Raw genomic sequence first — 56,114 nt, 5'->3', positions numbered from 1 at the left:
GGCGACCTTCGCCGACTCCACGTCGGGCTGGTCGAACGGGTTGATGCCGAGGAGCCGCCCGGCGACCGCCGTCGCGTACTCCCAGGCGAGCAGCTGCGCGCCGAGCGTGCCCGAGACGCGGATCTCCCCGTCGGTGCCCTCCGCGAAGCGCTCGGTGCCCGCGTCGTCGACGAGGCGCACGACCTGCAGGTCGGACGGACGGGACACGAGCTCCGGGGCACCCGGGCCGAGGACGACGGGCAGGATGCCCGTGCCCTCCTTGCCCGTCGATTCGGCGATGAGCTGCTCGGCCCAGTCGGCGAACCCGACGATGTGGGTGCCGTCGGCGACGATCGCGAGCTTGTCCCTGCGCGGGTCGGTCCCGGCGATCGCGGCGCCGAGGACCAGCCCGGGGTTCTCCTCTGAATCGATCGCGAGGGCGAGTTCGATCGCCTCCGCCTCGTCGAGGAGCTCCCCGAGGTCGACTCCGGCGAGGCCCGTCGGCACGAGGCCGAAGGCCGTGAGCGCCGAGTAGCGTCCGCCGACCGTCGGGTCCGCCGTGAAGACCCGGTAGCCCGCCGCGTGTGCGGACCCCTCGAGCGGCGAACCCGGGTCGGTGACGACGACGATGCGCGTCGCAGGGTCGATGCCGGCGTCGAGGAACGCCTGCTCGTAGGCCCGACGCTGCGAATCGGTCTCGACGGTGGATCCGGACTTCGACGCGACGACGAGCACCGTCCGCTGGAGTCGGTCGGCGATCGCCGACCGGACCTGGCCGGGCTCGGTCGAATCGAGCACGGTGAGATCGGCGCCTGCCGTGCGGGCGATGACCTCGGGAGCGAGGGAGGAGCCTCCCATGCCCGCGAGCACCACGTGATCGATCCCGCGGGCGCGGAGCTCGTCGCGGAGCGCCGCGATCTCGGGCAGGAGCGGCCGGGACACCGCGATCGCCTCGGTCCAGCCGAGACGGTTCGCGGCCTCCTCCTCGGCGGCCGGCCCCCACAGGCTCGCGTCGAGCGAGGTGATGCCCGTCGCCACCCGGTCGGCCACCAGCTGCGGCACGATGCGGCGCACCGCGTCGGCCGCTGGGCCGCTCACGGAGATCCGGACATTCACCGAGCTGCCTCCAGGGCGGAGCGCACGGTGTCGAGGAGCTCGTTCCAGGAGACGATGAACTTGTCGACGCCCTCGCGTTCGAGGAGCTCCGTGACGTCGTCGTAGTCGACGCCGACGCCGGCCAGCGCGTCGAGCACGCGTCCCGCCTCGGCGAATGCGCCGGTGACGGTGTCTCCCTCGATGACCCCGTGGTCGAAGGTCGCCTCGAGGGTCTTCTCGGGCATGGTGTTCACCACGCCGTGGGCGACGAGCTCGGTCACGTAGAGCGTGTCGGGAAGTGCGGGGTCCTTGACGCCGGTGGAGGCCCACAGCGGGCGCTGCCGGTTGGCGCCTGCGTCGAGGAGCGCGACCGCGCGCGGCGCGGCGAACTGCTGCAGGTACAGCTCGTACGCGAGCCGGGCGTTGGCCACGCCGGCCCGGCTCTTGAGCGCGATCGCCTCGGGCGAGCCGATCGCCTCGAGGCGCTTGTCGATCTCGGTGTCGACGCGCGAGACGAAGAACGAGGCGACGGAGTGGATCGTCGACAGGTCGATGCCGGCCGCCTTCGCCTGCCCGAGCCCGGTCAGGTAGGCGTCGATGACCTCGCGGTACCGGTCGAGGCTGAAGATCAGCGTCACGTTGACGCTGATGCCCGCGCCGATCGCCGCGGTGATCGCCGGGAGGCCGGCCTTGGTGGCGGGGATCTTGATCATGACGTTGGGACGGTCGACCTTGTCCCAGAGACGGTGCGCCTCGGAGATGGTCGCATCGGTCTCGTTCGCGAGGTCGGGGGAGACCTCGATCGAGACGCGGCCGTCGTAGCCGTCGGTGCGGTCGTAGACCGGACGGAAGTGGTCGGCGGCGTCGCGCACGTCGTCGGTGGTGATCTCGAAGACGGCGCGGTCGACGTCGGCACCGTCGGCCGCGAGCGCGGCGACCTGGTCGCGGTAGGCGTCGCCCTTGGCGAGCGCCCCGGCGAAGATCGTCGGGTTCGTGGTGACGCCGACGACGTCGCGCTCGGCGATGAGCCGCTCGAGGCCGCCCGAGGTGATCCGCTCGCGCGAGAGGTCGTCGAGCCAGATGCTGACGCCGGCCTGCGAGAGGGCGGCGGTGGGAGTGGTGCTCATGATGATGTCTCCTTCGTGCTCGGTCAGCTCGACGCGAGCGATTCCTTCGCGGCGGCCACGACGTGCTCAGGCGTGATGCCGAACTCGCGGAACAGGGTCTTGTAGTCGGCGGAGGCGCCGAAGTGCTCGATGGACACCGCGCGGCCGCGCGTGCCGAGGTAGCGGTACCAGCTGAGGGCGAGCCCCGCCTCGACGCTGACTCGGGCGGTCACGGACGACGGCAGCACCGACTCGCGGTACTCCGCCGACTGCTCCTCGAACCACTCGAGGCTCGGCGCGGACACCACGCGGGCGGCCACGCCGTCGGCGGCGAGCTGCTCGCGCGCGGCGAGCGCGACCTGCACCTCGGAGCCGGTGGCGATGAGGATCACGTCGGGAGTGCCCGACGCGGCCTCGGCCAGGACGTACGCGCCCTTCGCGACGTTCGACGCCGCTGCGAGCGTGTCGCCGGATGCCTCGCCCTCGCCGCGCTCGAACACGGCCACGTTCTGACGGGTCAGGGCGATGCCCGCGGGGCCGCCGCGGCGCTTCAGGATCTCGAGCCAGGACCAGGCGGTCTCGTTCGCGTCGGCCGGCCGCACGACGGACAGGTGCGGGATCGCCCGCAGGGCGCTGAGCTGCTCGATCGGCTGGTGCGTCGGTCCGTCCTCGCCGAGGGCGACGGAGTCGTGCGTCCAGACGAAGATCGACGGGATCTGCATGAGCGCGGCGAGACGGACGGCCGGGCGCATGTAGTCGCTGAAGATGAGGAACGTGCCGCCGAAGGCGCGCGTCGGTCCGTGCAGGACGATGCCGTTCAGTATCGCGCCCATGGCGTGCTCGCGGATGCCGAAGTGCAGCACTCGGCCGTGCCGGTTCCCGGGGAACTCGTGGGTCGAGTGCTCGGCGGGGACGAACGACGGCGCACCGTTGATCGTGGTCAGGTTCGACTCCGCGAGGTCGGCGGATCCGCCCCAGAGCTCGGGGAGGTGAGCGGCGAGCGCATTGATCGCCTTGCCGGACGCGGCGCGCGTCGAGACGTCCTTGCCCGGTTCGAACACCGGGAGGGCGGCCTCGAGGCCCTCGGGCAGCTCGCCGGCCTCGAGTCGGTCGAGCAGCGCCTTGCGCTCGGGGTTCGCGGCGGCCCACGCGTCGAACGACGCCTGCCAGGCCTGCTTGGCCTCGGCGGCGCGGTCCCGCGCGTTGCCGCGGGTGCGCTCGATGACCTCGTCGGCCACGGCGAAGTTCTGCGCGGGGTCGAACCCGAGCACCTCCTTGGTCGCGGCGAGCTCCTCCGCGCCGAGCGCGGAACCGTGGATCTTGCCGGTGTTCTGCTTCTTGGGCGCGGGCCAGCCGATGATCGTCTTCAGGACGATGATCGACGGCTTGCCTGTCTCGGCCTTGGCGGCCTCGATGGCGTCGTTGAGCTCGGCGACGTCCTCGACGTAGTCGCCGGTCTTCTTCCAGTCGACCGTCTGCACGTGCCATCCGTAGGCCTCGTAGCGCTTCGCGACGTCTTCGGTGAAGGCGATGTCGGTGTCGTCCTCGATCGAGATCTGGTTCGAGTCGTAGATGACGACGAGGTTGCCGAGCTGCTGGTGGCCCGCGAGCGAGGAGGCCTCGCTCGTCACGCCCTCCTCGAGGTCGCCGTCGGAGGCGATCACGTACACGTGGTGGTCGAACGGGCTCTCGCCGTCTGCCGCCTCGGGGTCGAACAGGCCGCGCTCGTAGCGTGCGGCGTAGGCGAAGCCGACCGCCGACGCCAGGCCCTGGCCGAGCGGTCCGGTCGTGATCTCGACGCCGGCCGTGTGGCCGTACTCGGGGTGGCCGGGGGTCTTCGAGCCCCACGTGCGCAGCGCCTCGAGGTCGGACAGTTCGAGGCCGTCGCCGGCGAGGTACAGCTGGACGTACTGCGTCAGCGAGCTGTGGCCCGCCGAGAGGATGAAGCGGTCCCGCCCGAGCCAGTCGTGGTCGGCCGGGTCACGGCGCATCACCTTCTGGAAGAGCAGGTACGCGACGGGCGCGAGGCTCATCGCCGTGCCGGGGTGGCCGTTGCCGACCTTCTCCACGGCATCGGCGGCGAGCACGCGCGCCGTGTCGACCGCGCGATCGTCGATGGGGTCCCAGTGCAGAGTTGCCACGGGTTGGGGTTCCTTCCGGTCGTGACGGAGTCGGGGAGCCTCTCCATTCGGCTCCCGGACCCGCCGGGAAACGCGACGGCGCGGTGGAGCCCGGGACCGATCCGGTCATGCGTCAGGTGGAGTTGCACGTCGAATCCGCGCCACCGGGCGCGCTGGGTTCAGTATATGGAGTCGCCCTCACTCTATGACGGGGCTTGACGCGTCCGTCCGGCGACGACCGGATGGCCTAGAATCGAACGGGTCGCGCGCCCTGCCTCGTCGGCGCGCGCCGGAAGAGGATTCAATGCAGGCCGCGCCGACCATCCGTGACGCTCGACGGACGACGAACGTGCGACGCAAGGTCGCCGCATACGTCGCACTCACCAAGCCTCGCGTGATCGAGCTCCTGCTCGTGGTGACCGCGCCGACGATGATCCTCGCATCGAACGGCCTGCCCGACGTCTGGCTCCTGCTCGCGACCCTCATCGGCGGCGCGATGAGCGCCGGTTCCGCGGGCGCCTTCAACTGCTACATCGACCGCGACATCGATCGCGTCATGAAGCGCACGAAGGGTCGCCCGCTCGTCACCGGCGAGCTCACCGACCGCGAGGCGCTGGTCTTCGCGTACGCGCTCGGCGCGGCATCCATCGTCTGGCTCTGGGTCTTCGCGAACTGGCTGGCCGCACTGCTCTCGCTCGCCGCGATCCTGCTCTACGTCGTCTTCTACAGCCTGATCCTGAAGCGGCGCACCGCGCAGAACATCGTCTGGGGCGGCGTGGCCGGCTGCATGCCGGTGCTGATCGGCTGGGCCGCGGTGACCGAGAGCCTCAGCTGGGCGCCGTTCATCCTCTTCCTCATCATCTTCCTCTGGACGCCGCCCCACTACTGGCCGCTGTCGATGAAGTACAAGGACGACTACGCGGCCGCCGGCGTCCCGATGCTCGCCGTCGTGCGCGGCCGGGCCCAGGTGGGCCTGCAGGTCATCCTCTACGCCTACGCGACGGTCGCCGCCTCGCTCCTGCTCATCCCCGTCGCGGGGATGGGGCTGCTCTACTCGAGCGTCGCACTCGTGTCCGGCATCTGGTTCGTCGCCGAGTGCCACCGCCTCTACAACCTCGCGATCCGCGGCCAGGAGGTGTCGCCGATGCGGGTGTTCCACGGCTCGATCGTCTACCTGTCGCTGCTCTTCCTCGCGGTCGGCGTCGACCCGCTGCTGCCCTTCTAGTCTCGCGGCGCCGCCTGCCGCGAATCCCCGTCGCGCCCCCCCCGGGACGCGCTCGGAGCCACGACCCCGTGGCGTCAGAGCTCGCAAGGGAACCCTCTCGTCAGCGCTGTTCGGGAATGTGGGACGGGGCGGCGACACCCGCGCCCGTGAGGTCGTCGCACCGGACGAACTGGGTGCCGATGCGCTCGAGCGTGCACATCCCGGCATCCGTTCGCGCGACGGAGACCACGGCGGGAGCCGGTTCCGGGGCCGGCTCGGGACGCGCGACCGCGGGAGCGGCCGTGATGGCGGCGAGCACGGCGGCGGCCGTGGCGACCAGCGCCGAGGTGGCGATGGTGGTGGTGGTGGTGGTGGTGGTGCGCATGATCGTGGTCCTTCCGGGATGGGGTCGACCTCGTGTCGACACCCACGACGATGCGCGCCGCCGCGCGCCGCCGGATCGGAGCCCGACCCTGAGATGGATGACGAAACACCTGATTCTCGGGCGGTCCGATGCCAGACTGGTCGGGTGGTCGTGGCAGTCGCGACCGCCGGGCCGCAATTGATCGGCCGCGAGCGGGAGCTCGAGATCGTGGGGGGACTCCTCGACCGGGCGTGGGGCGAGGAGGCCCAGACCCTCGTCGTCTCCGGTGACGCCGGAGTCGGCAAGACCGCCCTCGTCGCCGGGGCGTGCGAAGTCCGGCAGGGAGCTGGCGAGATCCTCGTCGGCGCGTGCCTGCCGCTCACCTCGATGTCGATCCCGTTCCTCCCCATCCGCTCGGCGCTGCGTGGGAATCCGCGCCTGATCGCTCCGCCGCTCTCGCAGGCCGACGGCGCGGGCCGCGACTTCGCCGTGCGCTTCGACGCGTGGCTGGACGAGCAGAGCGACCGGCGGCCGCTCGCGCTGGTGGTGGACGACGTCCAGTGGGCCGATCGCAGCACGCTCGACACGCTGATGTACGCGGTCGCCGGTCCGGCGTCGCGCCGCCTCGCGATCGTCGTGACGTTGCGCTCCGGCGAGGTCGGCCTCGGACATCCGCTCCAGCGGTGGCTCGCCGACGTCCGGCGCCTGCCCCGGACGACCGAACTCGAGCTCGGACCGCTGGACCGTGCGGGGACCGCTGCCCAGGTGCAGAGGCTGCTCGGCACCCTGCCGCACCAGTCGCTGATCGACGACGTGCACGCGCACAGCAGGGGCAACCCCTACTTCACGCGCCTGCTCGTCACCGGGCTCGCTCCGGACGCGCGAGCCGTGCCCGCCTCGTTCCCGGCCGACCTGAGCTCGGCGGTGCTGCAGTCGTGGTACCGGCTCTCCGAGCCGACGAGGCAGCTCGCGACCCGGCTCGCGGTCGGAGGGCGAGCGATGCGGGCCGACGACCTCGCGGCGGTCGTGGGCGACGCGGACGTCGCGAGGACCCGGTCGCTGCTGCTCGAGGCGGTCGCGGAGGGAACACTGGACCTGCTCGACGACGGCGGCTTCTGGTTCCACCATCCGCTCAACGCGGAGGCCCTCGAGGCCGCGCTCGGCGCCGACGAGCGCCGCGAGTGGCATCGGAGGTTCGCCGACGCCATCGAGGCCGACGGCGGGGCCGCGGCATCCGTGTCCTCGGCCGTCGCCGTGGCGGACCACCGCTACCGCGCGGGGGAGCCGGAGGCGGCCTTCGACTGGGCACTGCGCGCGGCGGATGCGGTCCGAGGGGCGGCGGGCACTGGGGAGGAGCTGCGGCTGCTCCGCCGCGCGGTGGACCTCCGAGCGCAGATGCCCGATGCCGAGCCATCGATGGAGGACGTGCTGCGTCGACTCCGCCGGGCCGCCGAGGACGCGGGTGCGACGGCGGAGGAGCTCGAGGCGGTGGAGATGCTCCTGGAACGGATCGACGAGGAGGTCGATCCGCTTCGCGCGGCAGCGCTCCGCGTGCGACGCATGCACCTCCGGTTCATGCGTGGGCTGGCGTTCCCCGAGCTGCCGGAGATGGAGCATGCGGTGCGGCTCGCGTCGGCCGACATCGCAAGTCCCGAGTACGCGCTCGCGCTGGCGGAGCTCGCCCAGACGGAGCGGTGGCACGGAAGCGCGGCCGCCGACGAACACGCAACGGGGGCGTTGGCGCACGCGCGCGCCGTCGGCGATCCGAGGGCGCTGTCGTTCGCACTCACCGTCGCGTCCATGAACGCGACCTTCGCGGGCGACATCGCGGCTGCGGCCGAGTTCGGCGAGCAGGCGATGCCGCCGGCGCTCGAGGCACGCGACTGGTTCGGGTACGTCCACGCTGCATTGTGGGCGGCGAACGCGACGCAGTCCTGGGCGACCGAGGCCTATGCGGAACGGATCGGAGCCTGCCGCCGGGAGCTCGAATCGAGCGGCGGCCCCCACGCGTACCTCGCCTGGCTGTCGGCCGTCGAGGCCAACGCGCGCCTGGCCGGGGGAGCCTGGCGCGAAGCCGACGAGCGGCTGCGCGTCGCCCTCGGCTCCGATCCCGGCCCGTTGGGGGATGTCGAGGCCCGCCTGACCGCGGCACGGCTCGCAGCGCTCCAGGGGCAGGTCCATGAGGCGGAGGCGCACCTTCGGCGTGTCGAGGAACTCGTCGTCGACGGGTCGGCGTTCCTTCCCCTCGAGTACGACGCGGTGCGCGCAGAGGTCCGCCTCGCGGCCGGCGACACGGCCGGCGCGTACGACGCGGCGGTCGCGGGCGCCGTCGATCGGGGGACGACGCCGACCATGGCCGAATGGCTGATGCCCTTCGCGGCCCGCGCCCTCGCAGACCAGGCGCAGTCCGCGCGCGACGCCGGCGAACCCGCCGGGGACGTGCTCCGCCGGCTCGATGCACTCGTCGAACGCTTCCCCCACGTCATCGAGGACATGAGCACGTCGACGGAGATCATCCGACGGCAGGTCGCCGCACTCGACGGCCTGTACGCGGCGGAGTGCGCCCGCGCCCGAGCCGCACCCGAGGCCGCCGAGTCGTGGTCGCTCGCGGTGGCGCAGTGCTCGGCCGCGCGCCTCCCGTGGGAGGAGGCGTACGCCCGATGGCGAGCGGCGGAGGAGTGGCTCGGGCGGGGCGCAGATCGATCGGCCGGGGCGGAGATGCTCAGGACGGGTCTCGCCCTCGCTCGACGGCTCCGTGCGAAGCCGGTCGAGGAGGAACTCGTCGACCTCGCACGCCGGGCGCGCGTGCCGATCGGCGAGCCCGATCCGACGAGCCCGCCACCCGGGTCCGAGGTGCCCGGCCTCACCGCCCGGGAGCGCGAGGTCCTCGCGCTCATCGCGGTCGGACGGACCTACTCCGAGATCGCCCGGTCACTGGTCATCAGCGAGAAGACCGTCAGCACGCACGTGTCGCACCTGCTGGCGAAGACCGGGTCGGCGAACCGGGTCGAACTGGCGCGGCTGGTCCGTCGGCTGGAGCACGGGGACGAGGGCGAGGACGGCCGCACCGACGCGGACGGCGCGCCGTGAGTCGTCGCGGTCAGCGAGCGGATGCCGCGATGGCCGCCGCGTCGGACGAGGCATCCGTCGCCACCGGGCGCGTGAGCTTCATCACCACGACGGTCATCGTCGCGGCCGTGAGCGCCGCGAGGACCATGTGGATGCCGACGGCGAGCGGCGGGAGGCCGTTGCGCGCCTGGTAGAGGCCGACGCCGATCTGGACGAGTTCGACGGCCAGGAGCACGATCGACCAGCGCGCGACCTGCAGCCGCAGGCGCCACGCGGCGATCGCGAGCACCACGGTCAGCGCGAACAGGGCGTAGCCGGGCCACGCGTGCACGTGCTCGAGGAGTTCGGCGTTGAAGCCCGTGCGGCCGGCGTCGGCGTCGCCGGAGTGCGGGCCGGAGGCGGTGGTCAGCACGCCGAAGGCGATCGAGATCGCGAGCACCGCGGTCGTGGCGTGCGTGAGTATGGCGAACCAGCGCGGTGCGGCGAGCTCGCGCGCGCCGGGCGTCGCGTCGAGGCGCACCAGGTACGAGGCCGTCACGCACACGAGCGCGAGCGAGGCGACGTAGTGGAAGCCGACGATGAAGGGGTTGAGGCCGGTCCACACGGTGACGCCGCCCACCACGGCCTGCGCGACGATGCCGAGGAGCACGACCAGCGCGAGCCTCCAGAGGTCGCGGCGCTCACGGCGCAGGCGCCAGATCGAGAGCAGCACGAGCAGCGCGACGATGCCGACGACGCCGGTCATGAGTCGGTTTCCGAACTCGATCACGCCGTGGATGCCCATCTCGGGCGTCGTGACGAGCGAGTCGGCCGTGCACATCGGCCAGGTGGGGCAGCCGAGTCCGGAGCCGGTCAGGCGGACCGCGCCGCCTGTGGCGATGATGATCGTCTGGGCGAGGAACGAGAGCCATGCGGCGACGCGCACGCGGCGGTCGATGCGGTCGGGCAGCCAGGCGATGACGCGGTTCACGGCTCGTCGAGTTCCTGATCCGGGTCGGAGTGTGAGGGTACTGGGAGTCGGGACTCCGGGACCTTCGACCCTATAGACTTGATTGGTTGACGCGGTTCCGCGCGCGTGTGCGGCGCGGCGCATCACCATTGTAGGTTCGCGACGAAGCCACCCGCACATCACCCCACGACCGAACCGGCACCTCGACCGGAAGGCCGGGGGTGGGCCGGACTGATAGCCGGTGCGCGGGAGGAGAAGAGGGAGAGCATGACGGACGTACTCATCGACCGCCCCGAGTTGGAGGGGCTCGGCACGTACGAGTTCGGCTGGTCCGACTCAGACGTCGCCGGGGCATCCGCTCGCCGCGGCCTGGCGCCCGAAGTGGTGGCCGACATCTCGCGCCTGAAGGACGAGCCCGAGTGGATGCTGCAGCGCCGCATGCGCGGGCTGCAGCTGTTCGACCGGAAGCCGATGCCGTCCTGGGGCGCCGACCTGTCGGAGATCGACTTCGACAACATCAAGTACTTCGTCCGGTCCACCGAGAAGCAGGCCCAGACCTGGGAGGACCTCCCCGAGGACATCCGCAACACCTACGAGCGCCTCGGCATCCCCGAGGCCGAGCGGCAGCGCCTCGTCGCGGGCGTCGCCGCGCAGTACGAGTCCGAGGTCGTCTACCACCAGATCCGCGAGGACCTGGAGGAGCAGGGTGTCATCTTCCTCGACACCGACACCGCGCTCAAGGAGCACCCCGAGTTCTTCGAGGAGTACTTCGGCACGGTGATCCCGGCGGGCGACAACAAGTTCGCCGCGCTCAACACGGCCGTCTGGTCGGGCGGCTCCTTCGTCTACGTCCCGAAGGGCGTGCACGTCGAGATCCCGCTCCAGGCCTACTTCCGGATCAACACCGAGAACATGGGCCAGTTCGAGCGCACGCTGATCATCGCCGACGAGGACAGCTACGTCCACTACATCGAGGGCTGCACGGCACCGATCTACAAGTCCGACTCGCTGCACTCGGCGGTCGTCGAGATCATCGTGAAGAAGAACGCCCGCGTGCGCTACACGACGATCCAGAACTGGTCGAACAACGTCTACAACCTCGTGACCAAGCGCGCCGTCGCGCACGAGGGCGCCACCATGGAGTGGGTCGACGGCAACATCGGCTCGAAGGTCACGATGAAGTACCCGTCGATCTTCCTCATGGGCGAGCACGCCAAGGGCGAGACCCTCTCGGTCGCGTTCGCGGGCCCGGGCCAGCACCAGGACGCCGGCGCGAAGATGATCCACATGGCGCCGTACACGCAGTCGTCGATCGTCTCCAAGTCGATCGCGCGCGGCGGTGGCCGCGCCGGCTACCGCGGCGAGGTCCGCGTCGACGCGAACGCGCACCACTCGGCCAACACGGTGCGCTGCGACGCGCTGCTGGTCGACACGATCTCGCGCTCCGACACCTACCCGGCGATCGACATCCGCGTCGACGACGTGCAGCTCGGCCACGAGGCCACGGTCTCGAAGGTCAGCGAGGAGCAGCTCTTCTACCTCATGTCGCGGGGTCTCCCGGAGGACGAGGCGATGGCCATGATCGTGCGCGGCTTCATCGAGCCGATCGCGCGAGAGCTGCCCATGGAGTACGCGATGGAACTCAACAAGCTCATCGAGATGGGCATGGAAGGATCGGTCGGCTAACCGATGAGCACCGCGATGCAGAGCACCGCCCTGCCCACCCCCGAGCAGCACGGCATCCGTGCGCACTCCGACGGCCCGATCGTGCCCGTCCAGACGCGCTCCGAGCGGTTCCGCTCGACCGACGTCGCCGACTTCGCGCCCATCACGGGCCGCGAGCACGAGTGGAAGTACTCGCCCGTCGCCGCGTTCGCCGATCTCACCTCCGGTGAGCTCGACGGCTCGCGCCTCGAGGTCGAGGCCACGGATGCCGCGGGCCTGTCCCTCTCGTGGATCCCGCGCGACGATGCCCGCATCGGCCGCGCCGGGACGCCCGAGGAGCGCGCCTCGGCGAACGCGTGGTCCAGCTTCGGCGAGGCGCTCCTCGTCGAGGTCGCCGGCGAGGAGGCGAAGACCATCACCGTGACCCGCTCGGGCCTGGGCACGACCCCGCGCGCCGCGCACACCGTCGTCGAGGCCGCGCCGAACAGCCGCGCGCTCGTCGTGCTGCGCGGCATCGGCGATGCACGCCTCAGCGAGAACGTCGAGGTCGTCGTCGGCGAAGGAGCGAACCTCACGGTCGTCTCCCTCCAGGAGTGGACCGACGACTCGGTCCACCTCGCGAGCCACTTCGCGCGCATCGGCCGCGACGCCAAGCTCAAGCACATCGTCGTCTCGCTCGGCGGGAAGGTCGTGCGCGTGAACCCGTCGACGCACCTCGCAGAGCAGGGCGCCGACGTCGAGGCGCTCGGCCTGTACTTCTCCGACGCGGGCCAGCACCTCGAGCAGCAGGTCTTCGTCCACCACGACGCACCGCACACCCGCTCGCGCGTGACCTACAAGGGCGCGCTGCAGGGCGAGGGCGCGCGCAGCGTGTGGATCGGCGACGTCCTGATCGGCAACGCCGCGACCGGCACCGACAGCTACGAGCAGAACCGCAACCTCGTCCTCACGGACGGCACCCGGGCGGACTCGGTCCCGAACCTCGAGATCGAGACCGGCGACATCGAGGGCGCCGGTCATGCGTCGGCCACGGGCCGGTTCGACGACGAGCAGCTGTTCTACCTCCAGGCGCGAGGCATCCCGGAGGACGAGGCGCGCCGTCTCGTCGTGCGCGGCTTCCTCGCCGAGGTCGTGCAGCAGATCGGCGACGCCGAGCTCGAGGAGCGTCTCATCCGGGCGCTCGAAGCGGAACTCCAGGGGAGCTGACGTGGCATCCACTCGCGTGTGCGGGGTCGACGACCTCGCCGTCAATGAGGCGCAGAAGTTCGTCGTGGACGGCGTGCCTATCGCGGTCGTGAAGGACTCCGCCGGAGACGTCTTCGCGATCGGCGACACCTGCACCCACGGCGACATCTCGCTGTCGGAGGGGTTCGTCGAGGACGACACGCTCGAGTGCTGGGCCCATGGCTCGAAGTTCTCCCTCCTGACGGGAAAGCCGCTCACGCTGCCGGCGTACGAGCCCGTTCCCGTGTACCAGGTCGAGATCACCGACGGGGGCGTCTTCATCGATCCCGCGGTGAAGCTCGCCGTCTGACCTCCGAACTCCCATGAACTCCCGGCCCGCGCGGCCGGACACGAACCGAAAGAGACACCGAATCACCATGTCCGTGCTCGAGATCAAGAACCTGCACGTCAACGTCGAGACCGACCAGGGCACCCGCGAGATCCTCCGCGGCGTCGACCTGACCATCCGCGAGGGCGAGATCCACGCGATCATGGGGCCGAACGGCTCCGGCAAGTCCACGCTCGCCTACACGATCGCCGGCCACCCCAAGTACACCGTCGTCCAGGGCGAGATCCTGCTCGACGGCGAGGACGTGCTGGAGATGTCCGTCGACGAGCGCGCCCGCGCCGGCATGTTCCTGGCGATGCAGTACCCGGTCGAGATCCCGGGCGTCACCGTCACGAACTTCCTCCGCACCGCCAAGACCGCGATCGACGGCGAGGCGCCCTCGATCCGCACGTGGCTGAAGGACGTCCGCGGCGCCATGACGAACCTCAAGATGGACTCGGCCTTCGCCGAGCGCAACGTCAACGAGGGCTTCTCGGGCGGCGAGAAGAAGCGCAACGAGATCCTCCAACTCGAGCTGCTGAAGCCGAAGTTCGCGGTGCTCGACGAGACCGACTCGGGCCTCGACGTCGACGCGCTCAAGGTCGTCTCCGAGGGCGTGAACCGTGCCCACGCGAACACCGGCCTCGGCATCCTGCTCATCACGCACTACACGCGCATCCTCCGGTACATCAAGCCCGACTTCGTGCACGTGTTCGTCGCCGGCAAGATCGCGGAGCAGGGCGGACCCGAGCTCGCCGACCGGCTCGAGGAGGAGGGCTACGACCGCTACCACGTCGCCGAGTCGGCGACGCAGTAATCGGGCGTAGGCTGGACGCATGGTCACCTCACTCGCACCCGAGCGCTACGACCAGATCAGCGAGGCGCTGAAGGATGTCGTCGACCCCGAGCTGGGCGTCAACATCGTCGATCTGGGCCTCATCTACGACCTGAACTGGGACGACGAGAACGACGCCCTCGTCGTCAACATGACCCTGACCAGCGCGGGCTGCCCGCTGACCGACGTCATCGAGGAGCAGACCGCCGAGGCGCTCGACGGCACCGTCGAACGGTTCCGCATCAACTGGGTGTGGATGCCGCCGTGGGGTCCCGAGCGGATCACGGACGACGGACGCGACATGATGCGTGCGCTCGGCTTCGCGATCTGAACCGCACATCGTCGAGGGAGGTCCCGGAAGGGGCCTCCCTTTCGGTTCCCCCGGCGTGTCCGGGCCCGTCGAGGAATAGGCTCGGGGCATGCAGGGAACGGCCGCGTCCGCCCGCGACGCGTACATGCACGGCCACCACGAGAGCGTCCTCCGAGTGCACGAGTGGCGCACGGTCGAGAACTCGGCGGCCTACCTCGCGCCGCACCTCCGCGAGGGGATGCGGGTGCTCGACATCGGGAGCGGCCCCGGCACGATCACGCTCGACCTCGCCCGCCGGGTCCGACCGGGGAAGGCCGTCGGCGTGGACGCGTCCGCCGAGGTCGTCGCGCGAGCCCAGGGACTCGCCCAGAGCGAGGGCGTCCCCAACGCGGAGTTCCGCACGGGGGACGCCTACCGCCTCGACTTCCCCGACGGGGTGTTCGACGTCGTCCATGCGCACCAGGTGCTGCAGCACCTGGCTCGTCCGGTCGACGCGCTGCGCGAGTTCCGCCGCGTGCTGCGGCCGGGCGGAATGGTGGCCGCCCGCGACGTGGACTACGGCGGCGTGATCTGGAGCCCGGAGTCACCAGAGCTCGCACGCTGGCGCGAGTTGAACGAGCTCATCTGCGCCTGGAACGGCGGCGACGGTAACGCCGGGAGGCACCTCACGCGCTGGGCGCGGGCGGCGGGCTTCGCCGACGTCGAGGCGAGCGGGTCCGTGTGGGTGTTCTCGTCGAACCGCGATCGCGAGTGGTGGGGCGGCAACTGGGCGGAGCGCGCGCTGCACTCCACCTTCGCGGCGCATGCGATCGAATCCGGGCACGCGTCCCACGCGGAACTCGAGGCGATCTCGTCCGCGTGGAGCCGCTGGGCCTCGGATCCCGACGGCTGGTTCCTCATGCCGCACGGCGAGATCCTCGCGCGCGCGTAGGTGCCGGGCTCAGGCCGACGGGCTACCAGTCGTCGCCGTCGTCGTCCGCGGCGCCGCCGCTCGAGTGCTCCAGCGTCACGACCGTGCCGTCGTCGAGCTCGGCGATCGGCCGGCCCTCCAGCCAGGTGAGCGTCCAATGGCGGCCGGCGCCGTCGGGGGTGCCGGACTCCGCCGCGGCGATGCCGGGACGCAGCTCCATCGGCACGGATCGCGGCGGCTCGTCGCCGAAGGCCCAACGTGTGCCCAGCTGCATCAGATCTCCATCTCGAACACGATCTCGGGGGAGCGCCGGGCGATCTCGTCGGAGAGGCGCAGCCCGTCGACGTCACCGGGGTCGGTGGCCCAGGTGAGGCGCGTCGCGCGGAGCTCGCCCGCCAGCGCGCGGACGCGTTCGAGGAGCCTGCCGGCGACGCCGTTCCCGCGGTGCGCCTCGACGACGTAGAGGTCGTCGACGACGATGCCGGTGCTCGCGTCGACGGTGCGCGGCTCGGGATGCGCGTGCACGAGGCCGACGAGGATGCCCTCGTCGTCGACCGCGACCGCAGCGCGCAGTGCGTTCCGCGGGTCCTGGATCCAGCTCCACACGATGAGGGCCTTGGTGTCGTCGAGCCGGCGGCCACGGCCCGCGCAGTACGCGTCGAACAGGGGCAGCCAGGCGAAGAAGTCGTTGTCCGCGACGTCCCGCACGCTCACGCTCATGCGCTCGCCTCCTCCCTCGGAACCTCGAGCACGACGTCGCGCACCTGCAGCACCTCGGCCTCCTCGAAGCCCAGGTCGGCGATGCGTCCGACGGCGCGCAGGTCGCCCTCGGCCGAGGCGAGGAGGGCGGTCGCCGCGGCGGGGGCGGCGATGACGGCGCTCGCGACCGGGGTCTTCTGCGAGGCCTTCGCGTCGGTCTTCGCGCGACGGATGCCGGTGAGTGCGAGGCTCGCGAGCTCGAGCAGCTCGACCCCGGCCTCGCCGCGCGCGGCGAGCTCGTCGACGGCCGGCCAGTCGGCCACGTGCACCGATCCGGGGTTCGACCAGCTCCAGGCCTCTTCCGCGGCGTACGGGATCACCGGCGCGAACAGGCGCAGCAGCACGCTGAGCGCGGTCTTGAGCGCGGCGACGGCCGAGGCCTGCTCGGCGCTCGCCTCACCGTACGCGCGCTCCTTCACGAGTTCGAGGTAGTCGTCGCAGAACGTCCAGAAGAACGTCTCCGAGACCTCGAGGGCGCGCGCGTGGTCGTAGGACTCGAGCGCGCGCGTCGCCTGGTCGACGACGGTCGCGAGTCCGGCGAGCATGCTGCGATCGACGGGCACGGTCACGGCGGCATCCGCTGCGCCCTCGAAGCCGAGGATGAACTTCGCGGCGTTCAGTACCTTGATGGCGAGGCGCCGGCCGATCTTCACCTGCGTCGGGTTCTGCGGGTCGAACGCGGCATCGGTGCCGAGGCGCGAGGACGCCGCCCAGTAGCGCACCGCGTCGGCGCCGTGCTGGTCCAGCAGGCCCGCAGGCGTGACGACGTTGCCCTTCGACTTCGACATCTTCTTGCGGTCGGGGTCGACGATGAAGCCGGAGACCGCGGCGTTCGACCACGGGGCGACGCCGTGCTCGAGCTCGGCGCGCAGGGCGGTGGAGAAGAGCCACGTGCGGATGATGTCCTGGCCCTGCGGGCGAAGCGAATAGGGGAAGACGAGGTCGAAGAGCTCGGGGTCGCGCTCCCAGCCGCCCGCGAGCTGCGGGGTGAGCGATGAGGTGGCCCAGGTGTCCATGACGTCGTGCTCGCCGACGAAGCCGCCGGCCTGCCCGCGCTGCGACTCGTCGTAGCCGGGCGCCGCCGTCGAGGACGGGTCGACGGGGAGCATCTCGCGCGTGGCGACGATGGGCTCGTCGAACACGGGGTCGCCCTGGGCGTCGATCGGGTACCAGACGGGGATCGGCACGCCGAAGAAGCGCTGCCGCGAGATGAGCCAGTCGCCCGAGAGCCCGCCGACCCAGTTCTCGTAGCGCACGCGCATGAAGTCGGGGTGCCATCCGATCTGGCGTCCGCGCTCCAGCAGGCGGTCCTTCAGCGCTTCGTCGCGCGCGCCGTTCACGACGTACCACTGGCGGGTCGAGACGATCTCGAGCGGGCGGTCGCCCTTCTCGAAGAACTTCACCGGGTGGGTGATCGCCTTCGGGTCGGCGAGGAGGTCGCCGGACTCGCGGAGCAGCTCCACGACGGCCTGCTTGGCCGAGAACGCGGTCTTGCCCGCGAGCTTCGCGTACGCCTCGCGGCCGGCCTCGGTGGTGATCGCGTCGGGCGCCTCGGCGATGATGCGGCCGTCGAAGCCGATGATCGCGCGGTTCGGCAGGTCGAGCTCGCGCCACCACACCACGTCGGTCACGTCGCCGAAGGTGCAGATCATGGCGATGCCGGTGCCCTTGTCCTTCTGGGCGAGGTGGTGCGCGACGACGGGCACCTCGACGCCGAAGACGGGCGTGGTCACGGTCGTGCCGAACAGCGGCTGGTACCGCTCGTCATCCGGGTGCGCCACCAGCGCGACGCACGCGGGGATCAGCTCGGGACGGCTCGTCTCGATCTCGACGTGGCCGCCGTCGGGCTTGGCGAACGCCACCCGGTGGTAGTGGCCCGGCTGCTCGCGGTCCTCGAGCTCGGCCTGCGCGACGGCAGTGCGGAAGGTGACGTCCCAGAGCGTCGGCGCGAGGGCCTGGTAGGCCTCGCCGCGCTCGACGTTGCGGACGAATGCGAGCTGCGACGTGAACAGCGCCTCGTCGGCGATGGTGCGGTAGGTCTGGGTCCAGTCGACCGAGAGGCCGAGCTGGCGCCAGAGCGCCTCGAACTGCTGCTCGTCCTCGACGGTGAGCCGCTCGCACAGCTCGATGAAGTTGCGGCGGCTGATCGGCTTCTGGTCGGCGGCCTTGACGCTCTTGCCCTCGCCGCCCTCGAACGGCGGCGTGAAGTCGGGCTCGTACGGCAGGGTCGGGTCGCAGCGCACGCCGTAGTAGTTCTGCACTCGGCGCTCGGTGGGCAGGCCGTTGTCGTCCCAGCCCATCGGGTAGAACACGTGCTTGCCGCGCATGCGCTGGAAGCGCGCCATGACGTCGGTGTGCGTGTAGGAGAAGACGTGGCCGATGTGCAGCGAGCCGGAGGCCGTGGGCGGCGGCGTGTCGATCGAGTAGATGCCCTCGCGGGTCGCCCCCTCGCGCTCGAACCGGTAGGTCCCCTCGGTCTCCCAGACGCCGCCCCACTTGGATTCGAGGCCCTCGAGAGCGGGCTTGTCGGGGATGCGCGCGGTGTCGGTCATGATGCTCCGGTTCGGTATGTGCGGCACCGAGTCCACTGGGGTGCCTGAATATGCGACAGTCCAGCCTACCGGAGTCGGGGGAATCCGCCGTGACCTGCGGGGATGCGGGTCGGCGTGCCGTGGCGTCGAGGCGGGCCGAGGGCGGATGCCGCGAGCTCGCGCCGCGGCATCCGCCCCCGGACCTCGGGCGACTGGAGCACGATCGCCTGGGAGCTCAGACGGCTGCGGGCTGGACCTCGCGGCCGTCCTCGGAGATCGGCGCGTGTCGGACGCGGTTCGCCGCCCACGCCGAGACCAGCGTGATCGCGGAGAGCAGCGCGAGGACGACGCCGGGGTGCCACCAGACGTATCCGGTCGACTCGCCGAGCAGCGTCGTCACGAGCGGGATGAACCCGCTCACCGCCGCCGCGACCGCGTAGGCCACAGAGAGCGCCGAGTACCGGTAGTGGTCGGCGAACAGGTCGTTCATGAGCCCGCCGAGTGCGGCCCACGACATGGTCGGGAGGATTCCGCCGACGATCATCGTGCCGACGAGCACCGGGAAGCTCGAGAACTGCAGCAGCCAGTACATCGGGAACGTGATGAGCAGCGTGCCGAGGGCGCCGTAGGCGACGACCCGCGCGGAGCCGATGCGGGTCGCCCACCATCCGAAGAGCGGGATGGTCACGAGCTGCAGGAGTCCGCCGATCGTCGTGGCGACGAGCAGGTCCTGGAAGCTGAATCCGAGCGTCGTCACGCCGTAGTTGATCGTGTACGTGTTCATCAACGAGTAAGAGCCGATGCCGAGCAGTGCCGCGCCGAACGCGATGAGGAGCGCGGTCGGCTGCGCGCGGAACATCGTGGCGAACGGCACGCGGTCGCGTCGCTGCTCGGAGACGACGGCCTTGAAGACGGGCGTCTCGTCGATGGTCAGGCGGAGGTAGAGCGAGACGGCCAGGAGCGGGATCGCGAGGAGGAACGGGATGCGCCAACCCCACGCCGCGAGCTCCTCGGCCGGCAGAGCGAGCGTCATCACGATGAACACGACGGCGGAGAGGATCGAGCCCACGGGTGAGCCGAGTTGCGGCACCGCCGCGTAGAAGGCGCGCTTGACGGGGCTGGAGTGCTCGGTCGCGAGCAGGATCGACCCGCCCCACTCGCCGCCGAGCGAGAGGCCCTGCGCCACGCGCAGCAGGACGAGCAGCACTGCGCCGAGCCATCCGGCCTGCGCGTACGTCGGGAGCAGGCCGATGAGGCCGGTCGCGACGCCCATGATGCCGATCGTCCAGAGCAGGGTCGCGCGTCGGCCCAACCGGTCGCCCATGTGGCCGAAGATCGCGGCGCCGAGCGGGCGGACGACGAACGCGACGCCGATCGTGGCGAACGCGGCGAGCGTGCCGCCGAACTGCCCGAGCGGGTCGAAGAACAGCGGTCCGATGAAGTAGGCGCTGAAGTACGCGAACACGTAGAAGTCGAACGACTCGAGCGACGTGCCGATCATGGACGCCCAGGCGACGCGCCGGACCGGCGACGACGAGGCGGGAAGGGAAGCGGGGGATGGGGCTTCGGTGGTCACGGGGAGCCATCCTGACAGCGAGCGGATGCCTCGACAAGCCAAATGCGACAGATGTGCTATATCGAGTATCGCAAGTGCTAGCATCGGCCGGTGCGGATCACGATCGACCCCGACGGCCCCGGGCCGATCTTCGAACGGCTCGCCGCAGGCCTCCGCGCCGCGATCGTCGACGGGCGGATCGGGTTCGGCGAGCGCCTGCCGCCCGCCCGAGGGCTGGCCGGCCAAGTCGGCGTCAACGTCAACACCGCCCTCCGCGCGTATCGGCTCCTCAGGGACGAGGGGTTCATCGACCTCCATCCCGGCCGCGGCGCGACGGTCGCGAAGCGACTCGGCCACCACACCGCGCTGGCCGGCGCCATCCACGACCTCGTCGAGGAGGCCAAGCTGAACGGGGTGGACCGCGAGGCGCTGCTCGCCCTCGTGCGCGCGGCCTGGCGCTGACGGTCGGTGCCGGCGCGCGACGCGGGGGGAGTGCGCGGTAGCATTGACGGCAACGACGCCGATCCGGCCATCACCGGGGAGTCTTCGGAAGAACGCGGAACGGATGCCACGGCATCCGCACCGTCACTAGAACCGAACGGGTCCAGCCCGTCACAGCTGACGAACGAGTGGTCCCGCATCGCCGGGGCAAGCGGGGTGGTACCGCGGTTGGGCTCGACGAGCCGGCCGTCCTCGTGAACCGGCGAGATCCAGCAGGAGCGAGCGTTGTACCCCAAGGGCCACGACCCCGAGCAGCAGTCCGTCACGCCGTCGCCGTCCTTCCCGGCGATCGAGCAGGAGATGCTCGCGCACTGGAAGGCCGACGGCACGTTCCAGGCCTCGATCGACCGGCGCGAGGGCGCCGAGGAGTGGGTCTTCTACGACGGCCCGCCGTTCGCCAACGGCCTGCCGCACTACGGGCACCTCCTCACGGGCTACGCGAAGGACGTCTTCCCCCGCTTCCAGACCATGCGCGGGAAGCAGGTGCACCGCCGGTTCGGCTGGGACACCCACGGCCTGCCCGCGGAGCTCGAGGCCGAGCGCCAGCTCGGCATCACCGACAAGGTGCAGATCGAGGAGATGGGCATCGCGGCGTTCAACCGCGCCGCCCGCGACGCCGTCCTGCGCTACACCGAGGAGTGGCAGGACTACGTCACGCGCCAGGCGCGCTGGGTCGACTTCGAGAACGACTACAAGACGCTCGACGTGACCTTCATGGAGTCCGTGCTCTGGGCGTTCAAGACGCTGCACGAGAAGGGCCTCGCCTACGAGGGCCACCGCGTGCTGCCCTACTGCTGGCGCGACCAGACGCCGCTGTCGAACCACGAGCTGCGCATGGACGACGACGTCTACAAGCCGCGCCAGGACCAGACGGTCACGGTCACGTTCCCGCTCACCGGCCCGAAGGCCGAGGCCCTCGGCCTCACCGCGGTGCGGGCGCTCGCCTGGACGACGACGCCCTGGACCCTGCCCACGAACTTCGCGCTCGCCGTCGGGCCCGGGATCACCTACGCGGTCGTCCCGGCCGGCCCGAACGGCACCCCGGACGCCACCGTGCTCCGCGAGCACGCACCGGGCGGCACCGACGACACCGAGGTGCTGGGAGCCGAGTACCTGCTCGCCCTCGACCTCGTCGGCAACTACGCCAAGGAGCTCGGCTACGAGTCGGCCGACGAGGCGCGCGCCGCGGTGTCGCGCACGGTCCTGGGCGCCGAGCTCGAGGACGTCACCTACGACCGACTCTTCGACTACTACGCCGACGTCGAGCGGTTCGGCCTCGAACGTGCCTGGCGCGTGCTCGTGGCCGACTACGTCACGACCGAGGACGGGACGGGCATCGTTCACCAGGCTCCCGCCTACGGCGAGGAGGACCAGAAGGTCTGCGAGGCGCACGGCATCCCCGTCGTGATCTCGGTCGACGACTCGGGTCGCTTCCTCCCCGAGGTGACGGATGTCGCGGGGCTGCTATGGTCCGACGCGAACAAGCCGCTCACCCAGCTCCTCAAGGCGGAGGGCCGCCTGCTCCGCCAGGCGAGCTACGAGCACTCGTACCCGCACTGCTGGCGTTGCCGGAACCCGCTGATCTACAAGGCGGTCTCGAGCTGGTTCGTTCGCGTCCCCGAGTTCCGCGATCGCATGAGCGAGCTCAACGAGGACATCACCTGGGTGCCCGAGAACGTCAAGTACGGCCAGTTCGGCAAGTGGGTGGGCAACGCCCGCGACTGGTCGATCAGCCGCAACCGCTACTTCGGCTCGCCGATCCCGGTGTGGAAGAGCGATGACCCCGAGTACCCCCGCGTCGACGTGTACGGTTCCCTCGAGGAGCTCGAGCGCGACTTCGGCCGCGTGCCGACGAACCCCGAGGGCGAGCCCGACCTGCACCGCCCGTACATCGACGAGCTCACGCGGCCGAACCCCGACGACCCGACCGGGAAGTCCACGATGCGCCGCATCAGCGACGTGTTCGACGTGTGGTTCGACTCGGGTTCGATGCCGTTCGCCCAGGTGCACTACCCGTTCGAGAACCAGGACTGGTTCGACACGCACAACCCGGCCGACTTTATCGTCGAGTACATCGGGCAGACCCGTGGCTGGTTCTACGTCATGCACGTGCTCGCCACCGCGCTGTTCGATCGCCCGGCGTTCAAGAACGTCGTGAGCCACGGCATCGTGCTCGGCAGCGACGGGCAGAAGATGTCGAAGTCGCTGCGCAACTACCCGGACGTCTCCGAGGTGTTCGAGCGCGACGGCTCCGACGCGATGCGCTGGTTCCTCATGTCGAGCCCGGTGCTGCGCGGCGGCAACCTCGTCGTGACCGAGGAGGGCATCCGCGAGGGCGTGCGCCAGCTCATGCTGCCGCTCTGGAGCACCTGGTACTTCTTCTCCCTCTACGCCAACACGGCGCGCGAGGGCGGCTACGAGGCATCCCGCTCGACCGCGTCGACCGACGTGCTCGACCGGTACCTGCTCGCGAAGCTGCGCGACCTCGTCGAGGCCGTCACGGCCGACTACGAGGACTTCGACACGACGCTCGCCTCGCAGAAGCTCCGCGACTTCGGCGACGTGCTCACGAACTGGTACGTGCGCCGGTCGCGCGACCGGTTCTGGCAGGGCGTGGGCGCCGACGGCTCGGGCGCGGAGGCGTTCGACACGCTGTACACGGTGCTCGAGACGCTCACGCGCCTCGCGGCGCCGATGCTGCCGCTCGTGACCGAGAAGGTCTGGCGCGGGCTCACCGGGGGTCGCAGCGTGCACCTCGCCGACTGGCCGGTCGCCGACGAGTTCCCGGCCGACGCAGAACTCGTCGCCGCGATGGACGCCGTCCGCGAGGTGACGGGTGCGGTGCTCGCGCTCCGCAAGCAGGCCGGTCGCCGCGTGCGCCTGCCGCTCGCATCGCTCACGGTCGTGACGACGGATGCCGCGAGCCTCGCGCCGTTCGAGTCGATCCTGCGCGACGAGCTCAACGTCAAGCGCGTCGACCTCGTCGAGCTCGACGACTCGAGCGCGGCCGCGTACGGCGTCACGAAGCGCCTCACGGTGAACGCCCGTGCGGCGGGTCCGCGCCTCGGCAAGCAGGTGCAGCAGGCCATCCGTGCCGCGCGCGCCGGTGACTGGGCGCTCGACGGCGACGTGGTCGCGGCCGGCGGCATCGCGCTCGAGCCCGGCGAGTACGAGCTCGTGCTCGAGGCGAGCGGCGGTGCCGAGGGCGGCAACGCGCTCGGCCTCCTCGCCGATGGCGGCTTCGCGATCCTCGACGTGCGCACCACGCCCGAGCTCGAGGCCGAGGGGCTCGCACGCGACATCGTGCGTGCCGTCCAGGAGTCGCGGAAGGCTGCGGGCCTCGAGGTCGGCGACCGCATCCGCCTCGACCTCACGCTCGACGCCGCCGGCGCGGCGGCCGCCGAGGCGCATCGCGACCTGATCGGCCGCGAGACGCTCGCCCCCGAGGTGCTCGTCTCGGTCGGCGAGGTCGACGGCGAGGGCGCGCACAAGGTCGGCGAGGGGTCGAAGCTCCTCGTCTCGGTAGCGAAGCTGGGGGAGGCCGCCCGATGACCGACGCGATCCCGGATTCCACGCCCGAGGAGCGCGACGCGGCCGACGCCGTGTACGCCGACCTCCTGGCGCGCGTCGGCGAGTCGGCGCCGCAGCCGCGTCTCGACGCGACCCGACGCGCCGTCGAGCTGCTCGGCGATCCGCATCGCGCCGCGCCCGTCATCCACCTGACGGGAACGAACGGCAAGACCTCGACGAGCCGCATGATCGAGTCGATCCTGCGCGCGCAGGGGCTCCGGACGGGCCTGCTCACGAGTCCGCACCTCGTGCGGTTCACCGAGCGCATCCGCATCGACGGCGAGCCGATCGCCGACGAGGCCGTCGCCCGGATCTGGGAGGAGATCGCGCCGGTCGTCGCGATCGTCGACGACGAACTCGCCGCGAGCGGCGAGGAGGCGCTGACGTTCTTCGAGGCGCTCACCGCACTCGCCTTCGCGGCGTTCGCCGACGCGCCCGTCGACGTCGTCGTGCTCGAGGTCGGGATGGGCGGCGAGTGGGACTCCACGAACGTCGCCGACGGCCAGGTCGCCGTGATCACGCCGATCGCGATCGACCACGAGCAGCGACTCGGCCGGACCATCGCGGAGATCGCGCGGACCAAGGCCGGCATCATCAAGCCGGGCGCCGAGGTCGTGACCGCCTTCCAGGACCCTGCTGCGCTGACGGTGCTGAGCGAGGCCGCCGAGCGGAACGACGCGAGCCTCGCGGTCGAGGGCGGCGCGTTCGCCGTGCTCGACTCGCGGGTCGCCGTGGGCGGGCAGCTCGTGTCGGTCCGGGGTCTCGCGGGGGAGTACCGCGAGCTCGCCCTTCCCCTGCACGGCCGCCACCAGGCCGAGAACGCCGCCGTCGCGATCGCCGCCGTCGAGGCGTTCCTCGGACGCGCCGTGCGGCTGGCCGACGACGTGCTCGAGACCGGCCTCGGCGCCGTGACCTCGCCGGGCCGACTGCAGCTCGTCTCGACCGACCCGACGATCCTCGTGGACGCCGCCCACAACCCCCACGGTGCCGCGGCGCTCGTCGCGGCGCTCGGCGAGGTGTTCGACTTCGACGAGCTCGTGATCGTGCTCGGCGTCCTCGGCGACAAGGACGCCGTGGGCATCGTCCGCGCACTCGAGCCGACCGGCGCGCACTTCATCGTGACCCGCTCCGAGTCCGATCGGGCCGTTCCCGCCGACGAGCTCGCGGCGGTCGTCGCGGGTGTCGTCGGCCCCGAGCGGGTCGACGTCGCCGAGCGGCTCGACGACGCGCTCGACGAGGCCCGCGACTGGGCGGGCCGCGCTGAGAAGCGCGGCGTGGTGGTGACCGGGTCGATCACCCTCGTGGGCGACGTGCTCGCGATCGCGGACGACCGCGGCTGGAGCGATCGATGACCGCCGAGGCGCCGGCGCCGAGCGACGAGCCGACCGGGGCCCGCGGGCCCCTCGACGGGCGCGACTCCGAGGCCGACGGCGCGGACCCCGCACCGCGCCGCCCGGCCCGCCGCGCGCGGTCCGTGCGGGAGAGCCTCGCCTCGATCGTGCTCACGTTCGAGATCGTCGTCGTCTTCCTCGCGGCCCTCGTGATCTGGGGCCTGTCCCGCGAGGGCGGCGGCGCGTTCGGCCTGCCGACCTGGGCGCCGCTCGCCGCGGGCGGCGTGGTCATCCTCGGCCTGGTCGTCACCATCCCCCTGCTCCGGTACGAGTGGGCGTACGTGCTGGGCTGGGCCCTGCAGGTGCTGCTCCTCGTCTCGGGGCTCCTCAACCCGGCGATGTTCGTCGTCGGCGCGCTGTTCGGCGGCATGTGGGCGTACTGCATGATCGTCGGCGCGCGCATCGATCGTGCCCGCGAGGCGGCCGCCGCCGCGGACGCCGAACCTGGAAAGGAATCCGCATGACCACCGCCATCGAAGAGACCCTCGTCCTCGTCAAGCCAGACGGCGTCGCGCGCAACCTCACCGGCGAGATCCTCCGCCGCATCGAGGCGAAGGGCTACTCGCTCGTCGACATCCGCATGGTGCAGGCCGACCGGGACCTCCTCGCCCAGCACTACGCCGAGCACGAGGGCAAGCCCTTCTACGAGCCGCTCATGGAGTTCATGGAGTCGGGCCCCGTCGTCGCGATGCGCGTCGCCGGCAACCGCGTGATCGAGGGGTTCCGCGTGCTCGCGGGGGCGACCGATCCGACGACCGCGCTGCCCGGCACGGTCCGCGGCGACTTCGGCCGTGACTGGGGCCTGAAGGTCCAGCAGAACCTCGTCCACGGTTCCGACTCGGTCGAGTCGGCCGAGCGCGAGCTGTCGCTCTGGTTCGCCTGACGTCGTCGAATCGCGGGGCCGCGGCATCCGATCAGCGGATGCCGCGGCCCCGCGGTCGTCCGGTCGCCGACACGCCGCAGCGGCGCGCCGAGCGGCTCAGAAGAGGTTCTGCAGGTCGATGACGACGCGCGGGATCGCGTTCATCTGCGCCTGCGCCAGGACGATCACGATCGCGTAGCACGCGGCGGTGATCACGACGATCCAGCCCATGGCGGACGCCCCGAACCGACGGAGCCCGGCCGAATCGCCGAACACGCCCTCGCGGAGGTTCCGCAGGGTGACGACGAGGAACGTCGGGATCGTCACCGCCCAGGTGAGCATGCACCAGGGGCACAGCACGTCGAGCGCGTAGATGCTCTGGTAGATCAGCCAGCCGACGAAGACGACGGCACCGGTGACGCCGACGTTCAACCCGATCCAGAACCATCGCGCGAACCGCGCGCCGGCGAGCAGGGCCATCGCGATCGTGATGACCACGGGCCAGGCCATGAGGCCGATGAACGGATTGGGGAAGCCGAAGAGGCTGCCCTGCCACGACGCGAGGTTCGTGCTGCAGCCGACGAGGACGCCCACGTTGCAGTTCGGGACGTGGGTCGGGTCGGCGAGCGTGAGGACCTTCTCGAGCGAGAGTTCGAAGGCCGCGAGCAGTCCCAGGGCCCCTGCGACGAGGAGGAAGACGGCGACGCCGATCGGCCGGGATGCGCGGGGGGAGTCGGGCATGCCCACGATTCTGGCACGGCGATTCGACGGTCCGCTGGGTGAGCGTGCGATAATCGATGCAGTCGCCCGGGCCGCGCCCGGTGCGACGCCAACGAGGGCTTCGAGGATGCACCGCATCCCATCCGCGGAGGAACCGCGAGATTTGGCGTCACCGGCACCCGCCGGGCGCAGCAGTGAAGGATTGGCGGAACAGCGCGAACGGCGCTGGTCCGCTCTGAGGAGTACGGGAACGATGGCGCGGCCGTCGGACCCGGTGTAGGAGTGCACCAGAGATGGTGGAAGACAACGCAACACCGCCGAACGAACCCGGGGGCGATGAGCCTCGTCGCATGGGCGGGCTCTTCGGGGCGCGTCGACCGGGTCGTCGGGCGCAGGTCGTGCCGCGGTCGGCGGCGGACGCCCCGACCGATGTCGAGGACACCGCTGCCGACGCCCCGGTCGACGAGACCGTCGCACCGCGGCCGGACGAGACTGCCGCGTCTGCGGTCGACGGCGCCGCATCGGCCGAGGACGCCGCAGCGCAGCCTGTCGCCGAGCAGGCTCCCACCGACGAGGCTCCCACCGAGCAGCCCGCCGCCGAGCAGGTCGACGAGCCGGACGCGACCGTCGCCGACGCCGACGCCGACGCCGGCGATGCGTCGGCCGAGCCCGGCGTCGCATCGCCCGATGCCGAGGCGGATGCCGCTTCCGACGACACCGCCCCCGGGGCATCCGATTCCGGCGACTCGACCGAGGCCGACTCGCCGATCCCGTCGGTGCTCTCGACCACCTCGCTCATCTTCCACGCCCCGCCCGTGTACGCTCCGCCGGCCGGGTCCGGACCCGAGCGCGGCGAGGACCGCGCCGCCGGGCGCGAGGCCGCGGACCGCGAGGGTTCGAGCGTGCGCCGCCGCTCGCGTCGGCGCAGCGGCGAGGAGTCGCGCGCGAACGAGGACGATCCCGCCAACACGGTCGTCAAGGTCCGCAAGCCCCGCGAGCCCGAGCTCATCACCGAGCCCCAGAAGGTGAAGGGCTCGACCCGTCTCGAGGCGAAGAAGCAGCGCCGTCGCGACGGTCGCGACGCCGGGCGCCGCCGTGCCGTGATCACCGAGGCCGAGTTCCTCGCCCGCCGCGAGTCGGTCGATCGCCGGATGGTCGTCCGTCAGAAGGGCGGCCGCATCCAGATCGGCGTGCTCGAGGACGACGTGCTCGTCGAGCACTACGTGGCCCGCAACCAGGACGCGTCCCTCATCGGCAACGTCTACCTCGGGCGCGTGCAGAACGTGCTGCCGTCGATGGAGGCCGCCTTCGTCGACATCGGCCGCGGTCGCAACGCCGTGCTGTACTCGGGCGAGGTCGACTGGGACGCCGCAGCCGAGAACGGCGAGAAGAACCAGCCGCGCCGCATCGAGCTCGCGCTGAAGCCGGGGGACCGCGTGCTCGTCCAGGTGACGAAGGACCCGGTCGGCCACAAGGGCGCCCGCCTGACGAGCCAGGTCTCGCTGCCCGGCCGCTACCTGGTGTACGTCCCGAACGGCTCGATGAACGGGATCAGCCGCAAGCTGCCCGACACCGAGCGTGCGCGGCTGAAGAAGATCCTGAAGGAGGTGCTCCCCGAGAACCAGGGCGTCATCGTCCGCACGGCCGCCGAGGGCGCCACCGAGGAGCAGCTCACGCGCGACGTGAACCGCCTGATCTCGCAGTGGCAGGACATCTCGCAGACCGTCGAGAAGGTCCAGGCGCCGGCGCTGCTGCACTCCGAGCCCGACCTGCTCATCAAGATCGTCCGCGACGTCTTCAACGAGGACTTCCAGAAGATGGTCATCGCGGGCGACGAGGCGCGCCGCACGATCGAGAAGTACCTCGGCCAAGTCGCGCCCGACCTGCTCGAGCGCGTGGAGGCGTACGAGGGCGAGCGCGACGCGTTCGACGAGTTCCGCATCACCGAGCAGATCGAGAAGGCGCTCGAGCGCAAGGTCTGGCTGCCCTCCGGCGGTTCGCTCATCATCGATCGGACCGAGGCCATGACGGTCATCGACGTCAACACGGGCAAGTTCGTCGGCTCCGGCGGCAACCTCGAGGAGACGGTCACCAAGAACAACCTGGAGGCGGCCGAGGAGATCGTCCGGCAGCTGCGCCTTCGCGACATCGGCGGCATCATCGTGGTCGACTTCATCGACATGGTGCTCGAGTCCAATCGCGACCTCGTGCTGCGCCGACTCGTCGAGTGCCTGTCGCGCGACCGCACGAAGCACCAGGTCGCCGAGGTCACCTCGCTCGGGCTCGTGCAGATGACCCGGAAGAAGCTGGGCCTCGGGCTGCTGGAGTCGTTCAGCGAGCCGTGCGAGGTCTGTGCCGGTCGCGGCATCATCGTGCACCACGAGCCGGTCGCGAAGCACCGCGCGCCGCAGCAGCAGGTCGAGCGCCGTCGCAATCGCGGCGGAGGTGGCGGCGGCAACGGCGGCGGCCAGCCGCAGCAGCCGGCGACCGACAAGGCTCACCAGGGCACGCACGCGATCACGGAGGACGTCAAGCACGCCCTCGCGCAGATCGCCGCATCCACCGTCGCGCATCAGGAGCAGCGTCCCGCCGCGGAGGCGGCGACCGCGGCCGACGAGGCGACGGCGGCTTCGGCCCAGGCGCCCGCGACCGGGGGCGAGACGACGGATGGCGCGCCGACCGGCACCGAGCCGGCGCCGCGGAACGAACGTCGCCGCGGCCGTCGCCGCGCGCGCGGATCGGGTTCGCAGCAGCAGGGCGGCGACCGCCCGCAGTCCGGCGAGCGCGAGCCGCGCGAGGAGCGGCCCGCCGACCCCCCGTCCGAGCGGCCCGCCGAGGAGACGGCATCGCGTGCGGCGGACGACGCGGCCGCGCGTCCCGCGGCGCTCATCGACCTGCCCGAGGCGCCGACGCGTCGCGAGCGGCCGCGCGCGGTCGAGGCCGAGACGCTCCTCGACTCGGTTCTCGACTCGCTCCCCGCGCCGAAGGCCGCGGGCGAGGGGCGCTCGCGCTCACGCAGTCGCCGCGTGTCCACGGCCGCACTGAGCCCGGCGGGCGCACCGCCGGTCATCACGCGGCCCGACGGCTCGGAGGCGGACTCAGCGTCCGAGTGAGGCGCGCCGCTCGCGCGGGGTGATGCGCAGGCCGCTCGCCGCGAGCCGGCGGACGAGGTCGCGCGCCGGGACGGGCTCCGCCCCGGCCGCGACGAGCTCGTCGTACCGTTCGGCGGGAACGTCGTAGTGGTCGAGGTCGAAGCCGCGACGCGGGATGCCCGTCCGGTCGGCGAACGCCACGAGCTCCTCTATCGAGGTGTCGCTCACCAGGTGGGACCAGACGGTGCCGTGCTTCGGCCAGAGCGGCGGGTCGATCAGCACGGCCATGGGGGCGAGTGTACGCCGCCGCCGCGGCATCCGCTCGGGGCCCTGCGACACGCGGTCGGCGCCCGTTTGACCGCCTTGCGGCCATCCGGTAAACTCGACCGTTGGTGCCACCGCTTATCCCGGCCGGCACGCACAGTTTTCTGGCAGTGACGACCCTCCTTCCCGCTGGGGTCTCCCGCGCAGTGACATCCCATCAAGTAGACGGAGTCGCAGGACTCCCCGGAGATAGGTACGAGAAGTGGTTTACGCAGTAGTGCGCGCCGGTGGCCGGCAGGAGAGGGTCGAGGTCGGCACCATCGTGACGATGGACCGGATCGCGGCCGACAAGGACGGCAACGTCCAGCTCACGCCCGTCCTCCTCGTGGACGGCGACAAGATCACCTCCGACGCGAAGTCGCTCGCCAAGGTCACGGTCACGGCCGAGGTCCTGAACGACCTGCGCGGTCCGAAGATCGTGATCCAGAAGTTCAAGAACAAGACCGGCTACAAGAAGCGCCAGGGCCACCGTCAGGAGCTCACGCGCGTCAAGATCACCGGCATCAAGTAACGGCCAGAGGAGACAGGGACTATGGCACACAAGAAGGGTGCGAGCTCCACTCGCAACGGTCGTGACTCGAACGCCAAGCGCCTCGGCGTGAAGCGCTTCGGCGGCCAGGTCGTCTCGGCCGGCGAGATCCTCGTCCGCCAGCGCGGCACGCACTTCCACCCCGGTGCGGGTGTGGGTCGCGGCGGCGACGACACGCTGTTCGCCCTCGAGGCGGGCGCCGTCGAGTTCGGCAACAAGGGCGGCCGCAAGGTCGTGAACATCGTCTCGGTCGACGCGTAAGCAGCGACCGGTTTTCGTGAGGGCGGGCTTCGGCTCGCCCTCACGTGTTTCCCGAGAAGGAGTAGTGATGCGGCGATGGTGAGCTTCGTCGACCAGGTGCGCCTGTTCCTGCGCGCCGGCCACGGTGGCAACGGCTGCGTGTCGGTGCGCCGTGAGAAGTTCAAGCCGCTCGCCGGTCCCGACGGCGGCAACGGCGGCGACGGCGGCGACATCGTCCTCGTGGCCGACCCCCAGGTCACGACCCTCCTGTCGTACCACGGCCGCCCGCACCGCTCGTCCGAGAACGGCCAGCCCGGCGCGGGCGACAACCGCTCCGGGGCCGCGGGCGAGATCCTCGAGCTGCCCGTGCCCGTCGGCACGGTCGTGAAGGACGACGGCGGCACCGAACTCGTCGACCTCACCGAGCCCGGCATGCGGTTCGTCGTCGCGCCCGGCGGACAGGGCGGACTCGGCAACGCGGCGCTCGCCTCCCCGAAGCGGAAGGCCCCCGGCTTCGCACTGCTCGGCACGCCCGGCTACGAGGGCGAGGTCACGCTCGAGCTGAAGACGATCGCGGATGTCGCCCTCGTCGGCTTCCCGTCGGCCGGCAAGTCGAGCCTCATCGCCGCGCTGTCCGCCGCGCGACCCAAGATCGCCGACTACCCGTTCACCACGCTGCACCCGAACCTCGGCGTCGTGCAGGCCGGCGACCACCGGTTCACCGTCGCCGACGTCCCCGGACTCATCGAGGGCGCGAGCGAGGGCAAGGGCCTCGGGCTCGAATTCCTCCGCCACGTCGAGCGCTGCTCCGCGCTGCTCCACGTGCTCGACTGCGCCACGCTCGAGCCCGGCCGCGACCCGGTCACCGACCTCGAGGTGATCCTCCGGGAGCTCGAGGCGTACGAGGTGCCCGAAGGGCAGGTGCCGCTCCTCGAGCGTCCGCAGCTCGTCGCGCTCAACAAGATCGACGTCCCCGAGGCGCGGGAACTCGCCGAGTTCGTCCGCCCGGAGCTGGAGTCGCGCGGCTACCGCGTGTTCGAGATCTCGACGGTGAGCCACGAGGGTCTCCGCCAGCTCGGCTTCGCGCTCGGCGAGGAGGTCGACCGCGCCCGCGCGGAGGCGGCCCAGGCGCCCGAGGCGCCCCGGATCGTGCTCCGTCCGAAGGCGGTCCGCGAGGCCGAGTTCGTGGTCAAGCCCGAGGGCGGCAGCTACGGCACGATCTATCGCGTGCTCGGCACCAAGCCCGAGCGCTGGGTCGCGCAGACCGACTTCCAGAACGACGAGGCCGTCGGCTACCTCGCCGACCGGCTCGCCCGCCTCGGCGTCGAGGACGAACTCGTCCGCGCCGGTGCGGTCGCGGGCTCGACCGTCGTCATCGGGCCGGGTGCCGGCGTCGTCTTCGACTGGGAGCCCACGCTCACCTCCACGGCCGAGCTGATGTCGTCGCCCCGCGGCACCGACGACCGGCTCGACGAGCGCCGCCGCGCCACCCGCGCGGAACGGCGCAGCGGCTACCACGAGCGCATGGACGCGAAGGCCGAGGCCCGCGCCGAACTCGAGCGCGAGCGCGAGGCCGGCATCTGGGTCGGCGAGCAGGACGCCGCCGGCGCCGACGACGAGGGGCGGGGATGACCGGTCTGACCCGCGACGGGATCGCCTCCGCACGGCGCATCGTCGTGAAGGTCGGTTCCTCCTCGATCTCCGGGGAGAACGTCGGCCAGATCGCCCCGCTCGTCGACGCCCTCGCGGGCGCGCACGCTCGCGGTGCCGAGGTCGTGCTCGTCTCCTCGGGCGCGATCGCGACCGGGATGCCCTACCTGGCGCTCGACGCACGGCCCGACGACCTCGCGACCCAGCAGGCCGCGGCATCCGTCGGCCAGAACATCCTCATCTACCGCTACCAGGAGTCGCTGCGGCGATACCGGATCGTCGCCGGCCAGGTCCTGCTCACCGCGGGCGACCTCGAGAACTCGACCCACCGGCTCAACGCGCAGCGCGCCATGGAGCGGCTGCTGGGCCTGCGCATCCTGCCGATCGTGAACGAGAACGACACGGTCGCCACGCACGAGATCCGATTCGGCGACAACGACCGGCTCGCCGCGATGGTCGCCGAGCTCACGGGCGCAGACCTGCTCGTCCTGCTCTCCGACGTCGACGCGCTCTACACGCGGCCGCCGCACCTGCCCGGCGCCGAGCGCATCGCGCACGTGCCGTTCGGCGACGAGCTCGCGGGCATCGAGATCGGCTCGATCGGCCGCGCAGGCGTCGGCACCGGCGGCGCGGAGACGAAGGTCTCGGCCGCGCGGATCGCCGCGGCATCCGGCACCGGGGTGCTCGTGACGGCGACCTCGCTCGTCGACGAGGCGCTCGCGGGGGAGCCCGTCGGCACGTGGTTCGAGCCCGCCGCAGGCTGACGTCACACGCGGCATCCGGCCCCCGGCGCGGAACTAGGCTGGACGCATGATCGACGTCCGCACCGCCCACGCAGACCTCGCCGAGGTGCTCGACGCGCGCCTCGCCGCCGCGAAGGAGGCGTCGCGGCGCCTCGCCCGTGCGACGACCGCCGAGAAGGATGCCGCGCTCGCGGCGATCGCGGAGCGGCTCCGAGCCCGGGTCGACGACATCGTCGCGGCGAATCGCGAGGACCTCGAGCGGGGCCGGGAGGCGGGCCTCGGCACGGGGCTGCTGGACCGCCTCACGCTCGACGACGCGCGCATCGGCGCCATCGCCGACGCCGTGCTCGACGTCGTCGGGCTCGGCGACCCGGTGGGCGAGACCGTGAGCGGTCGCACGCTCCCGAACGGGGTGCGCATCGAGCAGGTCCGCGTGCCGCTCGGCGTCGTCGGGGCCATCTACGAGGCGCGCCCGAACGTCACCGTCGACATCGCGGCGCTCGCCCTGAAGAGCGGCAACGCGGTCGCCCTCCGCGGCGGCTCGGCCGCCGAGCGCACCAACGCGGTGCTCGTCGAGGTGCTCCGCGAGGCCATCGCGGGCGCCGGGCTCCCGGGCGACGTCGTGCAGACCGTCGACGACTACGGCCGCGAGGGAGCCCGTCACCTCATGCGCGCGCGCGACCACGTCGACGTCCTCATCCCGCGGGGGAGTGCGGCGCTCATCCGTGCCGTCGTCGACGAGGCGACCGTGCCCGTCATCGAGACCGGAGCGGGCGTCGTCCACATGTTCCTCGACGCGAGTGCACGCGAGGACTGGTCGGTCGACCTCGTGCACAATGCCAAGGTGCAGCGACCCAGCGTCTGCAACGCGCTCGAGACGCTGCTCGTGCACGCCGATGCCGCCGACCGGCTCCTGCCGCCCGTGCTCGCCCGGCTCGAGGCATCCGGCGTCACGGTTCACGGCGACGACCGCGTCCGTGCACTGCACCCCGGCGCGCTGCCGACGACCGACGAGGACTGGGCCACCGAGCACATGAGCCTCGACCTCAACGTCGGCGTGGTGGACTCGCTCGACGACGCGCTCGCGCACATCCGGCGGTACTCGACGAGGCACACCGAATCGATCGTCACGAACGACCTCGGCAACGCCGAGCGGTTCCTCGACGAGGTGGATGCCGCGGCGGTCATGGTGAACGCGTCGACGCGCTTCACGGACGGTGCCGAGTTCGGCTTCGGCGCCGAGGTCGGGATCTCGACGCAGAAGCTGCACGCCCGCGGCCCGATGGGCCTGCCCGAGCTCACGAGCACGAAGTGGATCGTGCGGGGCTCCGGTCACGTGCGCGCCTGAGCCTCACCGCGTCCGGATCCACCGATAGACTGTCCCGAGCGTCACCCGAAACACCTGGAGGAACGGCTGATGAGCCTGTCGACCGCACTGCAGACGATCACGGTCCTGACCGAGACCGAGTTCGCGAGGGAACTCCCGTTCGACCCGATCTGGTACGGCGTGATCGTCTTCGGGATCTTCGCGGCGCTCGGCGTCGTCGTCTACTCGTACCGCGACGTGGCCAACCGCCACCGCAGCAAGGCCGAGGCGTACGCCGCCCGCCACGCGGGAGACGACCACGGCGGTCACTGACTCCGTCGATCCGGCCATGACCTCGACAGCGCGGCGCCCGCGCCTCGGCGTGATGGGCGGAACCTTCGACCCCATCCACCACGGGCACCTCGTGGCGGCGAGCGAGGTCGCCCAGGAGTTCGACCTCGACGAGGTGGTCTTCGTGCCCACCGGGCGGCCCTACTACAAGGAGGTCGTGACGCCGGCCGAGCACCGCTACCTCATGACCGTGATCGCGACCGCGTCCAATCCGCGGTTCACGGTCAGCAGGGTCGACATCGATCGCGAGAAGCCGACGTACACGATCGACACGCTGCGCGACCTCCGTCGTGAGCGACCGGATTCCGACCTGTTCTTCATCTCGGGTTCCGATGCGATCGCCCAGATCCTGTCCTGGAAGGACGTGGCGGAGCTCTGGAGCCTCGCGCATTTCGTCGCTGTGAGTCGCCCGGGACATGTGCTGTCCGTTTCGGGTCTGCCCGAGCAGGACGTAAGCTTGCTGGAAGTCCCGGCGTTGGCGATCTCGTCGACCGATTGCCGGGACCGAGTGCACCGGGGATCACCGGTGTGGTACCTGGTGCCTGACGGGGTCGTCCAGTACATCTCCAAGCACCACCTCTACCGGAGTGTCGAATGACGTCGTCGCAGGAACCGCCGCTCACGCGCCGTGAGATGCGCGAGCGCGAGCGTTTGCTGGAGCAGCAGCGAGCCGCGTCGTCATCGGCGCCGGACGCCGCCGCACCCGCACAGCCGTCGTCGCCGCCCCAGCCGTACCCGCAGCAGCAGGCTCGGCCCGCGTACCCGCAGGGCCAGGACCCGCGGACGGCGCAGCCCGCCCGGCCCGCCGGAGGCGGGCCGTCCGGCATGCCTCCGCAGCGCCAGGCCGACCCTCGCCAGGCGGATCCGCGCCAGGCCCCGCCCTCGCAGCGACCGCCGCAGGGCTGGAACGAACCGCGCAGGCAGCAGGGACCGCCCGCGCCGCAGCGCGCTCCGCAGCCACCGCGCTCCGCGACGACGTCCGGCCCGATGCCGGTTCCCGCGGCCGACCGACCGCATCCCGGCCAGGGGCAGGTCCCGCCCGGAGGCGTTCCGCCGCGTCCCCCGCAGGGCCCGCCGCGAAGCGCGCCCGCGCCGCAGACCACGCCGGAGCGCACGCTCACGCGCCGCGAGCTCCGTGCGATGCTCGAGTCCCACTCGGGTGACGGCTTCGACGACGTCGACGACGTCGAGCCCGAGGCGGCCCCGCCGCGTCCGATGCCCGCTGGCGGTTCGGCGCAGCGCCGGCCGCAGCCGCCGGTCACCGGCCGACCGAACGACGAGGGTCAGCCGCCGCGGCATCCGCACCAGCCGGCGCCGACGCGCGCCGCAGCACCGCACACGACGGTCGACGCCGGCCTCGACGAGCCCGTCGTCGCACCGAAGCCTGTCGGGCACTGGACCTCGCAGCTGAACCTCCCCGACGACCACTCGGAGCCGTACGACCAGCTCCTCTCGCGGGGCGGCTCACCGCGCGGCGTCCCGACGACGACGAACGCGCTCATCCTGCCGTCGCTGCCCGACCAGGGCTCGCTCGGTCAGCAGCTCGCCCCGAGCGGCGAGATCATCGTGACGGGGTCGATCGACCTGCCGCGCAGCTATGGTGCGACCGGCGTGCATCCGAGCCAGGTCGACTCGAGCGACATCGACCGATTGTTCGACTCGGTCGAGGACCTCGCCGGCCCCGGCGTCGCGCCCGTCGCGGCGACCCGGGCGATCAGCACCCAGCAGCCGAGCAGGGCGATGATGGCGCCACCGAGCAAGGAGGGCATGAACGTGCCCCTCGTGCTCGCGGTCACTGCGGGCGTGCTCGCACTGGGCGTGGTGGCGACGCTCGTCGTCGGCGCGATGGCGGGGCTCTTCTGATCGAGGACATGATGGGGGCGGGCCGGACGGCGGCTCCCGGGAAGTCGAGGACATGACCGCAACCGACCACGCACACCGCCTGCTCGCCATCGCTGCGCGCGCGGCGGACGCGAAGGGCGGTGAGGACCTCGTCGCGCTCGACGTGTCCGAGCCGTTGCCGTTCGCGGACGTCTTCCTGCTCGTCACCGGCACTGCCGAACGCAACGTCGTCGCGATCGCCGACGCGGTCGTCGAGGCGCTCCGCGAGGAGGGCCAGGACATCTCGCGTCGCGAGGGACGCGACGGAGGACGCTGGGCCCTGCTCGACTTCGGCGACCTCGTCGTGCACGTCTTCCACCGCGAGGAGCGGATGTACTACGGGCTGGAGCGACTCTGGCGCGACTGTCCGGCCATTCCGGTGGGTCCGCTGCTCGAGCGCGACGGCTCGTCGACCGGCCCGGGGACCTCGTCGCAGGGCTGAGCCCGGCTCGATTTCGCATCCTCCCGAGGGCTGGTGTAATCTGAATCCGTTGCCCCCAAGGGGGCGGCACACCGACCGAGTCGGTGCAGAACGGGTCTGTGGCGCAGCTGGTAGCGCACCTGCATGGCATGCAGGGGGTCAGGGGTTCGAGTCCCCTCAGATCCACCACTGAAGCCCCCGAGCGAGTCGCTCGGGGGCTTCCGTCGTTCAGCGGCGGCCTCGTGCCGGCGGATGCCCGCGGCCGTCGCCCGAGGCACGCGAACCGGTCAGGCGGCGTGCGTGGCGTGCGAGCGACGCGCTCGGACGACCGACTCGGGCGCGGCCGTGAACCGGCCCTGCCGCCCCTCTTCGATCAGGTACTGCACGCGAATGCCGCGCCCGACCCGCGCGACCCTGGTGATCTCGTACGCGCCGCCGGTCGCGCTGACGAGGACGTCGCCCACGGCGAGCTCCCTGGCCTGCATCAGTTCGACGATTCCCATGTCGAGAGGTTCTCACGACCCGCCGACATTCCGGCGGCCGACGATCCGGCGCGCTTGCTTGACCGCCTCAGCGGCCCGGCCCACAATTGGGGGACATGCCAACACTGGGGGATTGCGCGATATGAGCGACACGACCACCCGCCCCGTCGACCACACGGGCGGCGACGGCGCATACGGCGACACCGTCGTCTTCCAGCCCGAGCCGGAGGCCGCCGACACGCAGGCGGAGGCGACGGCCAAGCGCGGTTCCTGGAGCCGCGACCTCCGCTTCATGCTCGTCGTGCTCGTCGCGATCGCGGCACTGTTCCTGGCGTTCGCGCTCGTCGTCGCGTTCAGCCCCGACGCCTCCGGCATCGCGGCGCTGGCGATCGTCGCGGCTCCGATCGCGACCATGGTCGCGGCGTACTACGGGATCTCGCTCGCGCTGCGGCAGGTGGCGGAGGCACGGCGCTCCGCCGATGCCGCCGACGCCCGCGCCCGCGCGGCCGAGACGAGCGCGCGCGAGTCCGACGCCTGGGCAGCGCAGATGGAGTCCGGCCTGCGCGTCGCGGTCGCGAAGCTCGAGGCGGCTCGCATCGAGACCCGCGACGTCCAGCGTGCCGCCGGCACCCCCGACGACTTCTTCTAGACCGGCTGGAGCCCGGAAACGGCGAAGGCGCATCCGCCAGGATGCGCCTTCGCCACGCCTCGGGTGCGTCCCTCGTCAGGCCCTTCGTCGATCAGAGGTCGGCGAGCAGCGAGATCGGGCGCTCGATGCAGCCGGCGATGAACGTGAGGAACGCGGCCGCCTCGGCCCCGTCGCACACGCGATGGTCGAACGAGATCGTGAGCTCCGTGACCGTGCGCACGGCGATCGCGCCGTCGACCACCCACGGCCGCTCCACGAGCCGACCGATGCCGAGCATCGCGGCCTCGGGGTGGTTGATGATCGCCGCGGAGCCGTCCACGCCGAGCGTGCCGTAGTTGTTCAGCGTGAAGGTGCCGCCGGTCAGCGCATCGGGCGGGAAGGCACCCGTCGAGGCCTGGTCGGTCCGAGCCTGGATCGCGTCGCGCAGGTCGCGGAGCGACATCCGCTCGACGCCGTGCACGACGGGCACGAGCAGGCCCCGCGGGGTCTGTGCGGCGAGCCCGAGGTTGATCCCGGAGTGCAGGACGAGCTCGTTCCGGTCGGCGTCGAAGCTGGCGTTCAGCGACGGATGCCGCCGGAGCCCGGCGATCGCGAACCGGGCGACGAGCGCGGTGATCCCGAACCGCTCGCCCGTCGCCGCGTTGAGCTGGCGTCGTGCGGCGAGGAGTTCGGTCGCGTCGACGTCCATCCAGACCGTCGCCTCGGGGATCTCGCGCCGAGAGCGCGTGAAGTGCGCGGCGGCGGCTCGCTGCATGCGGTCGAGCGGCACGCGCTGCTCGCCAGCGCGGGGCGCGGAGGGCGCCGCGACGGTGTCGGGCATGGACGGCATCGCGGTCGGTGTTCCGCGGCCGGCGCGCGCCTCGTCGAGCTCGGCGATGAACGCCTCGACGTCGGCGCGGACCACGAGGCCGTCCGGGCCGCTGCCGAGCAGCTCGCTCGCGTCGAAGCCGTGCTCGCGGGCGAGCCGGCGGACGATCGGGGAGATGACGGGGGAGTGGCGGCCGTGCTCGAGCGTGTGTGCGGCGTGCGCTTCGGCGAGCGCGGCCTCGTCGACGTCGTCCTGCGTGCCGGCCGGCGCCGTCGCGGAGGTCGCGCCGGCACCGTCCGGGGCGTGCTCGGCGGGTGCGCCAGCGGGCAGCGGCACCTCAGATGCATGGTCGGCGTCGCGACGACGACCGAACCGCGACGGCGCGGACGCCGATCGTGCGGTGGCCGCGCTGGCCCGCGTGCCGTAGCCGATGAGGACGGCCCCGGACTCCTCGGACGCGGCCTCGGTGGGCACCGCGATCCCGGGCTCCGCCGCGACCGGGCCGGCGCCCGTCGTCGCGGACTCGGCCGTCGCGGGCGTGCTCTCCGCAGCTGCCGCGGGCCCCGCGGCATCCGTCGTCGCCTCGGCCCGGACGTCGGCCCCCACCGGCGCGAGCCGCATGAGCACCTCGCCGGCGTGCAGCACCTGGCCGACCTCGCCGCCGAGCGACTCGACGACGCCCGCGAACGGCGTCGGCAGCTGCACGACCGACTTGGCCGACTCGAGCTCGACGACGGGCTGGTCGACGGTCACCTCGTCGCCCGGGGCGACGAGCCACGCGACGACCTCGGCCTCGGTCAGGCCCTCGCCGAGGTCGGGCAGGATGAACTCGCGGGCGCTCATGCGAGGTCCCATTCCCACGAGGCCAGCGCTTCGAGCACGCGGTCGGGCGTCGGCAGGTAGTGTTCCTCGAGCTTCGGCGACGGGTAGGGGATGTCGTAGCCGGTGATCCGGAGGATCGGGGCGGCGAGGTGGAAGAAGTTCCGCTCGGTCAGCCGTGCGGCGACCTCGGCGCCGTATCCGCCGAACTGGGCGGCCTCGTGGATGACGGCCGCGCGCGACGTCTTGCGGAGCGACGCGCCGACCGTCTCGTCGTCGAACGGCGAGAGGCTGCGGAGGTCGACCACCTCGATCGAGAGCCCCTCCGACTCGGCGGCGGCCGCGGCATCCAGCGCCGTGCGCACCGTCGGCCCGTACCCGATCAGGGTGACGTCGGTGCCCTCGCGGACGACCTCGGCCCGGTTCATGGGCGCGGTGCGCACGGGGAGCGCCAGCTCGGCCTTCGACCAGTAGCGGCTCTTCGGCTCCATGAAGACGACGGGGTCGTCGCTGTCGATGGCCTCGCGCAGCATCGAGTACGCGTCGGCCGGATTCGACGGCATGACCACCGTGAGGCCCGGCGTCGCCGCCCAGTACGCCTCGGAGGAGTCGGAGTGGTGCTCGACGCCGCCGATCGCGCCGGCGCACGGGATGCGTATGACCATCGGCAGGCTCACGCGGCCCTTGGTGCGGTTCCGCATCTTCGCGACGTGCGAGACGATCTGCTCGAAGGCCGGGTAGCTGAACGCGTCGAACTGCATCTCGACGACCGGGCGGAGTCCGTACATCGCCATGCCGACGGCCGTGCCGACGATGCCCGACTCGGCGAGCGGGGAGTCCCACACGCGGTCCTCGCCGAACGCGGCCTGGAGTCCGTCGGTGACCCGGAAGACGCCGCCGAGCGGTCCGACGTCCTCGCCGTAGACGACCACGCGGTCGTCCTCGGCCATCGCGTCGCGCAGGGCGGCGTTCAGCGCGCCCGCCATGGTCAGGGGCTGGGGGGCGGATGCCGCGGCATCCGTCGCGGGTTCGGTGACGGGTGTGCTCATCGGGCGGCCACCTCCTCGCGTGCGTGCTCCGAGTGGGCGGCGAGCTCCGCCTCGAGCGCGGCGCGTTGCTCGGCGAGCGCCGTGCGCGGGGTCGCGTAGACGTGGTCGAACAGCTCGAGCGGGTCGAGCTCGGGCGACACGCTCATCGCGTCGCGCGTGCGCGCGGCGAGCGCCTCGCCGGCCTCGGCGATCGCGGTGCGGACGTCGTCGGTGAGTGCGCCCTCGGACACGAGGTACTTCTCGAGTCGCTCGATCGGGTCGCGCCGCTTCCAGTGCTCCACGTCGCGGGCGGCGCGGTAGCGCGTGGGGTCGTCGGAGTTCGTGTGCGATTCGATGCGGTACGTGAGGCCCTCGATCAGCGTGGGCCCGCCGCCGGAACGCGCCCGGTCGACCGCGGCGGTCGCCACGGCGAACATGGCCGCGACGTCGTTGCCGTCGACGTGGTAGCCCGGCATCCCGTAGCCCACCGCCTTGTCGGCGAGGGTCGTCGCATGCGTCTGGCGGGCGATCGGCGTGCTGATCGCGAACTGGTTGTTCTGCACGAGGAAGACGGTCGGCGTCTGCCACACGGCGGCGAAGTTGAACGCCTCGTGCGCGTCGCCCTCGCTGGTGGCGCCGTCGCCGAGGTAGGCGAGCGTCACGATCGGGTCGCTGCGGAGCCTCGCGGCGTGCGCGAGCCCGACGGCGTGCAGGGCCTGCGTGGCGAGCGGCGTGGCCATGGCGGCGGTGCGGTGCTCGTGCTGGTCCCAGCCGTTGTGCCAGTCGCCGCGGAAGGACTGGAGGATCTCACCGGGCTCGAGGCCCCGGGTGAGCAGCGCGATGCTGTCGCGGTACGTCGGGAAGAGCCAGTCGTCGGCGGTGATCGCCGAGACGACGCCGATCTCGCAGGCCTCCTGGCCGTACGCGGAGGGGTACGTCGCGAGCCGGCCCTGCTTGGTGAGCGCGGTCACCTGCACGTCGAAGCGGCGCGCGACGACCATGCGCCGGTAGAGGTCGAGCAGGCGCTCGACTGGCGGCAGTTCGAACCCGCCGGTCTCACGACCGCGCAGTGCATGCCCCGCGTTGTCGAGGAGTCGGATCGGCTTCTCGGAGGGGAGGACGCGTGGCTCGTGATGCTCGACGTTGAGGCTCATGTGGCCATGGTGCGCCAGTCTGCACGGCCCCCGCTCGGGGTACGAGACAACGGTGAACGATCGGCACGCGAACGGCCGAACTCGAACCGATCGTCCCGCGCGAGGCGCCTCAGGGGCGCCAGATGTCCAGCGACTGAGCGGGCGGTCGGCCGTCGATCTCCTCCAGGATCAGGTGCGACCGCGTGGAGACGACGCCGGGCATGTCGTGGATGTCGCGCAGGATCGCCTGGCTGAGCTGCTCGTGGTCGGGCGCGCTCACCGTGAGGATGATGTCGATGTCGCCCGACACCGCCTGCACCTTCTCGACGAACGGAAGCGTGGCGAGCTTGGCGGCGATCGACTCCCACGACACGTCGCCGATCCGGACGACGACGAGCGCGGAGATGTTCAGGCCGATCGACTTGCGGTCGATCTGCGCGCCGAACCCGGTGATCACCCCGCGCTGCTGCAACGCGAGGACCCGGTTGTGGGCTGCCGTCCGCGAGATGTGCACGCGCTCGGCGAGGGTGCGCACCGAGAGCCGGCCGTCGCGGCTGAGCTCCGCGACGATCCGCCGGTCGATCGCGTCGAGCGGCTCGTCGTGGTGCGGTGCGTGCTGGGTCATCCTCGTCCTCGCAGGTCACCCTCAGCGTACCGGCTGCGACGTCGCAGCCGACGGAGCGATGCCCTCGTCGGGATCGCGCGGACACCGGCCGGAACGAGGCGGCGGAGCACGGCGAGCGCGGTGAGCCATCCGTTCGCCGCCCGCTGCACGCGCGGGGTCCAGCGCATGCCGTAGGCGGTGCGCAGGGTGGGCGGGAGCAGCGCCGCGGTGATCAGCCGTACGGGGGCCATGAGCGGGAGGAGGGCCGTCGGAAGCCCGGTGCCCGCGAGGAGGTCGCGCGCCACCGCGCGCGCGTCGTCGTCGACCCTGAGGCCGGCGAGCCGGATGTCCCACCACGCCTCGAACTCGGCCCGCGTCCCGGGCCAGCCCGCCGGTCCGCCCTGGAGGCGCGCCGCGATCGGTGCGTACCCGCGGACGAGGGCGTCGGCGGTCGCCTCGTCGAGGCGCGATCCGGTCAGCCGCTCCTCGAGGTCGAGTGCCACGGCCAGGAGCGTCGCAGCCACCCAGCGCTGCGCGTCGGGATCGCGCGCGTCGTAGGCGGGACCATCGGGGTGGGCGCCGTCACCGCGGACCCGCGAGTGGCGCGCGTCCACGATCCGGGCGACGTGGCGGATGTCGCGCTCGTCGCCGAACACGAGCGCGGTGAGGTAGGCGTGCGTGCCGACGAGTCGGTCGAGCGGCCGGTCGCGGAAGCGGCTGTGCCGTGCGACGCCGGCGGCCACGCGTGGGTCGGCGAGCTGCAGCAGGATGGCCGCCGCACCTCCCGCCATCAGCGTCGCGTCGGCCGCGTGGCGACGGAGCACGGCCTGCTCGGCCTCCGGGCCATGCGCGTCGCTCACCCCACCAGTCTCCACCGCACGGCGGTGGGATGCGTTCAGCCGTGCCGCGTAGACTCCCCGGGTGCGTCGGAATGCGGGTTCGCTGTCGGTCGCCGCGATCGTCCTCGGCGCGGCGGTCCTCGCGGGCTGCGCGACCCCCGGCGCGCCGACGGCGCCCACGACGAGCGCTGCGGCGCCGTCCCCGTCACCCACGCCGACCCCGACGCCGCCCACTCCGTCCGAGTGGGCGACCGAGCGCGTGGCCGCGATGTCCGATCAGGAGCGCGCGGCATCACTGCTCATGCTGCACGCGCCCGGAACGGATCCGGCCGCGATGAGCGCCCTCGTCGAGCAGGGCATCGCCGGCGTCATCCTGATGGGCGACAACATGCCGGGCTCCGAGGGCGAGCTCGCCGCACTGACGGCCGCCCTCCAGGCCGATCCGGATGCGGCGACCCTGATCGGCATCGACCAGGAGGGCGGCATCGTGAGCCGCATCGCATGGGATCCCGCGCCCGGTCCGTACGAGCTCCGCGACCAGCCCGCGGCGGCGACGCGCGACGCGTTCGCCGCGCGCGCGGCCGCGCTCGAGGCATCCGGCGTGAACGTCAACTTCGGCATCGTGGCGGATGTCACGGACGACCCGGCCTCGTTCATCTACGACCGCATCCTCGGGACCTCCCCGCAGGCGTCGGCCGAGCACGTCGCCGCGGCCGTCGAGGGCGAGCGCGGCACGGTCGCGAGCACGGTCAAGCACTTCCCGGGGCACGGTGCGGCGCCCGGCGACTCGCACGTGTCGGTGCCGTCGGCGCCGCTCACGCTCGACCAGTGGCAGGCGGGCCCGGCCGTGCCGTTCGAGGCGGCGATCGATGCCGACGTCGAACTCGTGATGACGGGTCACCTCAGCTACCCGGCGGTCGACGCCGCGCCGGCGTCGCTCTCCCCGGAGTGGCACCGGATCCTGCGGGACGAACTCGGGTTCGAGGGCGTGCTCGTCACCGACGACATGCTGATGCTCCAGCACAACGGGCTCCCGGAGTACGCGAACCCGGGGGAGAACGCCATCCGCGCCGTCGCCGCCGGCAGCGACCTGCTCCTCTACGTGCTCCCGTCCGACCCGTCCGAGTTCGGGATCAGCGTCGACGGGCTCGCCGCGTCGATCGCCGGTGCGGTGGCCGATGGGCGGATCCCGCCGGAGCGCCTCGAGGAGGCCGCGATCCGCGTCATGGAGCTCCGGCGCGAACTCGTTACGGGATCCGGGGAATAGATCGCATCGGTCCATGCGTTTGCATCCTTCGTGGCCAACCGGCCCGTGAACGCAACGACTGGGAGAGACCCCGAATGACGACGACCGCGACGACCCTCGAGATCCCCGGCTACCGCGCCGGCACCTGGACGATCGACCCGACGCACAGCGAGGTGGGGTTCAGCATCCGCCACCTCATGATCAGCAAGGTCAAGGGCAAGTTCGAGCGCTTCGACGCCACGTTCATCACCGCCGAGGACCCGCTGGAGTCGCGCGTGACCGCGTCGGCCGAAGTGGCCTCGATCACCACCAACGAGCCCAACCGCGACGCGCACCTCCGGACCGGCGACTTCTTCGCCGCCGAGCAGTACCCGACCATCGACTTCGTCTCGACCGGCGTCCGCGTCGAGGGCGGCGAGTTCAAGGTCGACGGCGAGCTCACCATGCGCGGCGTCACCAAGCCCGTCACGTTCGACTTCGACTTCGGCGGCTTCGGCGGCGACCCCTACGGCAACTACAAGGGCGGCGCCACGGCGAAGGCCGTCGTGAACCGCGAGGACTTCGGCCTCAGCTACAACGCGGCCCTCGAGACCGGCGGCGTGCTCCTCGGCGAGCAGGTCACCATCACGCTCGAGCTGCAGGCGGCGCTCGTCCAGGAGTGATCGCAACCGCTCGGCGGCGCAGCGCGGCCGAGCGGACCCGGCGAGGGGTCGTGTCGGCGCATGCCGGTGCGGCCCCTCGTGCATTCCCACGCGGTCGGGGCGGGTCAGGGCGTCGTCGAGTCGATCCCGTGCAGGTCGAGCCCCTGGAACCTCGCCCACGCGCGGATCGGCCGCTCGAACCGCGCCGCGGCGTCGGCGGACCTCGACTCGAACCAGCGCAGCTCCACGCGCGGCTTGGCGGCGGTGCCCGAGCGCTTCCACGTGCCGACGACGCGCCCGTCGAGCACGAGGGTCGGCTGGAACACCCCGTTGCCGCCGGGGATCACGAGGTCGCCGAACCGCGGATCGCACACGGCGGAGCGGTCGGCGTAGCCGAGGTAGTACTCGTCGAAGCCCGCGAGGGCGAGCGCGCCGCTCGGGCGGGATGCCGCGGCATCCGTCGCACCGGCCTCGACGTACCGGTCGGGCCCGTCGTCGGCGGGACGATCGACGAACCGCTCGACGTGCTCGCCCGCTCCGTCGAGCGCGGTCCGCGTGTCGCGCATCGTCAGCCCGCTCCACCAGGCGAAATCGGCGAGCGTCACGGGGCCGTGCCCGCGGACGTAGGAGCTGAAGAGCTCGGCGAGCGTCTGCTCGGGGGAGTCGGGCTCGTCGGCAGCGGGCGGTGCCCAGTCGTCGAGCAGCGCGAAGTGCTGGACGCGGCCGTCGACCGGTCCGCCGCACAGCACGCCGTCGAGCGCCAGCCACCAGATCAGGTGGTAGGTGCGCGGCCCGTTCGCCACGATGCCCGCCGCGCTCCACAGCGCGGAGAGCTCGTCGCGGGTCGCCGTGGCGCCCCCGGCGAGCGCACGCTCGACCGCGTCGCGCGCCGTTCGGTACTCTGCCTCGCCGAGCTCGAGCGCCTCGTGCCGCCGCCGCGCGTTCGCGAGCACGCGTGGTGACGTGAGCCGCAGCGTGGGTCGGAGCATCCGCGCCGGCAGGATGTGCAGCGTTCCGCGCATCGGCCAGGAGCGCACGACCCGGCATTCGGCGATCGCCGCGTTGATCGCGCCGGGCGTCGGCCGCGTCATCCGCGACCCGATGACCCACTTCGCGGCGCCCAGGTCCTGCGCCTGGATCGCCCCCAGCCGGTCGACGACGCTCGCGGCGTCGTCGGCCGGTGTGCGGAACCCGTGCGAGTGCAGGCGCACGGCGCGCGCGAGCTGGGAGGAAGCGGTCGGCATGCGGCCAGTCTGCCGCGCACCGCCGACACGCGGCATCCCTCGCCCGAGGCTAGACTGGAGGGCTGTGCCGCTCGGCACGCCAACCCAACCCGCTCCCGGCCCCGGAGGTCACCGTGCTCGCCGTCCACGACCTCGAGATCCGCGTCGGTGCGCGCCTGCTCATGGAGGACGTCAGCTTCCGCGTCTCCTCGGGCGACAAGATCGGCCTCGTCGGCCGCAACGGCGCGGGCAAGACGACGCTCACGAAGACGCTGGCGGGGGAGACGCTGCCCACCGGCGGCCGCATCGACCGCTCGGGTGAGATCGGCTACCTCCCGCAGGACCCGCGCTCGGGCGACCCCGAGATGCTGGCCCGCACGCGGATCCTCGATGCCCGGGGGCTCGGCTCGCTCGTCGTCGGCATGCGCGAGGCGTCGGAGCGGATGGGCTCGACCGACCCCGTCGTCGCCGAGAAGGCGATGAAGCGCTTCGGGACGCTGACCGACCGGTTCACCGCGCTCGGCGGCTACGCCGCCGAGGCCGAGGCCGCCTCGATCGCGTCCAACCTGAACCTGCCCGACCGGATCCTCGACCAGCCGCTGAAGACCCTCTCGGGCGGCCAGCGGCGGCGCATCGAACTCGCGCGCATCCTGTTCTCCGACGCCGACACGATGATCCTCGACGAGCCCACGAACCACCTCGACGCCGACTCCGTCGTCTGGCTCCGCGAGTTCCTGAAGAACTACAAGGGCGGCGTGATCGTCATCAGCCACGACGTCGAGCTCGTCGGCGAGGTCGTGAACCGCGTGTTCTACCTCGACGCGAACCGGTCGATCATCGACGTGTACAACATGGGCTGGAAGCACTACCTCCGCCAGCGCGCCGCCGACGAGGAGCGCCGCAAGAAGGAGCGTGCGAACGCCGAGAAGAAGGCGTCCGCCCTGCAGCAGCAGGCCGCGCGGTTCGGTGCGAAGGCGTCCAAGGCGGCCGCGGCCCACCAGATGGTCGCTCGCGCCGAGAAGCTCCTCTCCGGGCTCGAGGAGGTCCGCACGGTCGACCGCGTCGCGAAGCTGCGGTTCCCGACGCCCGCGCCCTGCGGGCGCACGCCGCTGACCGCCGCCGACCTGTCGAAGAGCTACGGCTCGCTCGAGATCTTCACGGCCGTCGACCTCGCGATCGACCGCGGCTCGAAGGTCGTCATCATCGGCCTGAACGGTGCCGGCAAGACGACGCTGCTCCGCATCCTCGCGGGTGTCGACCGCCCCGACACCGGGGTCGTCGACGCCGGGCACGGCCTCCGGATCGGCTACTACGCGCAGGAGCACGAGACGCTCGACGTCTCGCGGACCGTGCTGCAGAACATGGTGAGCGCCTCGCCGAACCTCACCGAGACCGAGGCTCGCAAGGTCCTCGGCTCGTTCCTGTTCACCGGCGACGACGTGCACAAGCCCGCCGGCGTGCTCTCCGGCGGCGAGAAGACCCGCCTCGCGCTGGCCACGATCGTCGTCTCGGGCGCGAACGTGCTGCTCCTCGACGAGCCGACGAACAACCTCGACCCCGCCAGCCGCGAGGAGATCCTCGACGCGCTCGCGCACTACGAGGGCGCCGTCGTCCTCGTCTCGCACGACCCCGGTGCGGTCGAGTCGCTCAATCCCGAGCGCGTGCTGATCATGCCCGACGGCGTCGAGGATCATTGGAGCCGGGAGTACCAGGAGCTCATCGAGCTGGCGTAGCGGGAACGACGCCGGAGGCGCGTCGGTCCCGCTCCGCGCCGGGTCAATCGGAGATGGCGTAGGCGGTGACCGGGTCTCGCTTCCCCTTGATCTGCAGGTCCGTCAGCGCCCTGGCGGGCAGGTCCTGGTGTCCGTCGATCGCCCGGTAGGTCTCGGCGCTCATGAGGATGGGGGCGCCGGCATCCTTGGTCCGGTCCTCCAATCGCGCGGCGAGGTTGACGGCATCCCCCATCACCGTGTACTCGATCCGCTCCTTGCCGCCGATGTTGCCGGCGATGACCGGCCCGCTCGCGATGCCGATCCCGGCCTCGAGGTTCGGGAGGCGGTCGATGGTCGCCTCCCGGTTGAAGGCCGCCAGCGCCCGACGCATCCCGAACGCCGCTCTCACTGCTCGGTCGGCATGATCGCCCATGGGGTTCAGCGGCGTTCCGAAGACCGCCAGGATCGAATCCCCTCCGAAGCGCGTGACCACGCCCCCGTGATCGACGACGACCGACACCATGGCGGTCATGTACCGGTTGATCACCTCGACCAGTCGCGCGGGCGGCATCCGCTCGCTGAGCGTCGTGAAGTCACGGATGTCCGAGAAGACCACCGAGCAGTCGACGAGCGTTCCACCGAGCCCGGCCCCGGTTTCCACGGCGGCCTGGGCGACCTCGGCGCTGACGTAGAGGCCGAACAGCTCCCTGAGTCGTTCCCCCTGGCGCAACCCGTCCGTCATGACGTTGAATCGCTCGCCGAGGTAGCCGAGCTCGTCGTTGGTGGCCACCACGACCGTCGTGTCGAGCTCGCCGCCCTCCACGCGACCCATCGCCACCTCCAGGGCCTGCAGCGGCCCCACGATGGCGCGCGCGACGAGGACCGCCGTGATGAGGCCCGCGGCCAACCCGACCCCGAGGATGAACAGCTGCACGACGACGAGGTTGTCGAGGATCGCCTGGGGATTCTCGGCGTCGAGCACGGCTCGCGTGCGTACCTGCGACAGGACCACGAGCAGCGTCGGCGTGAGCCCGCCGATGAGGATGAAGGCCAGGAGCAGGCGTCTCCGCACCAGGAGCCGGAAGGCCGGGATGCTGCTCAGGTGCCCATCGGGGAAGAAGGTCGGAACCTGTTGCCGCCAGATCAGGTCGGTGCCGAAGTAGACGATGGTCGTCCCGACGGCGCCGCCGATGGCGATGCCGACGAAATTGCCCGGATCGTCGTACAGGATCGCGAGGAACACGGCCACGAGGAGACTGCTGACGGCGACGAGCGAGGCTCCGACGAGCGGCCACACCACGACCAGGCGAGCGACCCTCGGCGGCATCTCCGAGGCGGGCGTGCCGTCCTCGATCAGGGCCAGCCACTTCCGGATCGGTCGCCCCAGCCAGATGACCATCGCGAGCGCACCGACGAGGATCACCGCTCCGACGACCGCGAAGGTCACGATGCCCTCGGTCTCGATCGACCGCACCGCCTCGTCGTCGACCGGTATCGGGTCGATCAGCGAGAAGTAGAGGAAGACGATCAGCGCACCGAAGGTGCTCGCGCCCGAGACGAGCATCGCGACCCTGCGGGAGATCTCTCGTGACGACGGTCCCGACTCTCGCCTCGTCGGGTCGACCTCTCGCACGCGCTTCAGTCCCCGCCCGCAGCGGACGCGTCGACGCAGACGACTCCGGTGTTGCCGTCCTGGTCGGCGATCACGGTGAGCGACGGCGCGTCGCTGTCGTCGACGACGGTCCCACCCGCGGCGACCGCGGCGGCGATCCGCTGCTCGGCGACCTCGGGCGCGACGTAGACCTCGACGTGGAACCGCTGACGCGGGGTCGCGTGCCCGTCGACGTCCCCGAACCACAGGTTCGGCACCCGCCCCGTCACGTCCCGGATCTCGTCGCTGGGGGACCCGTGGCCCTGGGCCTCGGCGTCTCCGGTCAGCAGGACGGCCCACACCGGGGCGATGGTCGCGGAGTGCGCCGTGTCGAGGCCGAGCTCGATGACGCTGACCGAGCTCGGATCCGCGGCGATCCCATGGTCGGCGGCGATCTCGGTGATCTGCCGCGCGAGGTCGACGTCCTTTCGGGTCACCCATTCGACGACGTGTTCGGTGCCCTCGTCGTCGCGGTAGACGGCGTCCGCACTGACCAGCTTGAGATCGACGTGGCGACTGCCCAACGACACGGTGGGGTGATGGCCGAGCGCGTCTCCCGCCGCGCCCACCGCCTGGACGAACCGCACGCCGGTGCCGAAGTCGTCGACCAGGTACCGGGCATGCAGGCCTTGGGCGAGCTTGCGCCACTCGGTCAGGTCGGCCTCGGCGATCTGATCGCCCTTCAGCATGTCCATGCTCGCAGCCCCTCTCCGGACTCGTTCGCGCAGCCGACCACCGTCGCCGGTCCGCAACCGACACGGCCCGCGTCGTGCTGAGAGATCAGTCTCCGAGTGCTGCGGGCGAGCCGCAACCCACGACGGTCACCTCGGCGGTCAATCGTCCGGCGGGCGACGCAGTCGCTTGACGTCGGTGCGCCGCTTCTTCGCCTTCAGGCGCCGTTCCTCGGCGCCGCGACTCGGGCGGGTCGGTCGCCGCGACGGCGACGGCGGTCGCAGGGCCTCGGCCACCACGGCGGCCAGCCGAGCGCGCGCGGCATTCCTGTTGCGCAGTTGTGCTCGGTGCTCGGATGCCGTGATGGTCAGCACTCCGTCCACGACACGACCGCTCAGCCGCTCGAGGATTCGCTCCCGCTGCAGCGGGGAGAGCACGCTCGAGGTGGCCACGTCCCACACGAGTTCCGCACGGGAGTCGGTGGTGTTCACGCCCTGCCCGCCGGGACCCGACGAACGTGAGAACCGCCACGTCAACTCGGCCTCGGGGATCGTCAGCCGTGCGTCGACCCGAAGGCCGGGGCGGTGGGCGGCGGGCATGGTCCCATCATCCCTCGTGCGCGGATGACTCCGTGCCGCTCCGTCCGCGTCGGGTCGCCTCACGCGGGTCGAACCGGCAGGGTCGGGGTCGATCGCGGCTACGGTGGGGTCGAGGATCGGAGGCACGGAATGCTCGTACGACACCGTGATCGCGAACCGGCGATCGATGCGTCCGCGTACGTCGCGGAGTCGGCCGTGGTCGTCGGCGCGGTACGGATCGGCGCCGGCGCGCGCGTGCTGCACGGCGCGGTGATCACCGCGGAGGACGGTGATGTCGCGATCGGCGAGGACACCGTCATCATGGAGCACGCCCTGATCCGGGGGCGGGCCGATCATCCCGTGCGCATCGGGTCCGCGGTCATGATCGGCCCCCACACCCACGTGAACGGCAGCACCGTGGAAGATGAGGCCTTCATCGCGACCGGCGCGTCGCTCTTCCCGGGCAGCCGGATCGGCTCGGGTGCCGAGGTTCGCGTCAACGGCGTCGTCCAGGTGAGGACGACCGTCGAGCCGGGGGCCGTGGTCCCGATCGGGTGGGTCGCCGTCGGGGCCCCGGCGTCGATCCTCCCGCCCGAGCGGCACGATGAGATCTGGGCGATCCAGCGCGAGCTCGACTTCCCCGGGACCGTGTACGGCGTCACGCGTGGGACGCCGATGCGCGAGATCATGCGACGGCAGTCCGATCACTTCGGCGCGCACTCGGACGACCGGGTCATCGACCGCCGAGGCGACGACTGAACCGCGGCACCGGGCGCTCCGGCGACCGACGTCCGCGACCGGCCGCGCCGCCGACGCGATCTTCGCCGCGTAGGCTCGGGGAGAAGGACTTCGATCGGAGGAGACGCGTGGCCGGACACCGGATCTTCGGGATGAGCTTCGGCAGCATCCACCCGCTGTACGTGCAGAAGGTCGAGCGGAAGGGCCGGACCAGGGCCGAGCTCGACCAGGTCATCACCTGGCTCACTGGCTACGACGACGCGGGCCTCAGCGAGGCGATCGCGGACGGGCGAACCCTCGAGGCGTTCTTCGCGGATGCCCCCGCGCTCAACCCGAATGCGACGCTCATCACGGGCGTGATCTGCGGCGTCCGCGTCGAGGAGATCGAGGACCCGCTCATGCAGAAGATCCGCTACATGGACAAGCTGGTGGACGAGGTCGCCCGCGGGAAGAAGATGGCCTCGATCCTGCGCGGCGCTGAGTCGGCCGACGCCCAGGCGTAGCCGGGGGCGTGCCCGAACGGTCGACCTCGTCCCCGTCGCGCAGCGCGGTCGCGTTCAGCGCCTCGTCTCGTACCTGGTCAGGACCACGCCTCCGGGGAACGTCCGGGTCTCGACCAGGTCCAGGTCCACCCGGCCGTCCAGCGCGGTGAAGAACGGCGTGCCACCGCCCAGCAGGACCGGATGGGTGACGATCGCGTACTCGTCGACCAGCCCGGACCGCATCGCCGACGCCGCGAGCGCTGCGCCGCCGACCCTCATCGGCCCACCGTCCTCGCCCTTGAGCCGGGTGATCTCCGCGACCGCGTCGCCGGTCACCAGGCGAGCGTTGCCGTCGACCTCGGCGATCGTCGAGGAGAACACGACCTTCGGGGTGTCCCGCCAGTTTCGCGCGAACTCGATCTCCGCCGGAGTGGCACCCGGCTGGCGGTCGCCGGTCGGCCAGTAGCCGTTCATGGTCTCCCACAGCCTGCGCCCGTACAGGAACAGGCTGATCGCCTTCTCCTCGTCGAGCCACCACTGGAACAGCGCGTCGCTCGGCTCGCTCCAGTCGAGGTCGCCGCCGGGCGTGGCGATGTAGCCGTCCAGGGACACGTTCATGCCGTAGTGCAGTCGTCGCATCGAGCCCGTCCTCCGTCGGTGTGCCGAGCATGCCTAGGCTCGCACACGGGACCCGCGTCCGTCCCCGGGCTCGCGCCGTGCACGAGGACTTCCGGATGCCGGTCGGGGTGGCCTAGCGGCGGTCGAGGATCTCGTCCTCGACGTCGGCGTCCGACCGGCGTCGACCCGCCTTCGCCGGCCGCGCCTGCTGCTCGGCGGCGCGCCCGGTCCGGCGTGTCCGCTCCGCGGTGGACGGACGCCGACCGTGGGCCACGCGATCGTCGTCCGAGGGCGACGAACCGCCGCCCGCGGCATCCGCCTCGAGCACCTTGCGCTCCTGGTTCGCGAACCAGGCCAGCGCGATGAACGCGAGCAGCGCGAACACGAACCACTGGAGCGCGTAGGAGAGGTGCGGCCCCTCGTCGCGGACCGGGCGGGGGAGCGCCACCGGCGGCTCGCCCGCGGCGGCGCCGGACTGGACGAGGATGCCGTACGCGCCGGTGTACGCGGGCGCGTCGACCCGCTCGGCGAGCTCGGCGAGGTCGATCGTCGCAAGCTCGGCGCCCGACGACGTCCGGCCGGCGATCCGCCCCTCGCCGGCCTTGAGGCGCGCGGTGACCTCCACCTCACCGGTGGGCGGCGGCGCGACCTCCGATGGGCGGCCGTCGGAGTCCTGCGGGATCCAGCCGCGGTCGACCATGAAGACCGTGCCGTCCGGCAGGAGGAACGGCGTGATCACCTCGAAGCCCGTGCTGCCGCCGAACGGGCGGTTGCGGACCACGACCTCCTCGGACGCGAGGTACTCGCCCGTGGCGGCCACGACCTGCCAGCGCTGGTCGATGTCGAACTCGTCGAGCTCCGGTAGCGCCTCGGCGAGCGGAACCGCCGGGGCGTCGTAGTTCGCGTCGATGCGCGCGACCTCGGCGAGCGCCTCGGCGCGACGGTTGAGCTGCCAGGTGCCGAGTGCCGAGCAGGCGATCGCGAACACGATGACGAGCGCGAGGTACCCCGCCCATCGGGGCGATGCGAGGAACCGCCACCGGCTCATGCGCCCTCACCGCCGGGGACGGCGTCGCGCCCGAGCGGGGCCGCGGGCGCGGCATCCGTCGCCTCGAACGCCTCGACACGCACGGGGAACGACCGCGATGCCAGGAAGTCGCGCAGGTACTCGACGTGCTCGTCGCACGCGAGCCACGTCTTCACGCGGTCCTCCGAGTGGATCTTCGGGTTGCGCCAGTCGATGCGCCACGTGGCGGCCTCGCGGCACCCCGCGCGGGAGCAGCCGCCCTGCGGGGCGGCCGAGGAGAGGCCGATCACCGGTCGCCCTCCCGGTCGTCGTCGGGGCGATCGGTCGCGTCGCCGGTCGGCGGAGCACCGGGGTCGGATGCGGAACCGCCGGCGGAGGGACCGGGGGCGCCCGTGGCATCCGCCGTCGTCCAGTCGGTGCCGCCGTCGGCGCGGCGCAACGGGACGATCCCACCCGGGCTCTCGACGTCGGAGCGTCGCGTCGTCGCCACGTTCGCGACGACGACCGCGAAGTACGGCAGGAACACCGCGCCGAGCGCGAAGACGAGCAGCCACCATCCCTGGACGAACAGCAGCGCGACGATGCAGACGACACGGATGGACATCATCACCGTGTACTTGATCATGCGAGCGCGGCGTTCCTCGTCGGGCGACGGAGGCAGCGACGTGATCGACTGCAGTGGTGGGTGCTTCATGGTGGTCGCCGTGGACTGCGGCGCTCCTCACCTCAAGCCTACGTCCGCTCCGGTCGACGGATGCCGCCTACTCGGCAAGCTCTATGCTGGGACGGGTCGCGCGGCCCGTCCGCGCACCCATCGAGCCGACCGGGTCTGAACCGCCCGCGATCGCCCGCACGATCCCCGAGAGAGACGGAGTCCCGCCATGACCACGAGCCGCACGGTGCTGGTGACCGGAGGCAATCGGGGGATCGGCTACGCGATCGCCGAGGAGTTCGTCGCGCAGGGTCACCGCGTGGCCGTCACGGCACGCTCCGGCGAGGGCCCCGAGGGCACCCTCACGGTCCGCGCCGACGTGACCGACGCCGAGTCGATCGACCGGGCGTTCGGCGAGATCGAGGCCGAGCTCGGTCCGGTCGAGGTCGTCGTCGCCAACGCGGGCATCACCCGCGACACGCTCCTCATGCGCATGAGCGAGGAGGAGTTCACCAGCGTCGTCGACACCAACCTCACGGGGGCGTTCCGCGTCGTCAAGCGCGCGTCGAAGGGCATGCTGAAGGCGCGCTTCGGCCGCATCGTGCTCATCTCGAGCGTCGTCGGGCTCTACGGCGGCGCCGGCCAGGTCAACTACTCGTCGTCGAAGGCCGCGCTCGTGGGCATGGCGCGTTCGATCACGCGCGAGCTCGGTGCGCGGAACATCACCGCGAACGTCGTCGCCCCGGGCTTCATCGAGACCGACATGACCGACGCGCTCCCCGAGGCCCAGCAGGCCGAGTACAAGAAGAGCATCCCGGCCGGCCGCTTCGCGACCCCGTCCGAGGTCGCGAAGGTCGTCGCGTGGGTCGCGGGCGACGACGCCGGCTACATCTCCGGCGCCGTCATCCCGGTCGACGGCGGCCTCGGC

General features: G+C 71.7%; 55 protein-coding genes and 1 tRNA gene (2 of these 56 only partly in view). 31 read left to right on the top strand and 25 right to left on the bottom strand.

Features of this window, described 5'->3' with window-relative positions:
• The 3 genes in view from GJR97_RS14480 to tkt are tightly spaced (at most 23 nt apart) and all read right to left on the bottom strand, a layout consistent with a single transcriptional unit that may run on beyond the window.
• Window positions 1-1,095, bottom strand: the 5' portion of a protein-coding gene (locus GJR97_RS14480; protein ID WP_324613527.1) for a glucose-6-phosphate isomerase. 510 nt of this gene lie to the left of the window's left edge; 1,095 of the gene's 1,605 nt are visible here — the first part of the coding sequence; it begins with the start codon at window positions 1,093-1,095; its stop codon lies beyond the left edge, outside the window.
• Window positions 1,092-2,201 (bottom strand): transaldolase, encoded by a 1,110-nt coding sequence (gene tal, locus GJR97_RS14475; protein ID WP_154347506.1) that lies wholly within the window; start codon window positions 2,199-2,201, stop codon window positions 1,092-1,094. Before tal ends, GJR97_RS14480 begins: the two co-directional genes overlap by 4 nt.
• 23 nt (window positions 2,202-2,224) lie before the next feature.
• Window positions 2,225-4,321, bottom strand: a complete 2,097-nt coding sequence (gene tkt / locus GJR97_RS14470; RefSeq protein WP_324613526.1) for a transketolase — start codon at window positions 4,319-4,321, stop codon at window positions 2,225-2,227.
• A 283-nt stretch (window positions 4,322-4,604) separates the two neighbouring features.
• Between tkt and GJR97_RS14465 the strand changes: the two genes are divergently transcribed.
• Window positions 4,605-5,525 carry a heme o synthase gene (locus GJR97_RS14465; RefSeq protein WP_154347505.1) on the top strand — a complete coding sequence of 307 codons (921 nt, stop codon included), beginning with the start codon at window positions 4,605-4,607 and terminating at the stop codon, window positions 5,523-5,525.
• Between the two features lie 100 nt (window positions 5,526-5,625).
• Here the strand turns inward: GJR97_RS14465 and GJR97_RS14460 are convergent, their stop codons facing one another.
• Window positions 5,626-5,889, bottom strand: coding sequence for a hypothetical protein (locus GJR97_RS14460; RefSeq protein ID WP_154347504.1), 264 nt, complete (start codon window positions 5,887-5,889; stop codon window positions 5,626-5,628).
• Between the two features lie 144 nt (window positions 5,890-6,033).
• Here GJR97_RS14460 and GJR97_RS18840 point away from each other — a divergent pair, with 144 nt between their 5' ends.
• Window positions 6,034-8,958 (top strand): helix-turn-helix transcriptional regulator, encoded by a 2,925-nt coding sequence (locus GJR97_RS18840; protein ID WP_195760727.1) that lies wholly within the window; start codon window positions 6,034-6,036, stop codon window positions 8,956-8,958.
• A 10-nt stretch (window positions 8,959-8,968) separates the two neighbouring features.
• Here the strand turns inward: GJR97_RS18840 and GJR97_RS14450 are convergent, their stop codons facing one another.
• Window positions 8,969-9,907 (bottom strand): COX15/CtaA family protein, encoded by a 939-nt coding sequence (locus tag GJR97_RS14450; RefSeq protein ID WP_324613525.1) that lies wholly within the window; start codon window positions 9,905-9,907, stop codon window positions 8,969-8,971.
• Window positions 9,908-10,153: 246 nt separating this feature from the next.
• Here GJR97_RS14450 and sufB point away from each other — a divergent pair, with 246 nt between their 5' ends.
• From sufB to GJR97_RS14420, 6 genes are all read left to right on the top strand, one after another.
• Entirely contained in the window at window positions 10,154-11,572 is a 1,419-nt protein-coding gene (gene sufB / locus GJR97_RS14445) for a Fe-S cluster assembly protein SufB (RefSeq protein ID WP_154347501.1), read from the top strand.
• A gap of 3 nt (window positions 11,573-11,575) precedes the next feature.
• Entirely contained in the window at window positions 11,576-12,757 is a 1,182-nt protein-coding gene (gene sufD / locus GJR97_RS14440) for a Fe-S cluster assembly protein SufD (protein WP_154347500.1), read from the top strand.
• A gap of 1 nt (window position 12,758) precedes the next feature.
• Window positions 12,759-13,085: a non-heme iron oxygenase ferredoxin subunit gene (locus GJR97_RS14435; protein ID WP_324613524.1), complete on the top strand. Its 327-nt coding sequence runs from the start codon at window positions 12,759-12,761 to the stop codon at window positions 13,083-13,085.
• A 67-nt stretch (window positions 13,086-13,152) separates the two neighbouring features.
• A complete protein-coding gene (gene sufC, locus GJR97_RS14430) occupies window positions 13,153-13,920 on the top strand; it encodes a Fe-S cluster assembly ATPase SufC (protein ID WP_154347499.1) in 768 nt (255 codons plus the stop codon).
• Window positions 13,921-13,939: 19 nt separating this feature from the next.
• On the top strand, window positions 13,940-14,269 hold the full coding sequence (locus GJR97_RS14425) for a metal-sulfur cluster assembly factor (protein ID WP_129233033.1): 330 nt from the start codon (window positions 13,940-13,942) through the stop codon (window positions 14,267-14,269).
• A gap of 88 nt (window positions 14,270-14,357) precedes the next feature.
• Window positions 14,358-15,179: a methyltransferase domain-containing protein gene (locus GJR97_RS14420; RefSeq protein ID WP_154347498.1), complete on the top strand. Its 822-nt coding sequence runs from the start codon at window positions 14,358-14,360 to the stop codon at window positions 15,177-15,179.
• A gap of 22 nt (window positions 15,180-15,201) precedes the next feature.
• Here GJR97_RS14420 and GJR97_RS14415 read toward each other — a convergent pair whose 3' ends face one another.
• From GJR97_RS14415 to GJR97_RS14400, 4 genes are all read right to left on the bottom strand, one after another.
• Entirely contained in the window at window positions 15,202-15,432 is a 231-nt protein-coding gene (locus GJR97_RS14415) for a hypothetical protein (protein ID WP_154347497.1), read from the bottom strand.
• Window positions 15,432-15,878, bottom strand: a complete 447-nt coding sequence (locus tag GJR97_RS14410; protein WP_154347496.1) for a GNAT family N-acetyltransferase — start codon at window positions 15,876-15,878, stop codon at window positions 15,432-15,434. The genes GJR97_RS14415 and GJR97_RS14410 overlap by 1 nt, the downstream gene beginning before the upstream one ends.
• Window positions 15,875-18,469 carry a valine--tRNA ligase gene (valS, locus tag GJR97_RS14405; RefSeq protein ID WP_154347495.1) on the bottom strand — a complete coding sequence of 865 codons (2,595 nt, stop codon included), beginning with the start codon at window positions 18,467-18,469 and terminating at the stop codon, window positions 15,875-15,877. Before valS ends, GJR97_RS14410 begins: the two co-directional genes overlap by 4 nt.
• Window positions 18,470-18,683: 214 nt before the next feature.
• Window positions 18,684-20,024 (bottom strand): MFS transporter, encoded by a 1,341-nt coding sequence (locus GJR97_RS14400; protein WP_324613523.1) that lies wholly within the window; start codon window positions 20,022-20,024, stop codon window positions 18,684-18,686.
• 90 nt (window positions 20,025-20,114) lie between these two features.
• On the opposite strand from GJR97_RS14400, the gene GJR97_RS14395 reads away from it, so the two are divergent.
• The 5 genes from GJR97_RS14395 (at window position 20,115) to ndk (ending at window position 26,348) form a co-directional block, all read left to right on the top strand.
• Entirely contained in the window at window positions 20,115-20,465 is a 351-nt protein-coding gene (locus GJR97_RS14395) for a GntR family transcriptional regulator (RefSeq protein ID WP_324613522.1), read from the top strand.
• A 264-nt stretch (window positions 20,466-20,729) separates the two neighbouring features.
• A complete protein-coding gene (gene ileS / locus GJR97_RS14390) occupies window positions 20,730-24,056 on the top strand; it encodes an isoleucine--tRNA ligase (protein WP_229276309.1) in 3,327 nt (1,108 codons plus the stop codon).
• Window positions 24,053-25,426 (top strand): bifunctional folylpolyglutamate synthase/dihydrofolate synthase, encoded by a 1,374-nt coding sequence (locus GJR97_RS14385; protein ID WP_154347494.1) that lies wholly within the window; start codon window positions 24,053-24,055, stop codon window positions 25,424-25,426. Before ileS ends, GJR97_RS14385 begins: the two co-directional genes overlap by 4 nt.
• Window positions 25,423-25,929, top strand: coding sequence for a DUF4233 domain-containing protein (locus tag GJR97_RS14380; RefSeq protein ID WP_154347493.1), 507 nt, complete (start codon window positions 25,423-25,425; stop codon window positions 25,927-25,929). Before GJR97_RS14385 ends, GJR97_RS14380 begins: the two co-directional genes overlap by 4 nt.
• A complete protein-coding gene (ndk, locus tag GJR97_RS14375; RefSeq protein ID WP_154347492.1) occupies window positions 25,926-26,348 on the top strand; it encodes a nucleoside-diphosphate kinase in 423 nt (140 codons plus the stop codon). The genes GJR97_RS14380 and ndk overlap by 4 nt, the downstream gene beginning before the upstream one ends.
• A gap of 96 nt (window positions 26,349-26,444) precedes the next feature.
• Here ndk and GJR97_RS14370 read toward each other — a convergent pair whose 3' ends face one another.
• A complete protein-coding gene (locus GJR97_RS14370) occupies window positions 26,445-27,068 on the bottom strand; it encodes a vitamin K epoxide reductase family protein (protein ID WP_154347491.1) in 624 nt (207 codons plus the stop codon).
• Window positions 27,069-27,397: 329 nt separating this feature from the next.
• On the opposite strand from GJR97_RS14370, the gene GJR97_RS14365 reads away from it, so the two are divergent.
• Window positions 27,398-30,160 carry an Rne/Rng family ribonuclease gene (locus GJR97_RS14365; RefSeq protein WP_154347490.1) on the top strand — a complete coding sequence of 921 codons (2,763 nt, stop codon included), beginning with the start codon at window positions 27,398-27,400 and terminating at the stop codon, window positions 30,158-30,160.
• Here the strand turns inward: GJR97_RS14365 and GJR97_RS14360 are convergent.
• Window positions 30,146-30,427, bottom strand: a complete 282-nt coding sequence (locus GJR97_RS14360) for a DUF4031 domain-containing protein (RefSeq protein ID WP_154347489.1) — start codon at window positions 30,425-30,427, stop codon at window positions 30,146-30,148. The genes GJR97_RS14365 and GJR97_RS14360 overlap by 15 nt on opposite strands.
• A 238-nt stretch (window positions 30,428-30,665) precedes the next feature.
• Here GJR97_RS14360 and rplU point away from each other — a divergent pair, with 238 nt between their 5' ends.
• From rplU to GJR97_RS14310, 10 genes are all read left to right on the top strand, one after another.
• Window positions 30,666-30,974: a 50S ribosomal protein L21 gene (gene rplU, locus GJR97_RS14355; protein WP_324613521.1), complete on the top strand. Its 309-nt coding sequence runs from the start codon at window positions 30,666-30,668 to the stop codon at window positions 30,972-30,974.
• Window positions 30,975-30,995: 21 nt separating this feature from the next.
• A complete protein-coding gene (gene rpmA, locus GJR97_RS14350) occupies window positions 30,996-31,253 on the top strand; it encodes a 50S ribosomal protein L27 (protein WP_067948501.1) in 258 nt (85 codons plus the stop codon).
• Window positions 31,254-31,328: 75 nt separating this feature from the next.
• On the top strand, window positions 31,329-32,864 hold the full coding sequence (gene obgE / locus GJR97_RS14345) for a GTPase ObgE (RefSeq protein WP_154347488.1): 1,536 nt from the start codon (window positions 31,329-31,331) through the stop codon (window positions 32,862-32,864).
• Window positions 32,861-33,646, top strand: coding sequence for a glutamate 5-kinase (gene proB / locus GJR97_RS14340; RefSeq protein WP_129234760.1), 786 nt, complete (start codon window positions 32,861-32,863; stop codon window positions 33,644-33,646). The genes obgE and proB overlap by 4 nt, the downstream gene beginning before the upstream one ends.
• Before the next feature lie 46 nt (window positions 33,647-33,692).
• A complete protein-coding gene (locus GJR97_RS14335; protein ID WP_154347487.1) occupies window positions 33,693-34,973 on the top strand; it encodes a glutamate-5-semialdehyde dehydrogenase in 1,281 nt (426 codons plus the stop codon).
• 69 nt (window positions 34,974-35,042) lie between these two features.
• Window positions 35,043-35,264: a hypothetical protein gene (locus GJR97_RS14330; RefSeq protein WP_154347486.1), complete on the top strand. Its 222-nt coding sequence runs from the start codon at window positions 35,043-35,045 to the stop codon at window positions 35,262-35,264.
• Between the two features lie 16 nt (window positions 35,265-35,280).
• Complete coding sequence (gene nadD, locus GJR97_RS14325; protein WP_154347485.1) at window positions 35,281-35,880, top strand: nicotinate-nucleotide adenylyltransferase; 600 nt, start codon at window positions 35,281-35,283, stop codon at window positions 35,878-35,880.
• Between the two features lie 542 nt (window positions 35,881-36,422).
• Window positions 36,423-37,145 (top strand): hypothetical protein, encoded by a 723-nt coding sequence (locus GJR97_RS14320; protein ID WP_154347484.1) that lies wholly within the window; start codon window positions 36,423-36,425, stop codon window positions 37,143-37,145.
• Between the two features lie 52 nt (window positions 37,146-37,197).
• Window positions 37,198-37,605 (top strand): ribosome silencing factor, encoded by a 408-nt coding sequence (gene rsfS / locus GJR97_RS14315; RefSeq protein ID WP_129235833.1) that lies wholly within the window; start codon window positions 37,198-37,200, stop codon window positions 37,603-37,605.
• A gap of 92 nt (window positions 37,606-37,697) precedes the next feature.
• Window positions 37,698-37,773, top strand: a tRNA-Ala gene (locus tag GJR97_RS14310).
• A 98-nt stretch (window positions 37,774-37,871) separates the two neighbouring features.
• Here the strand turns inward: GJR97_RS14310 and GJR97_RS14305 are convergent.
• Window positions 37,872-38,087, bottom strand: coding sequence for a hypothetical protein (locus tag GJR97_RS14305; RefSeq protein WP_154347483.1), 216 nt, complete (start codon window positions 38,085-38,087; stop codon window positions 37,872-37,874).
• A gap of 121 nt (window positions 38,088-38,208) precedes the next feature.
• On the opposite strand from GJR97_RS14305, the gene GJR97_RS14300 reads away from it, so the two are divergent.
• Window positions 38,209-38,715 carry a hypothetical protein gene (locus GJR97_RS14300; RefSeq protein ID WP_154347482.1) on the top strand — a complete coding sequence of 169 codons (507 nt, stop codon included), beginning with the start codon at window positions 38,209-38,211 and terminating at the stop codon, window positions 38,713-38,715.
• Between the two features lie 91 nt (window positions 38,716-38,806).
• Here GJR97_RS14300 and GJR97_RS14295 read toward each other — a convergent pair whose 3' ends face one another.
• The 5 genes from GJR97_RS14295 to GJR97_RS14275 form a co-directional block, all read right to left on the bottom strand.
• The gene (locus GJR97_RS14295) at window positions 38,807-40,366 is read right to left on the bottom strand and encodes a dihydrolipoamide acetyltransferase family protein (RefSeq protein ID WP_229276308.1); all 1,560 of its coding nucleotides are present in this window, start codon (window positions 40,364-40,366) and stop codon (window positions 38,807-38,809) included.
• Entirely contained in the window at window positions 40,363-41,391 is a 1,029-nt protein-coding gene (locus GJR97_RS14290; protein WP_154347480.1) for an alpha-ketoacid dehydrogenase subunit beta, read from the bottom strand. Before GJR97_RS14290 ends, GJR97_RS14295 begins: the two co-directional genes overlap by 4 nt.
• Complete coding sequence (gene pdhA, locus GJR97_RS14285) at window positions 41,388-42,524, bottom strand: pyruvate dehydrogenase (acetyl-transferring) E1 component subunit alpha (protein WP_154347479.1); 1,137 nt, start codon at window positions 42,522-42,524, stop codon at window positions 41,388-41,390. Before pdhA ends, GJR97_RS14290 begins: the two co-directional genes overlap by 4 nt.
• A gap of 109 nt (window positions 42,525-42,633) precedes the next feature.
• Window positions 42,634-43,128: an Lrp/AsnC family transcriptional regulator gene (locus GJR97_RS14280; RefSeq protein WP_154347478.1), complete on the bottom strand. Its 495-nt coding sequence runs from the start codon at window positions 43,126-43,128 to the stop codon at window positions 42,634-42,636.
• A complete protein-coding gene (locus tag GJR97_RS14275; protein WP_154347477.1) occupies window positions 43,125-43,967 on the bottom strand; it encodes an oxygenase MpaB family protein in 843 nt (280 codons plus the stop codon). The genes GJR97_RS14280 and GJR97_RS14275 overlap by 4 nt, the downstream gene beginning before the upstream one ends.
• A 61-nt stretch (window positions 43,968-44,028) precedes the next feature.
• Between GJR97_RS14275 and GJR97_RS14270 the strand changes: the two genes are divergently transcribed.
• Window positions 44,029-45,213, top strand: coding sequence for a glycoside hydrolase family 3 N-terminal domain-containing protein (locus GJR97_RS14270; RefSeq protein WP_324613520.1), 1,185 nt, complete (start codon window positions 44,029-44,031; stop codon window positions 45,211-45,213).
• Between the two features lie 74 nt (window positions 45,214-45,287).
• Window positions 45,288-45,854 (top strand): YceI family protein, encoded by a 567-nt coding sequence (locus tag GJR97_RS14265; protein WP_154347476.1) that lies wholly within the window; start codon window positions 45,288-45,290, stop codon window positions 45,852-45,854.
• 104 nt (window positions 45,855-45,958) lie between these two features.
• Here GJR97_RS14265 and GJR97_RS14260 read toward each other — a convergent pair whose 3' ends face one another.
• Window positions 45,959-47,077, bottom strand: a complete 1,119-nt coding sequence (locus tag GJR97_RS14260) for a winged helix DNA-binding domain-containing protein (protein WP_195760725.1) — start codon at window positions 47,075-47,077, stop codon at window positions 45,959-45,961.
• Window positions 47,078-47,190: 113 nt separating this feature from the next.
• On the opposite strand from GJR97_RS14260, the gene GJR97_RS14255 reads away from it, so the two are divergent.
• Window positions 47,191-48,789: an ABC-F family ATP-binding cassette domain-containing protein gene (locus tag GJR97_RS14255; RefSeq protein WP_324613519.1), complete on the top strand. Its 1,599-nt coding sequence runs from the start codon at window positions 47,191-47,193 to the stop codon at window positions 48,787-48,789.
• Between the two features lie 43 nt (window positions 48,790-48,832).
• Here the strand turns inward: GJR97_RS14255 and GJR97_RS14250 are convergent, their stop codons facing one another.
• From GJR97_RS14250 to arfB, 3 genes are all read right to left on the bottom strand, one after another.
• Window positions 48,833-50,332 carry an adenylate/guanylate cyclase domain-containing protein gene (locus GJR97_RS14250; RefSeq protein WP_154347474.1) on the bottom strand — a complete coding sequence of 500 codons (1,500 nt, stop codon included), beginning with the start codon at window positions 50,330-50,332 and terminating at the stop codon, window positions 48,833-48,835.
• Between the two features lie 74 nt (window positions 50,333-50,406).
• Entirely contained in the window at window positions 50,407-51,114 is a 708-nt protein-coding gene (locus tag GJR97_RS14245) for a 4a-hydroxytetrahydrobiopterin dehydratase (RefSeq protein ID WP_154347473.1), read from the bottom strand.
• Window positions 51,115-51,252: 138 nt separating this feature from the next.
• Window positions 51,253-51,690: an alternative ribosome rescue aminoacyl-tRNA hydrolase ArfB gene (gene arfB / locus GJR97_RS14240; RefSeq protein ID WP_154347472.1), complete on the bottom strand. Its 438-nt coding sequence runs from the start codon at window positions 51,688-51,690 to the stop codon at window positions 51,253-51,255.
• 129 nt (window positions 51,691-51,819) lie between these two features.
• On the opposite strand from arfB, the gene GJR97_RS14235 reads away from it, so the two are divergent.
• Both GJR97_RS14235 and GJR97_RS14230 read left to right on the top strand, forming a co-directional pair.
• Window positions 51,820-52,428, top strand: a complete 609-nt coding sequence (locus GJR97_RS14235; RefSeq protein ID WP_154347471.1) for a gamma carbonic anhydrase family protein — start codon at window positions 51,820-51,822, stop codon at window positions 52,426-52,428.
• 107 nt (window positions 52,429-52,535) lie between these two features.
• Window positions 52,536-52,910 (top strand): DUF2200 domain-containing protein, encoded by a 375-nt coding sequence (locus tag GJR97_RS14230; protein WP_324613518.1) that lies wholly within the window; start codon window positions 52,536-52,538, stop codon window positions 52,908-52,910.
• 54 nt (window positions 52,911-52,964) lie between these two features.
• On the opposite strand, the gene GJR97_RS14225 is transcribed toward GJR97_RS14230, so the two are convergent.
• From GJR97_RS14225 to GJR97_RS14210, 4 genes are all read right to left on the bottom strand, one after another.
• Window positions 52,965-53,528 carry a dihydrofolate reductase family protein gene (locus tag GJR97_RS14225; protein WP_154347470.1) on the bottom strand — a complete coding sequence of 188 codons (564 nt, stop codon included), beginning with the start codon at window positions 53,526-53,528 and terminating at the stop codon, window positions 52,965-52,967.
• A 112-nt stretch (window positions 53,529-53,640) separates the two neighbouring features.
• Window positions 53,641-54,555 (bottom strand): SURF1 family cytochrome oxidase biogenesis protein, encoded by a 915-nt coding sequence (locus tag GJR97_RS14220; protein ID WP_154347469.1) that lies wholly within the window; start codon window positions 54,553-54,555, stop codon window positions 53,641-53,643.
• Window positions 54,552-54,824, bottom strand: a complete 273-nt coding sequence (locus GJR97_RS14215; protein WP_407643603.1) for a hypothetical protein — start codon at window positions 54,822-54,824, stop codon at window positions 54,552-54,554. The genes GJR97_RS14220 and GJR97_RS14215 overlap by 4 nt, the downstream gene beginning before the upstream one ends.
• Window positions 54,821-55,228, bottom strand: coding sequence for a DUF3099 domain-containing protein (locus GJR97_RS14210; protein WP_154347468.1), 408 nt, complete (start codon window positions 55,226-55,228; stop codon window positions 54,821-54,823). The genes GJR97_RS14215 and GJR97_RS14210 overlap by 4 nt, the downstream gene beginning before the upstream one ends.
• Before the next feature lie 187 nt (window positions 55,229-55,415).
• On the opposite strand from GJR97_RS14210, the gene GJR97_RS14205 reads away from it, so the two are divergent.
• Window positions 55,416-56,114 carry the 5' portion of a beta-ketoacyl-ACP reductase gene (locus GJR97_RS14205; RefSeq protein WP_154347467.1) on the top strand. The gene runs 12 nt beyond the window's last position, so the window shows 699 of its 711 coding nt (coding positions 1-699); the start codon lies at window positions 55,416-55,418; its stop codon lies off the right edge, out of view.

Origin of the sequence: Agromyces kandeliae (assembly GCF_009674665.1) — a bacterium.
GTDB classification, from domain to species: Bacteria; Actinomycetota; Actinomycetes; order Actinomycetales; family Microbacteriaceae; genus Agromyces; species Agromyces kandeliae.
Note: the sequence above shows the minus strand (reverse complement) of the source record. Positions and strands in the feature narration are given on the sequence as shown.

Coding starts and splice junctions, on each gene's coding strand:
- tal (WP_154347506.1), bottom strand. CDS start 2,201: ATGAGCACCACTCCCACCGCCGCCCTCTCGCAGGCCGGCGTCAGCATC.
- proB (WP_129234760.1), top strand. CDS start 32,861: ATGACCGGTCTGACCCGCGACGGGATCGCCTCCGCACGGCGCATCGTC.
- pdhA (WP_154347479.1), bottom strand. CDS start 42,524: ATGAGCCTCAACGTCGAGCATCACGAGCCACGCGTCCTCCCCTCCGAG.
- sufD (WP_154347500.1), top strand. CDS start 11,576: ATGAGCACCGCGATGCAGAGCACCGCCCTGCCCACCCCCGAGCAGCAC.
- obgE (WP_154347488.1), top strand. CDS start 31,329: ATGGTGAGCTTCGTCGACCAGGTGCGCCTGTTCCTGCGCGCCGGCCAC.
- GJR97_RS14220 (WP_154347469.1), bottom strand. CDS start 54,555: ATGAGCCGGTGGCGGTTCCTCGCATCGCCCCGATGGGCGGGGTACCTC.
- GJR97_RS14380 (WP_154347493.1), top strand. CDS start 25,423: ATGACCGCCGAGGCGCCGGCGCCGAGCGACGAGCCGACCGGGGCCCGC.
- GJR97_RS14235 (WP_154347471.1), top strand. CDS start 51,820: ATGCTCGTACGACACCGTGATCGCGAACCGGCGATCGATGCGTCCGCG.
- GJR97_RS14460 (WP_154347504.1), bottom strand. CDS start 5,889: ATGCGCACCACCACCACCACCACCACCACCATCGCCACCTCGGCGCTG.
- nadD (WP_154347485.1), top strand. CDS start 35,281: ATGACCTCGACAGCGCGGCGCCCGCGCCTCGGCGTGATGGGCGGAACC.
- GJR97_RS14465 (WP_154347505.1), top strand. CDS start 4,605: ATGCAGGCCGCGCCGACCATCCGTGACGCTCGACGGACGACGAACGTG.
- GJR97_RS14260 (WP_195760725.1), bottom strand. CDS start 47,077: ATGCCGACCGCTTCCTCCCAGCTCGCGCGCGCCGTGCGCCTGCACTCG.
- valS (WP_154347495.1), bottom strand. CDS start 18,469: ATGACCGACACCGCGCGCATCCCCGACAAGCCCGCTCTCGAGGGCCTC.
- GJR97_RS14410 (WP_154347496.1), bottom strand. CDS start 15,878: ATGAGCGTGAGCGTGCGGGACGTCGCGGACAACGACTTCTTCGCCTGG.
- arfB (WP_154347472.1), bottom strand. CDS start 51,690: ATGCCCGCCGCCCACCGCCCCGGCCTTCGGGTCGACGCACGGCTGACG.
- rpmA (WP_067948501.1), top strand. CDS start 30,996: ATGGCACACAAGAAGGGTGCGAGCTCCACTCGCAACGGTCGTGACTCG.
- GJR97_RS14290 (WP_154347480.1), bottom strand. CDS start 41,391: ATGAGCACACCCGTCACCGAACCCGCGACGGATGCCGCGGCATCCGCC.
- GJR97_RS14265 (WP_154347476.1), top strand. CDS start 45,288: ATGACGACGACCGCGACGACCCTCGAGATCCCCGGCTACCGCGCCGGC.
- GJR97_RS14250 (WP_154347474.1), bottom strand. CDS start 50,332: ATGCTCGTCTCGGGCGCGAGCACCTTCGGTGCGCTGATCGTCTTCCTC.
- GJR97_RS14415 (WP_154347497.1), bottom strand. CDS start 15,432: ATGCAGCTGGGCACACGTTGGGCCTTCGGCGACGAGCCGCCGCGATCC.
- GJR97_RS14335 (WP_154347487.1), top strand. CDS start 33,693: ATGATCGACGTCCGCACCGCCCACGCAGACCTCGCCGAGGTGCTCGAC.
- GJR97_RS14305 (WP_154347483.1), bottom strand. CDS start 38,087: ATGGGAATCGTCGAACTGATGCAGGCCAGGGAGCTCGCCGTGGGCGAC.
- GJR97_RS14295 (WP_229276308.1), bottom strand. CDS start 40,366: ATGAGCGCCCGCGAGTTCATCCTGCCCGACCTCGGCGAGGGCCTGACC.
- GJR97_RS14300 (WP_154347482.1), top strand. CDS start 38,209: ATGAGCGACACGACCACCCGCCCCGTCGACCACACGGGCGGCGACGGC.
- GJR97_RS14245 (WP_154347473.1), bottom strand. CDS start 51,114: ATGGACATGCTGAAGGGCGATCAGATCGCCGAGGCCGACCTGACCGAG.
- GJR97_RS14365 (WP_154347490.1), top strand. CDS start 27,398: ATGGGCGGGCTCTTCGGGGCGCGTCGACCGGGTCGTCGGGCGCAGGTC.
- GJR97_RS14330 (WP_154347486.1), top strand. CDS start 35,043: ATGAGCCTGTCGACCGCACTGCAGACGATCACGGTCCTGACCGAGACC.
- ndk (WP_154347492.1), top strand. CDS start 25,926: ATGACCACCGCCATCGAAGAGACCCTCGTCCTCGTCAAGCCAGACGGC.
- GJR97_RS14425 (WP_129233033.1), top strand. CDS start 13,940: ATGGTCACCTCACTCGCACCCGAGCGCTACGACCAGATCAGCGAGGCG.
- sufC (WP_154347499.1), top strand. CDS start 13,153: ATGTCCGTGCTCGAGATCAAGAACCTGCACGTCAACGTCGAGACCGAC.
- GJR97_RS14385 (WP_154347494.1), top strand. CDS start 24,053: ATGACCGACGCGATCCCGGATTCCACGCCCGAGGAGCGCGACGCGGCC.
- GJR97_RS14420 (WP_154347498.1), top strand. CDS start 14,358: ATGCAGGGAACGGCCGCGTCCGCCCGCGACGCGTACATGCACGGCCAC.
- GJR97_RS14320 (WP_154347484.1), top strand. CDS start 36,423: ATGCTCGAGTCCCACTCGGGTGACGGCTTCGACGACGTCGACGACGTC.
- GJR97_RS14210 (WP_154347468.1), bottom strand. CDS start 55,228: ATGAAGCACCCACCACTGCAGTCGATCACGTCGCTGCCTCCGTCGCCC.
- GJR97_RS14225 (WP_154347470.1), bottom strand. CDS start 53,528: ATGCGACGACTGCACTACGGCATGAACGTGTCCCTGGACGGCTACATC.
- rsfS (WP_129235833.1), top strand. CDS start 37,198: ATGACCGCAACCGACCACGCACACCGCCTGCTCGCCATCGCTGCGCGC.
- sufB (WP_154347501.1), top strand. CDS start 10,154: ATGACGGACGTACTCATCGACCGCCCCGAGTTGGAGGGGCTCGGCACG.
- GJR97_RS14360 (WP_154347489.1), bottom strand. CDS start 30,427: ATGGCCGTGCTGATCGACCCGCCGCTCTGGCCGAAGCACGGCACCGTC.
- GJR97_RS14370 (WP_154347491.1), bottom strand. CDS start 27,068: ATGCCCGACTCCCCCCGCGCATCCCGGCCGATCGGCGTCGCCGTCTTC.
- GJR97_RS14280 (WP_154347478.1), bottom strand. CDS start 43,128: ATGACCCAGCACGCACCGCACCACGACGAGCCGCTCGACGCGATCGAC.